51 protein-coding genes and 1 pseudogene (1 of these 52 only partly in view) are annotated in these 56,913 nt (G+C 66.0%); 26 read left to right on the top strand and 26 right to left on the bottom strand.

What is annotated here, in order from left to right:
• Positions 1-286 precede the first annotated feature (286 nt).
• The 8 genes and pseudogenes from arsH to J8I34_RS06455 form a co-directional block, all read right to left on the bottom strand.
• Positions 287-1,046, bottom strand: a pseudogene (gene arsH, locus J8I34_RS06420) (arsenical resistance protein ArsH); the annotation flags it as partial.
• Positions 1,043-1,465, bottom strand: coding sequence for an arsenate reductase (glutaredoxin) (gene arsC, locus J8I34_RS06425; protein WP_209805648.1), 423 nt, complete (start codon positions 1,463-1,465; stop codon positions 1,043-1,045). The pseudogene arsH and the gene arsC, both read right to left, overlap by 4 nt.
• Before the next feature lie 8 nt (positions 1,466-1,473).
• Positions 1,474-2,538, bottom strand: coding sequence for an ACR3 family arsenite efflux transporter (arsB, locus tag J8I34_RS06430; RefSeq protein ID WP_029046797.1), 1,065 nt, complete (start codon positions 2,536-2,538; stop codon positions 1,474-1,476).
• The gene (locus J8I34_RS06435) at positions 2,535-3,047 is read right to left on the bottom strand and encodes an arsenate reductase ArsC (protein ID WP_029046798.1); all 513 of its coding nucleotides are present in this window, start codon (positions 3,045-3,047) and stop codon (positions 2,535-2,537) included. Before J8I34_RS06435 ends, arsB begins: the two co-directional genes overlap by 4 nt.
• A 66-nt stretch (positions 3,048-3,113) precedes the next feature.
• Positions 3,114-3,602 (bottom strand): ArsI/CadI family heavy metal resistance metalloenzyme, encoded by a 489-nt coding sequence (locus J8I34_RS06440; protein ID WP_029046799.1) that lies wholly within the window; start codon positions 3,600-3,602, stop codon positions 3,114-3,116.
• A 2-nt stretch (positions 3,603-3,604) separates the two neighbouring features.
• Positions 3,605-3,934 carry an ArsR/SmtB family transcription factor gene (locus J8I34_RS06445; protein WP_029046800.1) on the bottom strand — a complete coding sequence of 110 codons (330 nt, stop codon included), beginning with the start codon at positions 3,932-3,934 and terminating at the stop codon, positions 3,605-3,607.
• A gap of 320 nt (positions 3,935-4,254) precedes the next feature.
• Positions 4,255-5,793 (bottom strand): 4-hydroxyphenylacetate 3-hydroxylase N-terminal domain-containing protein, encoded by a 1,539-nt coding sequence (locus tag J8I34_RS06450; protein ID WP_209805649.1) that lies wholly within the window; start codon positions 5,791-5,793, stop codon positions 4,255-4,257.
• Between the two features lie 433 nt (positions 5,794-6,226).
• Positions 6,227-7,153, bottom strand: coding sequence for a LysR family transcriptional regulator (locus tag J8I34_RS06455; protein WP_209805650.1), 927 nt, complete (start codon positions 7,151-7,153; stop codon positions 6,227-6,229).
• A 102-nt stretch (positions 7,154-7,255) separates the two neighbouring features.
• Between J8I34_RS06455 and J8I34_RS06460 the strand changes: the two genes are divergently transcribed.
• The 4 genes from J8I34_RS06460 to J8I34_RS06475 all read left to right on the top strand — a co-directional run bounded on the left by J8I34_RS06460 (position 7,256) and on the right by J8I34_RS06475 (position 11,995).
• Positions 7,256-8,230, top strand: a complete 975-nt coding sequence (locus J8I34_RS06460; RefSeq protein ID WP_209767929.1) for a tripartite tricarboxylate transporter substrate binding protein — start codon at positions 7,256-7,258, stop codon at positions 8,228-8,230.
• 29 nt (positions 8,231-8,259) lie between these two features.
• A complete protein-coding gene (gene leuC, locus J8I34_RS06465) occupies positions 8,260-9,684 on the top strand; it encodes a 3-isopropylmalate dehydratase large subunit (protein WP_209805651.1) in 1,425 nt (474 codons plus the stop codon).
• A complete protein-coding gene (gene leuD / locus J8I34_RS06470; protein ID WP_209767939.1) occupies positions 9,677-10,321 on the top strand; it encodes a 3-isopropylmalate dehydratase small subunit in 645 nt (214 codons plus the stop codon). The genes leuC and leuD overlap by 8 nt, the downstream gene beginning before the upstream one ends.
• A 186-nt stretch (positions 10,322-10,507) precedes the next feature.
• On the top strand, positions 10,508-11,995 hold the full coding sequence (locus J8I34_RS06475) for an ATP-binding protein (protein ID WP_209805652.1): 1,488 nt from the start codon (positions 10,508-10,510) through the stop codon (positions 11,993-11,995).
• Between the two features lie 48 nt (positions 11,996-12,043).
• On the opposite strand, the gene J8I34_RS06480 is transcribed toward J8I34_RS06475, so the two are convergent.
• Complete coding sequence (locus J8I34_RS06480) at positions 12,044-13,225, bottom strand: GGDEF domain-containing protein (protein ID WP_209805653.1); 1,182 nt, start codon at positions 13,223-13,225, stop codon at positions 12,044-12,046.
• Positions 13,226-13,583: 358 nt separating this feature from the next.
• Here J8I34_RS06480 and J8I34_RS06485 point away from each other — a divergent pair, with 358 nt between their 5' ends.
• Complete coding sequence (locus J8I34_RS06485; protein ID WP_029046808.1) at positions 13,584-13,928, top strand: RcnB family protein; 345 nt, start codon at positions 13,584-13,586, stop codon at positions 13,926-13,928.
• A gap of 93 nt (positions 13,929-14,021) precedes the next feature.
• Here J8I34_RS06485 and J8I34_RS06490 read toward each other — a convergent pair whose 3' ends face one another.
• Positions 14,022-14,216: a PA2433 domain-containing protein gene (locus tag J8I34_RS06490; protein WP_245175809.1), complete on the bottom strand. Its 195-nt coding sequence runs from the start codon at positions 14,214-14,216 to the stop codon at positions 14,022-14,024.
• Positions 14,217-14,516: 300 nt separating this feature from the next.
• Between J8I34_RS06490 and J8I34_RS06495 the strand changes: the two genes are divergently transcribed.
• From J8I34_RS06495 to J8I34_RS06505, 3 genes are all read left to right on the top strand, one after another.
• The gene (locus tag J8I34_RS06495) at positions 14,517-15,011 is read left to right on the top strand and encodes a hypothetical protein (RefSeq protein ID WP_029049590.1); all 495 of its coding nucleotides are present in this window, start codon (positions 14,517-14,519) and stop codon (positions 15,009-15,011) included.
• A gap of 133 nt (positions 15,012-15,144) precedes the next feature.
• A complete protein-coding gene (locus J8I34_RS06500) occupies positions 15,145-15,498 on the top strand; it encodes a hypothetical protein (RefSeq protein WP_029049589.1) in 354 nt (117 codons plus the stop codon).
• A gap of 315 nt (positions 15,499-15,813) precedes the next feature.
• The gene (locus J8I34_RS06505; protein ID WP_209805654.1) at positions 15,814-16,773 is read left to right on the top strand and encodes a transporter substrate-binding domain-containing protein; all 960 of its coding nucleotides are present in this window, start codon (positions 15,814-15,816) and stop codon (positions 16,771-16,773) included.
• A gap of 4 nt (positions 16,774-16,777) precedes the next feature.
• Here the strand turns inward: J8I34_RS06505 and J8I34_RS06510 are convergent, their stop codons facing one another.
• Positions 16,778-17,710 (bottom strand): MurR/RpiR family transcriptional regulator, encoded by a 933-nt coding sequence (locus tag J8I34_RS06510; RefSeq protein WP_035878546.1) that lies wholly within the window; start codon positions 17,708-17,710, stop codon positions 16,778-16,780.
• Positions 17,711-17,997: 287 nt separating this feature from the next.
• Between J8I34_RS06510 and J8I34_RS06515 the strand changes: the two genes are divergently transcribed.
• The 7 genes from J8I34_RS06515 to J8I34_RS06545 all read left to right on the top strand — a co-directional run bounded on the left by J8I34_RS06515 (position 17,998) and on the right by J8I34_RS06545 (position 26,136).
• Positions 17,998-18,498, top strand: a complete 501-nt coding sequence (locus J8I34_RS06515; RefSeq protein WP_209805655.1) for a type IV pilin protein — start codon at positions 17,998-18,000, stop codon at positions 18,496-18,498.
• Positions 18,499-18,507: 9 nt separating this feature from the next.
• Complete coding sequence (locus J8I34_RS06520; RefSeq protein ID WP_209805656.1) at positions 18,508-19,026, top strand: GspH/FimT family pseudopilin; 519 nt, start codon at positions 18,508-18,510, stop codon at positions 19,024-19,026.
• Positions 19,020-19,607 (top strand): type IV pilus modification protein PilV, encoded by a 588-nt coding sequence (gene pilV / locus J8I34_RS06525; RefSeq protein ID WP_209805657.1) that lies wholly within the window; start codon positions 19,020-19,022, stop codon positions 19,605-19,607. The genes J8I34_RS06520 and pilV overlap by 7 nt, the downstream gene beginning before the upstream one ends.
• A 40-nt stretch (positions 19,608-19,647) precedes the next feature.
• On the top strand, positions 19,648-20,709 hold the full coding sequence (locus J8I34_RS06530; protein ID WP_209805658.1) for a PilW family protein: 1,062 nt from the start codon (positions 19,648-19,650) through the stop codon (positions 20,707-20,709).
• Positions 20,706-21,260: a hypothetical protein gene (locus tag J8I34_RS06535; protein ID WP_209805659.1), complete on the top strand. Its 555-nt coding sequence runs from the start codon at positions 20,706-20,708 to the stop codon at positions 21,258-21,260. The genes J8I34_RS06530 and J8I34_RS06535 overlap by 4 nt, the downstream gene beginning before the upstream one ends.
• A gap of 18 nt (positions 21,261-21,278) precedes the next feature.
• Positions 21,279-24,404, top strand: coding sequence for a pilus assembly protein (locus tag J8I34_RS35470; RefSeq protein ID WP_209805660.1), 3,126 nt, complete (start codon positions 21,279-21,281; stop codon positions 24,402-24,404).
• Between the two features lie 523 nt (positions 24,405-24,927).
• The gene (locus J8I34_RS06545; RefSeq protein WP_209805661.1) at positions 24,928-26,136 is read left to right on the top strand and encodes a pyridoxal phosphate-dependent aminotransferase; all 1,209 of its coding nucleotides are present in this window, start codon (positions 24,928-24,930) and stop codon (positions 26,134-26,136) included.
• 3 nt (positions 26,137-26,139) lie between these two features.
• Here J8I34_RS06545 and J8I34_RS06550 read toward each other — a convergent pair whose 3' ends face one another.
• From J8I34_RS06550 to J8I34_RS06570, 5 genes are read right to left on the bottom strand one after another with little or no spacing between them, the layout of a single operon-like run.
• The gene (locus J8I34_RS06550) at positions 26,140-27,645 is read right to left on the bottom strand and encodes an efflux transporter outer membrane subunit (RefSeq protein ID WP_209805662.1); all 1,506 of its coding nucleotides are present in this window, start codon (positions 27,643-27,645) and stop codon (positions 26,140-26,142) included.
• A gap of 12 nt (positions 27,646-27,657) precedes the next feature.
• A complete protein-coding gene (locus tag J8I34_RS06555) occupies positions 27,658-28,836 on the bottom strand; it encodes an ABC transporter permease (RefSeq protein ID WP_209805663.1) in 1,179 nt (392 codons plus the stop codon).
• Positions 28,833-29,813, bottom strand: a complete 981-nt coding sequence (locus tag J8I34_RS06560) for an ABC transporter ATP-binding protein (protein WP_209805664.1) — start codon at positions 29,811-29,813, stop codon at positions 28,833-28,835. The genes J8I34_RS06555 and J8I34_RS06560 overlap by 4 nt, the downstream gene beginning before the upstream one ends.
• Entirely contained in the window at positions 29,810-30,796 is a 987-nt protein-coding gene (locus J8I34_RS06565; RefSeq protein ID WP_209767970.1) for an HlyD family secretion protein, read from the bottom strand. The genes J8I34_RS06560 and J8I34_RS06565 overlap by 4 nt, the downstream gene beginning before the upstream one ends.
• A complete protein-coding gene (locus tag J8I34_RS06570; RefSeq protein WP_209767972.1) occupies positions 30,793-31,530 on the bottom strand; it encodes a TetR/AcrR family transcriptional regulator in 738 nt (245 codons plus the stop codon). Before J8I34_RS06570 ends, J8I34_RS06565 begins: the two co-directional genes overlap by 4 nt.
• 188 nt (positions 31,531-31,718) lie before the next feature.
• Between J8I34_RS06570 and J8I34_RS06575 the strand changes: the two genes are divergently transcribed.
• Complete coding sequence (locus J8I34_RS06575) at positions 31,719-33,095, top strand: carbohydrate porin (RefSeq protein ID WP_209805665.1); 1,377 nt, start codon at positions 31,719-31,721, stop codon at positions 33,093-33,095.
• 114 nt (positions 33,096-33,209) lie between these two features.
• Here J8I34_RS06575 and queF read toward each other — a convergent pair whose 3' ends face one another.
• Both queF and ilvA read right to left on the bottom strand, forming a co-directional pair.
• Entirely contained in the window at positions 33,210-34,043 is an 834-nt protein-coding gene (gene queF, locus J8I34_RS06580) for an NADPH-dependent 7-cyano-7-deazaguanine reductase QueF (protein ID WP_209805666.1), read from the bottom strand.
• Between the two features lie 54 nt (positions 34,044-34,097).
• On the bottom strand, positions 34,098-35,636 hold the full coding sequence (gene ilvA / locus J8I34_RS06585; RefSeq protein WP_209805667.1) for a threonine ammonia-lyase, biosynthetic: 1,539 nt from the start codon (positions 35,634-35,636) through the stop codon (positions 34,098-34,100).
• A 300-nt stretch (positions 35,637-35,936) separates the two neighbouring features.
• Between ilvA and otsB the strand changes: the two genes are divergently transcribed.
• The 4 genes from otsB to J8I34_RS06605 all read left to right on the top strand — a co-directional run bounded on the left by otsB (position 35,937) and on the right by J8I34_RS06605 (position 40,471).
• Positions 35,937-36,764, top strand: coding sequence for a trehalose-phosphatase (gene otsB, locus J8I34_RS06590; RefSeq protein ID WP_209767989.1), 828 nt, complete (start codon positions 35,937-35,939; stop codon positions 36,762-36,764).
• Positions 36,765-36,777: 13 nt separating this feature from the next.
• Entirely contained in the window at positions 36,778-38,643 is a 1,866-nt protein-coding gene (locus J8I34_RS06595; protein ID WP_029049571.1) for a glycoside hydrolase family 15 protein, read from the top strand.
• Positions 38,644-38,704: 61 nt separating this feature from the next.
• Entirely contained in the window at positions 38,705-40,096 is a 1,392-nt protein-coding gene (gene otsA, locus J8I34_RS06600; RefSeq protein WP_029049570.1) for an alpha,alpha-trehalose-phosphate synthase (UDP-forming), read from the top strand.
• A 39-nt stretch (positions 40,097-40,135) separates the two neighbouring features.
• Entirely contained in the window at positions 40,136-40,471 is a 336-nt protein-coding gene (locus J8I34_RS06605) for a 4a-hydroxytetrahydrobiopterin dehydratase (protein ID WP_209756514.1), read from the top strand.
• Between the two features lie 81 nt (positions 40,472-40,552).
• Here the strand turns inward: J8I34_RS06605 and J8I34_RS06610 are convergent, their stop codons facing one another.
• The 8 genes from J8I34_RS06610 to J8I34_RS06645 form a co-directional block, all read right to left on the bottom strand.
• Entirely contained in the window at positions 40,553-41,158 is a 606-nt protein-coding gene (locus J8I34_RS06610) for a nucleotidyltransferase family protein (RefSeq protein ID WP_209767991.1), read from the bottom strand.
• A gap of 23 nt (positions 41,159-41,181) precedes the next feature.
• Positions 41,182-42,222, bottom strand: coding sequence for an XdhC family protein (locus J8I34_RS06615; RefSeq protein ID WP_209767997.1), 1,041 nt, complete (start codon positions 42,220-42,222; stop codon positions 41,182-41,184).
• Entirely contained in the window at positions 42,195-42,752 is a 558-nt protein-coding gene (locus tag J8I34_RS06620) for an SRPBCC family protein (RefSeq protein WP_209767999.1), read from the bottom strand. Before J8I34_RS06620 ends, J8I34_RS06615 begins: the two co-directional genes overlap by 28 nt.
• A complete protein-coding gene (locus J8I34_RS06625) occupies positions 42,743-43,999 on the bottom strand; it encodes a vWA domain-containing protein (protein WP_371748048.1) in 1,257 nt (418 codons plus the stop codon). The genes J8I34_RS06620 and J8I34_RS06625 overlap by 10 nt, the downstream gene beginning before the upstream one ends.
• Before the next feature lie 3 nt (positions 44,000-44,002).
• On the bottom strand, positions 44,003-44,899 hold the full coding sequence (locus J8I34_RS06630) for an AAA family ATPase (RefSeq protein ID WP_029048509.1): 897 nt from the start codon (positions 44,897-44,899) through the stop codon (positions 44,003-44,005).
• A gap of 100 nt (positions 44,900-44,999) precedes the next feature.
• Positions 45,000-45,800 (bottom strand): FAD binding domain-containing protein, encoded by an 801-nt coding sequence (locus tag J8I34_RS06635; protein ID WP_209805668.1) that lies wholly within the window; start codon positions 45,798-45,800, stop codon positions 45,000-45,002.
• 23 nt (positions 45,801-45,823) lie between these two features.
• Positions 45,824-48,208 carry a xanthine dehydrogenase family protein molybdopterin-binding subunit gene (locus J8I34_RS06640; RefSeq protein WP_209805669.1) on the bottom strand — a complete coding sequence of 795 codons (2,385 nt, stop codon included), beginning with the start codon at positions 48,206-48,208 and terminating at the stop codon, positions 45,824-45,826.
• Between the two features lie 11 nt (positions 48,209-48,219).
• A complete protein-coding gene (locus J8I34_RS06645; protein WP_029048512.1) occupies positions 48,220-48,717 on the bottom strand; it encodes a (2Fe-2S)-binding protein in 498 nt (165 codons plus the stop codon).
• A 355-nt stretch (positions 48,718-49,072) separates the two neighbouring features.
• On the opposite strand from J8I34_RS06645, the gene J8I34_RS06650 reads away from it, so the two are divergent.
• The 6 genes from J8I34_RS06650 to ubiE all read left to right on the top strand — a co-directional run.
• Positions 49,073-49,651: a YqaA family protein gene (locus tag J8I34_RS06650; RefSeq protein ID WP_209805670.1), complete on the top strand. Its 579-nt coding sequence runs from the start codon at positions 49,073-49,075 to the stop codon at positions 49,649-49,651.
• A 180-nt stretch (positions 49,652-49,831) separates the two neighbouring features.
• The gene (locus tag J8I34_RS06655) at positions 49,832-53,806 is read left to right on the top strand and encodes a DUF3683 domain-containing protein (protein WP_209805671.1); all 3,975 of its coding nucleotides are present in this window, start codon (positions 49,832-49,834) and stop codon (positions 53,804-53,806) included.
• 102 nt (positions 53,807-53,908) lie between these two features.
• Positions 53,909-54,346: an HIT family protein gene (locus tag J8I34_RS06660; protein ID WP_209805672.1), complete on the top strand. Its 438-nt coding sequence runs from the start codon at positions 53,909-53,911 to the stop codon at positions 54,344-54,346.
• Between the two features lie 132 nt (positions 54,347-54,478).
• Positions 54,479-56,344, top strand: a complete 1,866-nt coding sequence (locus J8I34_RS06665; RefSeq protein ID WP_029048516.1) for an ABC transporter ATP-binding protein/permease — start codon at positions 54,479-54,481, stop codon at positions 56,342-56,344.
• Between the two features lie 92 nt (positions 56,345-56,436).
• A complete protein-coding gene (locus J8I34_RS06670; RefSeq protein WP_029048517.1) occupies positions 56,437-56,862 on the top strand; it encodes a gamma-butyrobetaine hydroxylase family protein in 426 nt (141 codons plus the stop codon).
• Between the two features lie 30 nt (positions 56,863-56,892).
• A protein-coding gene (gene ubiE / locus J8I34_RS06675; protein ID WP_029048518.1) for a bifunctional demethylmenaquinone methyltransferase/2-methoxy-6-polyprenyl-1,4-benzoquinol methylase UbiE crosses the window boundary here: on the top strand, positions 56,893-56,913 show its 5' portion. It continues 711 nt past the right edge of the window; the window shows 21 of its 732 coding nt (coding positions 1-21); its start codon is at positions 56,893-56,895; its stop codon lies beyond the right edge, outside the window.

Below are 56,913 nucleotides of genomic sequence, written 5' to 3' on the forward strand. Positions count from 1 at the left end.
AGAGGAGTGTAGGTGCTGCTCGGCAAGCATTCATTCACTCGCATCGAACGCTATTTACGTTTTTTAAGTGCTCATAAGCGTATTAATCTTGTGCAAGCAGTAGTTGTAAGGACCAGCCCCGCCTTTGTGCGGGGTTTTTCCTTCTGCTCAGTACCTTATGGACGGTGGTGCATTGGAAAGATTCGAAGACGGATCCCCGGCGAAGTATGAGGTTCCCGTCAGGAAGCGGAGTGTCAATCCGAACAAGGTGCGGTTGAGTCCGCATGAACGTGAATGCGCGCCGGCATTCCGCTTCGCCGCTATCGGTTGCCGGTCTGGGCTTCGTTCTCGTGGTTCATGGCGGCCGCAGCGAGCGCCGTGGCATTGGCCGGCGCGGCTTCCTTGCGTTCGCTGTATCGGTCAGTGAGGTAATCGCTGCGGTCGCGCACCAGGAGGGTGAACTTGTAGAGCTCCTCCATGACGTCAACCACGCGGTCGTAGTAAGACGACGGCTTCATGCGGCCGTTGGCGTCGAACTCCTGGTACGCCTTGGCGACCGACGACTGGTTCGGAATCGTCACCATGCGCATCCAGCGCCCCAGCACGCGTAGCGCGTTGACGGCGTTGAAGGACTGCGAGCCACCGCACACCTGCATCACGGCCAGCGTGCGGCCTTGCGTCGGGCGAATTCCGCCAATCTCCAGCGGCAGCCAGTCGACCTGGTTCTTGAAGACGGCCGTCAGCGTGCCGTGGCGCTCGGGGCTGCACCACACCTGGCCTTCCGACCACTCGGAGAGCTTGCGCAACTCGGCTACCTTCGGGTGATCAGCGGGCACACTGTCCGCCATCGGCAGATCGCGCGGATCGAATACGCGTGTCTCCGCCCCGAAGTGCTGAAGAATCCGTTCGGCCTCCTGGACCAGCAGGCGGCTATAGGACGTCTCGCGCAGCGAGCCGTAGAGGAGCAGGATGCGTGGCGGGTCGGTGCTGACGCGTGCCGGTTCCAGCTTGCGGAGGTCTGGCGTATCGAGCACTGCAGGGACGACGTTGGGCAAATCCGCGGTCATCGGATTCTCCGGCCTTGTGCGTCGATGACGGCCTCGCCGTCCTCCTTGGTGAAGGCCCCCTGCTGCGGCGCCGGCAGGATGTCCAGCACGACTTCCGACGGCCTGCACAACCGTACGCCAGGTTCCGTGACGACAAAGGGCCGGTTGATCAGGATCGGGTGGGCCAGCATCGCATCAAGCAACTGGTCGTCGGTCAACGCGGGATTGCCAAGGCCAAGCTCCGCATAGGGCGTGCCCTTCTCGCGGATTGCCTGGCGCACGGCGAGGCCGGCATCGCGGATCATCGCCTGCAACGTCTGCCGGTCGGGCGGCGTGTTCAGGTACTCGATGACGGTCGGCTCGATGCCCGCATTGCGGATCATGGCCAGCGTATTGCGCGATGTGCCGCAGTCGGGATTGTGATAGATGGTGACGGTCATGGGAAGCTTCAGTGCGATTCGTACCAGCGCTGCGAGCGGTTGACCACGCCCACGACGAACAGCATCACGGGCACTTCGATCAGCACGCCGACAACAGTGGCGAGCGCTGCGCCGGATTGGAAGCCAAACAGGCTGATGGCGGTGGCCACGGCCAGTTCGAAGAAGTTGCTCGCGCCGATCAGTGCCGAAGGGCCGGCCACGCAGTGGGCCACCCCGAGCTTGCGGTTCAGCAGGTAGGCCAGGCCGGAGTTCACCAGAACCTGGATCAGGATCGGCACGGCCAGCAACAGGATGATCAGGGGCTGCTCCACGATGGCATTGCCCTGGAAGCCGAACAGCAGCACGAGCGTCGCAAGCAGTGCGGTGATCGAGTAGGGCCCCAGCGCGCCCACAACGCGCTTGTATGTGGCCTCGCCACGCGCCAGCAATGTCTTGCGGATGACCTGTGCGATCAGAACGGGCACGACAATGTAGAGCGCGACCGAGGTGATGAGCGTGTCCCACGGCACAGTGATCGACGACAGGCCCAGCAGCAGTGCGACGACAGGCGCGAAGGCCACGACCATGATGGCGTCGTTGAGTGCCACCTGCGAGAGCGTGAAATACGGATCGCCCTTGCACAACTGGGACCAGACAAACACCATCGCCGTGCAGGGCGCCGCAGCCAGCAGGATCAGGCCGGCGACGTAGCTGTCGAGCTGGTCCGCCGGCAGCCAGCCGGCAAACAGATGGCGCACGAAGATCCAGCCCAGCAGCGCCATCGAGAACGGCTTGACGAGCCAGTTCACGAAGAGTGTCACGCCGATGCCGCGCCAGTGGCCTGCAACCTGGCCCATCGCGCCGAAGTCGATCTTGATCAGCATCGGGATGATCATGATCCAGATCAGCACGCCGACCGGCAGGTTCACCTGTGCCACTTCCAAAGCGCCGATGGCCTCGAAGACGGCTGGAAGCCATTGGCCGAGGAAGATGCCGGCGATGATGCAGAGGCCCACCCAGACGGTCAGGTAGCGCTCGAAGAAGCCAATGGCGCTGAGTTGCGCCGTCCCGGCAGTCCGTTGCAACGTGCTCATTCCGCCGACTCCACAGGCTGCCCGCCAATCGCGTGCATCTCCTTCTGGATAGCGTTGCGATCCAGTACGTGCAACGGCAGGTTCACGAACTGGCTGACGCGATTCAGGATCTGACGGAAGACCTGGTCGAACACCTTGCGCTTCTCGTCGTCGGACCCCTGAATGGCTGCGGGGTCTATAAAGCCCCAATGTGCCGTGATGGGCGTGCCCGGCCAGATCGGGCACACCTCACCGGCCGCCTGGTCGCAGACGGTAATGACGAAATCCATGCGGGGCGCATCGGGCAGAGCGAACTCGTCCCAGCTCTTGCTGCGCAGGCCCGAGGTGTCGTAGCCGATCGACTGGCAGCGCTCGATGGCGAAGGGATTCACCGTGCCGGACGGATGGCTGCCAGCACTGTAGGCATGAAAGCGTCCCTTGCCGAGCACGTTGAACAGGGCTTCGGCCATGACACTGCGAGCGGAGTTACCAGTGCACAGCACCAGCACGTTAAAAGTCTTGTCGGACATGGTCGTTGGGGCGAACGGCCGCCTCCTCGTCCGAGGAATCGGTAGAGGAGGCGTGTTAGAGAAAACTCAGCAGCAGCCGGATTCCGGCGAGCAGCAGGCGGTCTTGGTGGATTGCTTTGGCGCGGCGTTCAATTGAACTGGTACGCAGCATGCGGAGGCTTCGGCGCTACGATCGCGTGATTCCCCATAGGTCGGCGCATTGCCGAGCGTGTGGAACGATTCCCAGGCGATACCCGTCGGGTCAACCGACCAATGCTTGTTCGAGGTCGCGTAGCAGCAGTTCGTCTCGGACTGAGACTGCATGGGCAGGTTGGCGCTGGCCAGCCGTGTCTGCATCTCGGCAAGTTCTGCATCTGTCTCCACCTGGATCCCCAGATGGTCCACGCCCAGCTTCTCCGTGCGATTGGAAATGGCGAAGTTCACGCGTGGGTCGTCCAGCGCCCACTTCGCATAGTCGTCCCTGACGACGGTCGGCTCCGCGGCGAACAGTGCGGAGTAGTAGCGGATGCTGGCTGGCAGGTCGGCCACGCTGACGTGGACGTGGAAGCGCTTCATGATCAGGACTCCGAGGCAACGGAACAGCGGGATACCGGCGAGCACGGATTGCCACCACAGCAGTTCTCCGTGAGATAGCCAAGCAAGTCATTCATGGTCTCGAAGCGAGCCATGTAGATGATCGACCGGCCCTCCTGGCGGCTTGCCAGCAGTTCCGCGCGGTGCAGTTCCTTGAGGTGGAACGACAGCGAGGAAGCAGGCATCTCCATCAGTTCGGCAATGCGGCCAGCTGGCAGGCCTTCAGGGCCGGCCTGCACGAGCAGGCGAAATACAGCCAGCCGCACCGCGTGGGCAAGCGCGGCAAGTGCTTCAAGGGCGTTATCTGTTTCCATAGTTCCAATATAGTCGAAAAATAGAATGATTGCAATCGCCTGCTTGTGACACGGGAAGGTCGTAAGCATTGCCTGCGGTGTGGAGAGCCTGCGCGCAAAGATCCGCTGGTATGAAAACCACTGAAGCGCAATGGCTCCAGCGCTGGCAGCGCAGACTCAGTATCGAGGATCTGGATCGCCCGCTGCATCCCCGTTCCAGGTCCTACCTTACTTCCTTTTGTAAAGTTTCATCCTGGAGCCAGCTTGATTGCGGGCTTTTTCATTCCGGGCGTGTTGGCTAGCCCTTCATGCCTCGTCAGCGAGTCGGCCGGCCGGGAGACTTATCGACGCGATAGCACGCTCACGTCGTCAGGGTTGATCAAGTCCGGGACAGTCCAGCCGTTCAGGTCATACTCGTCCATCGCCGAGCGCGCAAACGCCTTCATGCGGTCGAGATCACCGCTGCACTGAGCGCCAGACAGATTGGTCAAGCGCGTGGCGTCGTTGCTGCCGATGTAATTGATCTCGTAAAGCTCATGGCGTCCACCGAACTCGGTGCCGATGGCATCCCACAGCATCTTCATCACCTTCACCCGCTCCTCCGCTCCGGCGCCACAAGACCCGCGCAGATACTTGTCCAGGTGAACACGGATTTCCGGCACGTTGAAGTCGCGCGCATGCGAGTTAAGGTAGACCAGCCCACTCGCCACGACCTGTTCGATGATATTCCGCACTCGTGGCAGTGCTTCCTGGTTCAGCACGCGATACGCACCGGCAAAATGCGGATCAGGGCGGACATGGCCATGCCACGACACGTCGCTTTTGGCCATGGCATCCGACAGGGCCCAGAAGGCGTTGCGCCAGGCGATGACCTCGCCGAGTTGGACCTGCACGCCGTGATAGTTACGCGTGCCCGTGATTTCCAGTGCTCGCGCAAGCAGGCCGACGACAAAGTCCAGCTTGACCGAAACACGCGTGCAGCCGTGTAGCGACGCGCGATCGAGGAAGCCGGAGCCGGACTGCAGCGCGGTCTCCGATGCCACTTCACCGTGCATCAAGATGTTTTCCCAAGGCACGAAAACATTGTCCAGCACCAGGATCGCGTCGTTCTCGTCCAGGCGCGACGATAGCGGGTAGTCGAACGGGCTGCCCAGAGCCGCAGCCCGGAATTCGTTCGAGGCGCGACACAGTAACTTCAGCCCCGGAGCGTTGGTGGGCACGATGAACTTGGAACCGCTCGCCGGTGTGGCGTCAACGTTCGCCACATAGGTGTAGTGCGTCAACGCCGAGCCGGTTGCAACGACCTTGGCCCCGCTCACGTATATGCCGGCATCATCTTCGCGGATCACCCGCACGTAGACATCTGAGGTGGCGGTCGGCGGCAGCTCGCGGTCCACCGGAGGATTGACCACGGCATGTCCCAGATACCAGGTTTTCTCCTGAGCCTTGCGGTACCAGCGCCGGGCATTTTCCTCATACCCTCTATAAAACTCGGCATTCGGGCCGAGCGTAGCGAGGAAGGCGCCCTTGTAGTCCGGTGAGCGTCCCATCCAGCCCCAAGCGCATCGCTGCCAGCACGCAATTGCATCGCGCTGTGCTACCTGCTCCGCCACGTCTCGCGGCGCCCGGAAAAAGCGTTGGGTAAAGCCGCCCCACTCAGTCGGTACGCAAAGCAGGGCGTGGCGCGCAGGGTCATGCAGGGCGTCGTACATCCGCGCGATCATCCTTGCTGTATTGCGAAATGCCGGATGGTCGGCGACATTGCGTACCCGCTCGCCGTAAATCCACACCTCGCGCGCATCATCCAGACTATCCAAATACTCTTGGCCTGTGAACGGAATGTAGGCACGGGTATCGGTACTTCGCAGGTCGTCAAACATTTGGTGGTCTTCCGCGACGGAGTTGCCGGCCCGGTCCCAATTGCCGGGGCCTTGGACAAGGAGTAGAAACTCCCCATGCTGTCTGGACGATACATTGCTGCTCGACGAAAGGCGCTGCCCGTTCGTGCGCTGGGTAACGGAAACTATGTCTGTATGCTGCCGCAATTAACCAAGGGCTAATTTTTCTTCGTGCCCCAATCCAGATGGGGGTATGCCGTGGCGACGAGTTGCAGCGTATCGCTGCGCCGGATGGCTTCGCTCAGGTCGACTGACGGCATCGAGCATGCCTTCGCTACGGCAGGCCGGGCCAATCCCGGCACCAATGCCGAAAAGGCCGTGTACGCCAATGCCAGAGGGCGCTGCATGGGCCACGGGCATCGCTGACGAAGACCTTCTGAGCGGGGGCGCAGCAGTGCGTTCAGGCGTTATCCCGCTACCACGCACTGTCCGTGCCGCCCGGCCCGCGCGAGCGGTGGCCGGCAAACCGCTCCAGCATGAAATCCACCAGTGCCCGCACCTTGTCCGGCCGGTGGTTGCGCGCGGGGAACACCAGGTAGATGTCCGCCGGCGCCAGCTGCCACTGCGGCAGCACGCGGCGCAGCGCGCCGCTGCGCAGGTGCTCGGCCACGTCCCATTCGGAGCGCACCAGCAGCCCTTGCCCGTCGAGCGCCCACGCCAGCGCCGATTCGCCGTCGTTGGTGCTCATGGTGCCGCGTACCTTGACCGTTTCCTGCTGCGCGCCGCTGCGCAGGTGCCAGGTGCCGAAGGTCTCGTCGGCCTCGCGGATAAAGATGCAGTTGTGCCGTGCCAGCTCGCGCGGATTTGCCGGCTCGCCGGCGGCCTGCAGGTAGGAAGGCGCGGCGCACAGCAGGCGGCGATTGTTGGCGAGCAGCCGCGCAGTGAGCCGTACATCGGGCAGCTCGCCGAAATGGATCAGCGCATCCAGCCCTTGTTCGACCAGGTTGAGCGGCCGGTCGCTCAGGTGCAGTTGCACCTCGATCCTGGGGAACGCGCGCGCGAACGCGGACAGCGCCGGCGCGATATGACGGCGGCCGAAGCCGAGTGTCGCGCCGATCTTCAGCAGGCCGTGCGGCGTGCTGCTGCTGCCGGCGATAGCGCGTTCCAGCGCTTCCATCTCCGCCAGGATGCGCGCGCCTTCGACCAGGTAGCTTTCGCCCTCCGGCGTCAGGCTGATGCGGCGCGTGGTCCGGTGCAGCAGCCGCACACCCAGCCGCGCCTCCAGCGCGGCCAGGCGCTTGCTGACTGCGGGCGGCGTCACGCCCAGTTCCTGCGCGGCCGCGGCCAGGCTGCCGTGCTTGTTGATGCACTGGAAGAAGGCGAGGTCGGAGAAGTGGTCCATTGATGAAATGCAGGAACTAAAGAAGTAACGGTGTTTGAATTATGTTTCTGATGGGCAATGATACGATCGTTTCCACAACAATTCATCCCACAGGAGACGCCCGTGAAGCTTGTCCGCCTGACTGCCTTGCTGGCCTGTGCCGCGGCTTTCGCCGCCACCGCCGGCACCGCCGCCGCCCAGTCCTATCCCCAGCGCCCGGTCCGCCTGATCGTGCCGTATGCCCCCGGCGGCAGCGCCGACATCGCCGCGCGCCTGGTCGCGGACGCCTGGGCCAAGAGCATGGGCGGCACCATCGTGGTGGAGAACCGCGCCGGCGCCGGTGGCAACATCGGCGTCGACGCGGTCGCCAAGTCGCCCGCCGATGGCTACACCGTCGGCCTGCAGACGGTGTCGCTGGCCATCAATCCCGGCCTGTTCCCGCGCATGCCGTATGACACGCTGAAGGACCTCGCGCCGATCGGCATGGTCGCCAGCTCGCAGCACGTGCTGGTGGTCAACAACAATATCCCGGCCAGGACGCTGCCGGAACTGATCGCCGCGGCGAAGGCACAGCCGGGCAAGCTGACCTACGGCTCGGCCGGCAATGGCAGCACCTTCCATATGTCGGCGGAGCTGTTCAAGTCGGTGGCCAACGTGTCGATCGTCCACGTGCCGTATCGCGGCGGCGGCCCGGCGCTGGTCGATACCATTGCCGGCCAGGTCGACATGAGCTTCCCGGTGGTGTCCGCGGCCCAGCAGCATGTGCAGGGTGGCAAGCTCAAGGCGCTGGCCGTGACCGGTTCGAAGCGCTCCGCCCAGCTGCCGAACGTGCCGACGGCGGCGGAGGCCGGCCTGCCCGGCTATAACTTCGAAACTTGGTTCATGGTGTTCGCGCCCACCGGCACGCCCAAGCCGGTCATCGACAAGCTGAACACCTCGCTGAACGCCGCGCTCGCTACGCCTGCCACGCGGGACCGGATGCTCAAGGAAGGCTTCGAGCCGACGCCTACCACGCCCGCGGCCGCACGCCAGCGGCTCGAGAAAGAAATGCCCGTGTGGGCCAACCTGATCAAGCAGCGCGGCATCACCGCGGAATGACCGTCATACCGTTATCAAGGCTTTAGCCAATGACACCCCGCACCCTGTACCAGAAGCTGGTTGACTCCCATACCGTCGCCAGCATCGACGACGACAACGTCTTGTTGTATTGCGACCTGCACCTGATGAACGAGTACACCAGCCCGCAGGCCTTCGCCGGCCTGCACGAGCAGGCGCGCGGCGTGCTGGTGCCGGGGCAGAACGTGGCCGTGGTCAGCCATATCATTCCCACGCACCCCGGCGCCATCCGCGTGATCGCCGATCCGGCGTCGGCGCTGCAGGCCACCAACCTGCACGCCAACTGCGAGCGGCACGCGATCCCGCTGTTCGACACCAACGACACGCTGCAGGGCATCGAGCACGTGGTGGCACCGGAGCACGGCATGATCCGGCCCGGCATGGTGGTGATCTGCGGCGACAGCCACACCACTACCTACGGTGCGCTCGGCGCGCTGGGTTTCGGCATCGGCACCTCGGAAGTCGAGCACGTGCTGGCCACGCAGACGCTGGTGTACCGGATGGCAAAGACCATGCGCATCCGCGTGGACGGCAGGCTGCCGCTCGGTACTACCGCCAAGGACCTGATCCTGCGCATCATCGGGGCGATCGGTGCACAGGGTGCGCGCGGCTACGTGGTCGAGTACTGCGGTTCAGCGATCCGTGACCTGAGCATCGAAGCCCGCTTCACCCTGTGCAACATGACGGTCGAGGCCGCCGCGCGCGGAGCGCTGATCGCGCCGGACGAGGCTGCCATCGACTACGTGCTGCGCCGCGCGCCGGATATCGGTGGCGACGGCGCCCAGCGCGACGCCGCGCTGCAATACTGGCAGACGCTGCACAGCGATGCCGGTGCGCCGTTCGACATGGAATACGTGTTCGACGCCAGCCAGGTCGAGCCGCACGTGACCTGGGGCACCAGCCCAGACCAGGTGCTGCCGGTGTCGGCCCAGGTTCCTTTCCCGGAAGACCAGATCGACGAGGCGCAGCAGCGCTCGGTCGAGCGCGCGCTGGCCTACACGCAACTGCAGCCGGGCGCGGCGCTGGCCGGCACGCCGATCCAGCACGTCTTCATCGGCTCATGCACCAACGGCCGCATCGAAGACCTGCGCGCGGTCGCGAGCGTGGTGCGCGGCAAGACTGTCGCCACGGGCGTGCGCGCCATGGTGGTGCCGGGATCGGGCGCCGTGAAGGCACAGGCCGAGCGCGAAGGTCTCGCCGACATCCTCACCGCGGCGGGCTTCGAATGGCGCCAGCCCGGCTGCTCGATGTGCCTGGCCATGAACGACGATGTGCTCGCCGACGGCGTGCGCTGCGCCTCCACCACCAACCGCAATTTCGAAGGCCGGCAGGGGCGGGGTGCCATCACCCACCTGATGAGCCCGGCCATGGCGGCCGCGGCGGCCATTACCGGGGCGATCACCGACGTCCGCAAGCTGGAGCTGTCCCATGCCTGAACTTTCCTGCCTCACCGGCAAAGCCGCAGCGATCCGTTTCGAGAACCTCGACACCGACCAGATCATTCCCAAGCAGTTCCTGCGCGGCATCGACAAGTCGGGCCTGGCCGAAGGCATTCTCTATGACCACCGCTTCGACGCCACCGGCGCGCAACGCCCGGAGTTCGTGCTGAACCGGCCGGAATACGCCGATGCAAGCCTCCTTGTCGGAGGCGCCAACTTCGGCTGCGGCTCCAGCCGCGAGCATGCCGTATGGGGCCTGCAGCAGTTCGGCATCCGCGCCGTGATCGCGCCCAGTTTCGGCGAGATCTTCTACTCGAATGCGATGAACAACCGGCTGCTGCTGGTGATGCTGCCGCGCGGGGTGATCGAGCGGCTGATGGACGCGGTCGATGCCGACAGCGCCAACGTGATCCGCATCGATGTCGAAGCCATGCAGGTGCGCACGCCGGTAGGCGACTTCCCGTTCGAGCTGTCGGCGCGGCATCGCCGCATGTTCCTCGAGGGACTCGACATGATCGGCCTGTCGCTGACGCAGCGCGACGAGATCGAGCAATTTGCGCGCCGCTACTGGGACGCGTTCCCGTGGGCGAAGGATGTGGCCCGGCGCACGCGCGACCGGCTGGGCTCGACCTGAGCCTTCAGGTGCCACGCCGACCTGCTGGCGGGCAGTTTCCCTTCGCTGTCGATGCCCTGCCGCAAAGCCCGGAGGAGTCCGACATCGACAGCGCGCGATGCGAATTCCATGCGTGCGCGGCCGCGCGTGACTATGCTTGGCATATCTCCGCTCGCCTCAGGCGGGCATGCAGCCCCGGACAATGCCATGACGACGAACGACGACAGCGCGGGCTCCGCGCCGGCCGACGCGCCGCGCCCCGCCAACCCGCGCCTGCTGGCCGCGATGAGCCACGAGATCCGCACGCCGCTGTACGGCATGCTCGGCACGCTGGAACTGCTGTCGATGACCGGGCTGGACGCGGCGCAGCGCCAGCAGGTGGCGACCATCACCGCCTCGTCGCGCGTGCTGCTGCAGCTGCTCGACGACCTGCTCGACTTCTCGCGCATCGAAGCCGGCGAGCTGCGGCTGGACGCGGTGCCGTTCGATCCGGTGGCGCTCGCCGAAACCGTGGCGCGCGCGCAGGAGCCGCTGGCCATGCGCAAGGGCGTGGCCCTGGACTGCGACCTGCAGCCGGGCGTGCCGTGGCTGCTGGGCGATCCGCTGCGCGTGCGGCAAGTGCTGGCCAACCTGTTGCGCAATGCGATCAAGTTCACCGCGCAAGGGCGCGTCACGCTGCGCATGTGGCGGGAACCGCTGCCCTCGGCTGATCAGGTCAGGCTGATGCTGGAAGTGGCCGACACCGGCGTCGGCATCGATCGCGCGATGCTTCCACACCTGTTCGAGCCGTTCACGCGAGGCAATGCTTCGGGCACGGACCGCCACGGCGGCGCCGGGCTCGGCCTGGCGATCTGCAGGCATCTGGCCAGGCTGATGGGCGGCGATATCACCGCTGACAGCACGCCGGGCCAGGGCAGCCGCTTTACCGTTGCGCTGCAGTTGCCGGCCACTTCCTCACGGCCGTCGCGCGGCGTTGCCGGCGCCGATACGCCGTCCGCGATGCCAACGCTGCCCCACCTGGGACTGCGCGTGCTGGTCGTGGAGGACCATCCGCACAACCGGCAACTGCTGCGTGGCCAGCTGGAGCGGCTTGGCTGCGCGGTGCAACTGGCGAGCGACGGCGCTCAGGGGCTGGCGGCCTGCGCGGCAGGGGCCTTTGACGTCGTGCTGACCGATGTGCAGATGCCGGTCATGGATGGCCACGCGCTCAGCCGCCGGCTGCGCGCGGCAGGCAACCCCGTGCGCATCGTCGCGCTGACTGCCAACGCCGGCGCAGGCGAAGCGGGTCGCTGCCATGCCGCGGGCATGGACCGCTGCCTCGTCAAGCCGGTACTGCTGCAAGCGCTGGCGGCGTGCCTGCAAGAGCTGGTGCCTGCGTGCGCGCAGGCGTCGCCGCTTGCCAGCGATAACGCCGAAGCCAGCGCCGCGCTGCTGGCGCAAAGCGCGTATGCCGACCTCGATGCCTTGCTTGCGGCGGCCACCAGCGGCGACCTGGGCGCGGTGCAGACGCACGCGCAGCGCATGCGCGGCGTGCTGGCGCACTTCGATGCCGCGCGCGACGCGGCGGAGCTGTGCCGCGAACTGGAGGCCGGCGCCGCGTGGGCCGTGCAGGCGACGCAGGACCGCATCGGCGACCTCGGCCTGGTGCTGGATGCCTGCTTTCCAGGCCACCGCGATTCACGCTTGTCGCCATGATCCGGACGACCGGCTTCGAAGCGCTACGCTGCGGCCTGTAGCGCCGCCTCAGGCGAGGGCGCCGGACGCCTGCGGGGCTTCGTCCCGCTCCCAGGCGACGCAGTTGCGGCCGCGGTTCTTGGCAGCGTAGAGCACGTGGTCGGCGCGCATCAGCAGCGTATCCAGGTCTTCGCCGGGCCGCAGCGTCGCCACGCCGAAGCTGGCGGTCACGCGGTGCACGCCGGGCAGTACCGTCATCGGCGTGTGTTCGAGCGTATGGCGCAGGCGCTCGGCCAGTTGCAGTGCGGCGTCCGGCGCGGTATCGGGCAGCAGCACGACAAACTCTTCGCCGCCCAGCCGCGCCGCGATATCGCGCCGGCGAATGCCGCCGGCGATGATCTGGCCGAACTGCGCCAGCACCGCGTCGCCGGCGCTGTGGCCGTAGTTGTCGTTGATGAACTTGAAGTAGTCGAGGTCGCACACCAGCAGGCTGAGCGGCTGCCCGGGCGGCGGCGGGATCTGCTGCACGGCGAGCGCGGCCAGGCCGCGGCGGGTATGCAGCAGCGTCAGCGGGTCAGTGTCGCGCTCGTGCCGCAGGCCGACGATGATGTCCTGCACCGCCGCGGCCAGCAACGACAGGGCCAGCGCCATCAACAGCAGCCCCAGCGTGGCCTGCAGCCACAGCCAGTAGGCCGATTGGATAAAGCTGGCAGCATCGTGCGATGCGGCCGGCACCACGGTCAGCACGGTGCGCGGCAGGAAATGCAGCGCGAACACCAGGTAGACCCAGAACAGCACGCGGTCCGCCAGGCGCCCGGCGCGCAGCCGGGCCAGCGCCGGCATGCCCAGCAGCAGGATCATGGCGATGCCGGCGTTCAGGATGTAGATGCGCGCCACCAGCCGCGGCTGCACCAGGTCGAACCACGCAATCGCGCCGAGCAGCGCGAGCGGCAACGCCACCTGCGCGCAGGTATCGACCCGCGCACCGATGCGCGCCAGCATGCCGCGCAGCAACAGCACCCCGCTGCCCAGGTAGAGCAGGCTGGTCACCGTGGCCTGTCCGCCGCCGGGCCGCGGGGACCAGACGATCTGCAGGGTGATGGCGATCGCGTACATGCCGTACGCGGCAGCCGGCAGCAACAGGTAATGCCGGGTGCGCTCATAGCGCCATGCCAGCACGAAGCACAGCGAGAATGCGATGGCGATGGCGGGATTGACCAGTGCCAGGAATCGACCAGCGTCTTGCAACACGAGAGTCCCCTGTTCTTGTCGTTCCCTGGCAGGGGTGGTTGGAAGCCCCGGCGAGGGCGCGCATGCGTCAAAACATCGCGCGGCCGGAGGGCGGGCCAGGGAACTTTATAGGGCGCATGCGCGCCCGGGCAGGCGCGGCGCCTGGCCGCCGCCTGCTGAGTGTTTCCGTCGGGTCTCATTCTAGCCACCACCGCGACACGCGGCGCATGGCGCCTGCCGCCGCCGGGCAAACAATTGTGAACGCCGGGGACGTGGCTGCCGGGCCACGGATGCCACGGTTTCCCGCTTTTGTGACTAATCTGGTAGATGCTGTCCGGGTCTTCCGGCAGTTCGGTTTTCCGTACGCAAGGAGATCACGATGAATACCAAGAAAGCGATGCCGGTCCTGCTGCTGGCGGCAAGCGTGCTGGCGGCGCCGTTTGCCATGGCGCAAGGCACTGGCCGGACCACCCGGCCGATGACGGAACCCGCGGCGTCAGCGCCGCCGCCGGCCCCGCAAAGCTCGCCGTATATGCAGGTGCAGCAATGGAAGAAAGGCGACCGCCTGCCGGCCGAGTTCAGGGACCGCCAGTATGTGATCGACGATTACAAGCAATACAATTTGCCGGCGCCGCGCAAGGGCACGCGCTGGGTAGGAGTCGGCGCCGAGTATTACCTGGTGGCGCCCAATGGCGTCATCCAGCAGGTCGGGTCGGGTTCCTGATCCACACGTCCGGGGCGCCTCGCCCCGGGGCCATGCAGCAAAGCAAAGCCGCCGGGCGGGCTGCGCGGCGGCTCTTTTTTGTGCAGCGCCGCTTCAGATGCCAAGTATCTTCTTGGCTTCGAGCAGCGACTTCATCGATTCGTCATGCTTGCCGGCCTTGTGGTAGGCCTCGCCGTCTGCGCGCAGCTTGGCCACCTTGGCGGCATCTTCGGGCGACAGCGCCGGCTTGGTCGATAGCCTGGCGTCGATCGCTTTCATCTCATTGGGGCAGTTGTGGGCGAGCGCCATGCCGCTGGCGCCGCACAACACCAGCGCCGCGAGGATCGGGATGGATTTGCGCACGTCGGCCTCCGTTCGGGAATGGTGAGATTTCCAGCATAGTGCATGGCCCGCATGGTCACCGGCAATCACACCTTCAACCGGGACGACGGCCTGTCCGTCAACCTGTCCTGCAAGACCCGGCAAGCCACAAGCGAATCTCCCGGCGTGCCCGTGCTGGTTTTCCCGCGCGCCTTGCGATGTTATGTTGGAGGGCGTCTTTTTTTGCCCCCCCGGAGCCGTACGCCTGAGCCCCTCGACCGGTTGCGCATGGAAAACTCTGCCGAGAATTTTTTGCTGGCCCTGCTGTGCGCCTCGGTGCTGACCGTGACGGTGGTGGGCATTCACTACGAAGCGCTGCGCCTGCTGTCGTCACTGCATCCGCGGCGCTGGAGCGGGCGCGTCAATATCGGTGTGCTGATCGTCTGCATCATCCTTGTCCACTGCCTGGAAGCGATGGTGTTCGCGTTCGGCTTCTGGTTTGCCGACAACGTGCTCGGCCTCGGCTGGCTGGCGGGATCGACCGCGCCCGGCATGCCGACCCGCCACGGCCAGCCGTCGCTGCTGGTCTATGCCTACTTTGCGCTGGAGACTTTCACCACGCAGAGCCTGGGCGACCTCTACCCGGTCGGCGCGACCCGGCTGATCGCGACCATCGAGCCGCTGGTGGGCCTGATCCTGATCGGCTGGTCCGCGTCCTTTACCTATGTGGTGATGCGGCGCGACTGGCAGCTCGAAGAAGAAGGCGAGCACCGCGGGCGCTAGCGCAGCGCATGCCGCGTCCGGCACCGGCAACAGTTGCCGGAAGTGCCGCAGATGCCGCTAGTGCCAGACGAGCCGCGAACGTTTAAGCTGGCACCTTCTGCAAATCAACGAGCCAGCCTGCCGAGGAGCCACCATGCCGAGCCGCCAGCGCACCTTGATCCGCCTAGCCGCAGTTGCCGCCCTTGCCGTGGCCTGCAGCGCCCAGGCGCAGAAGCAGGACGGCCAGGGCGCCGCCGCGGCCGCCATCAACGAGGCAGTCCAGCAGGGCACCACGCCCTACCGCCCGGATCCGGACGCGACGCCGGCCAGCATCGAGTCGGCGGAATGCCGCGAACTCGCAGCCCAGATCGCCGTCGCGCCCAAGCGCGAGTACCGCGCCACCGACTCGACCATCGAGACCGCGCAAGGGCGGCGGGTGCCCGAGCTGGAGCGCGAGCGGCCGCGCAAATCGCTGCAGCAGGCGTACCAGGAGAAGTGCATCCGGTAAGCCGGTGCGCCAGGCGCGCCATCCGCGACGCCTCTTCGTCACGCACCTTCCGGCACGGTCCCGCGCCGGATTTCTCGCCTTCTTGTCCGTTCCCGTGCTGCGCCGCGCACAGGCCTGGCGCGCCGATGCCCTGCGTTTGCGCACATTCGCCCGCTGTGCCAACGGCTGTTTCACTACGCCCATGAAAAATACATATGTTTCATGGTTATCCATGATGGAACAATTGTTGCTGACTGCCTAGCATTGGCGATGCGATGGCGCATCGCTGACCGCTACCCCGAAACCAAGCTACCCAAGCATCCAAGGAGAGCCTGTATGAAAGCAGCAGAAGTCACGCGTCCGTGCGGCGGTTCGCCGACCCCGCGCCGGTCTGCGGCCGCCGCGGCCACCGCCGCGGCGCTGGTGCTCTGCAGCGGCATCGCCGGCACGGCGCATGCCGTCGACGTCGCCGCGAGCCCGACCCTCGGCAAGATCAAGTCGTCAGGGACGATTTCCATCGGCCATCGCACCTCGTCGATCCCCTTCTCGTACTACGACGCCAACCAGAAGGTGATCGGCTTCTCGCAGGACATTTGCGACCGGGTGATCGACGCGGTGAAGCGCGAGACCGGCGTGCAGGCGCTGCAGGTACGCATGGTGCCGGTGACTTCGCAGAACCGGATCTCGCTGGTGCAGAACGGCACCGTCGACCTGGAGTGCGGCGTCACCACCAACCTGAAGTCGCGCCAGCAGCAGGTCGCGTTCTCGACCACGTTCTTCGTCGCCGGCACGCGGCTGCTGGTGAAGAAAGGCAGCCCGGTGCGCGACTTCGGCGACCTCTCGGGCAAGGCGGTGGTGACCAATGCCGGCACGACGTCGGAGCGCATCCTGCGCCGGCTCAACGACGAGAAGCGGGCCAACATCGCCATCCAGAGCGCCAAGGACTATGGCGAGTCGTTCCTGATCCTGCAGTCAGGGCGCGTGGCCGCGTTCATGATGGACGACGTGCTGCTGTCGGGCGCGCGCACGCTGGCGCCCAACCCCGCGGAGTGGATCGTGGTGGGCACGCCGCAGTCGTTCGAGGCCTATGCGTTCATGCTGCGCAAGGACGATCCCGGCTTCAAGCAGGTGGTCGACGGCGCCATTACCGGGCTGATCCGCAGCGGCGAGATCAACAAGCTCTACAGCAAGTGGTTTGCCGCGCCGGTGCCGCCCAAGCAAGTCAATTTCGAACTGACGATGAGCGAGCCGCTGAAGAAGGCCTACGCCAGCCCCAACGACGAGGCCTTCGAATAACCCTTCAGCCGCGGCCGGCGGGCACGTAGGCGCCGGTGCGGTGCAGCTCGCCTTCGGCCTGCTCAAGCGCGCGGATCGCGCCCTTGCCCTTGCGCGCCAGCAGCTGTTCGACCAGTGCCTCGACCATGGCCACGCCGGCCGTGATCGACGGGAAGAACGACGGGCTCTCGACCGAGAACAGCAGCGTGCAGTCCGCCGCCAGCGCGATCGGCGACACAGTGCTGTCGGTCAGCGCGACCACCTTGCAACCGCACTCGCGCGCGGCCGCCGCCACGCGGATGCTTTCCTGCGAATACGGGGCGAAGCTGGCCACCACCACGGCGTCCCTGGGCGCCAGCCCGCGCAGCTCCATTTCCAGCGTGCCGGCATCGGCGCGGATTAGCTGGACGGAACTGCGGAACAGCCGGTAGACATAGTGGAAGGTGAACGCGATCGGGAAGCACGAGCGGAACCCCGCCACATGCACGTTCTGCGCGTGCGACAGCAGCTCCGCCGCCTGCTGCAGCGTCTTGTCGTTGTTGGCGGCGATCAGGTCGAGGTTATGGTGCTGCGCATCGAGCATCTCGCCCAGCATGTGGCTGGCGCTGCTTTCGCGCACCACCTTGCGCGCGCGGCGCGCATACGGCTGGCTGCCGCCGCGCAGCGCATCGACAAAGAGCTCGCGCAGGCCCTGCCAGCCCTCGAAGCCAAGGTGCTGCGACAGCCGGACCAGCGTGGCGGGCTGCACGCCGGCGCTGGCTGCGATCTTGCGCATCGACAGCACGGGCACGTCCTGCGGGTGGTCGAGCAGATAGCGCGCGCCGCTCTGGAACTGCGTGCTCAGGGTCGGGAAGCTGGCACGCAGCAAGGCCAGCAGCGCGTCGAGGTCCTGGGGCGGCGCCGGCGTTGGACCGGCATCGGGAGGTTGCGGCGGATGGGTGGGGCTGTCGGACGGCATGGACACTCCGGATTCGTGGTTGTAACGATTGTTGCACAGCCGCGCCTGGACGGGGCCGGCTCCAGCCTCCATGGCGCGGTGCCAAAGTCGTCACATCAGCCGGTTAACGTCCGCATGCTGCCAAAGCTGTACCCGGCGCTTCGGACAAGCTGCCGATTGTCGGATTGCCGCAACGCCAGCGCACTGTCATCAGAATTTCCTTACCTACTTAAAGGGCGGTGACTTACACTCCGCGCCATAACCTCCGGAATTGGTCATCCGGAACATAATTGGTACGGAGCGCGAGCATGGGACATAGAAGCCCTGCAGTGCGACACGGCGGGAGGGTCAACCCGTCGTTTCGGGTCGTTGGGGAAGTTGGGTCAACCGGCATTGCACGCCGGCGGTGGCGCCTGCTCGGCGCCAGGGCAGCGCATGGCTTCACGCTGATCGAGCTGATGATCACCGTGGCGATCATTGCCATCCTTGCTGCGACTGCCTATCCCTCGTACATCAGTCACGTCATCAAGGGCAGGCGCGCTGCGGCGCAAGCCAGCCTCATGGACATCGCGCAGCGCCAGCAGCAGTACCTGCTCGATTCCCGAAGCTATGCCGGTAGCCTGGCGACGCTTAACGTGACACCGCCAACCGATGTTACGGCTTACTACACCATCAGCATTGCAGCGGTGGCCGGCTCTCCGCCCACGTTTACCGTTACGGCAACGCCCATAACGGGTACTTCTCAGGCAAACGACGTCACCCTGAGCATCAACAACGCGGGCGTCAAAACGCCTGCGAACACCTGGTAGGTGCCCGCCATGTCCAATGGTCATGTCCGGAATCGATTGGCGGCATCCCCGGCTGGCGGGCGGCCATGGGGCAGTCGAGCGGGATTCACGCTGCCGGAGTTGCTGGTCGCCATCACTATCACCGGCATCCTGGCTGCGATGGCCGCTCCATCGTTTTCCAGTTTGATAGCGTCACAGCGCGCAAAGGCTGTTGCATCGGAACTCTTTGCAACGTTGTCAAGGGCGCGCAGCGAGGCTATCGCGCGCAACGCGGTAGTGACCTTGTCGCCGAAGGCCGGGGATTGGAAAAACGGCTGGCAGATCCTCGATCCGGCCAACGTGGCCAATGTCCTGGATGATCGAGGCAGCGCCACCGGTGCATCCATTACCGGTCCCGCCAATGTTATCTACCGCGCGTCGGGACGGCTCCAGGCAGGAGCCGCGCCGTCGTTTCTCATTACTGCGACGTCCGGTTCGACCACGACATACCAGTGCGTGTCGGTCGATCTGAGCGGACGTCCCTATATGCTGGCAGCCTCATCATGCTGATCCCGGCGCGGCGCACACATCGGCACCAGCACGGATTCTCCTTGCTGGAAGTACTGGTAGCCATCGTGATCCTGAGCTTCGGCTTGCTGGGTACCGCCGGCCTGCTGGCCAAGGTCTATCTCGCTGAGATTGAATCCTATCAGCGTACGCAGGCGACCTTGCTACTGCAGGATATGGCCGAGCGCATCGGCGCCAATCGCGCACTGGCTCCGAATTACGTTACTGCGAACGCGATTGGTACGGGTGACACCCAGGCGGCTTCCTGTGCCGGCGTTGCCGCGGGAGCTGCTCGCGACATTTGCGAATGGAGCAATGCCTTGAAGGGCGCGGCCGAGCAAAAATCCGCAGTGAATGTCGGGGCCATGCTGGGTGCGCGCGGCTGCATCACGCAACTGCAGGCGCCCGATCCCACACCCGGAACCTGCACGCCGGGGATTTATCAAGTCGCGGTTGCCTGGCAGGGAGTCCACCATACCGCCGCATCTGCCATCGGTTGTGCGCAGGGTCAGTACGGCAACGATGACGCCTATCGACGCGTCATTGCTACCCAGGTCTCCATCGGGCTGCCTGCCTGCTTCTGAGCTCCTGGCGCTTTCCTCATGATTCCGGATTGAAGTCAACATGACAGTCAACCGCAGAACCGCGCACGGTGGCTACACCATTATCGAACTGATGGTGGCGATCATCCTTGGCCTGCTGATCATCGCCGCACTGACCACGCTTTTTGTCAACAATAGCCAGACACGCGACGAAATCGAGCGCGCCAACGAGCAGACCGAGAATGGCCGCTACGCTGTGCAATTGCTCACTGACGACCTGCGCAATGCCGGCTACCTTGCGGAGTTCAATGGGGCCCTGTTATCGCTGCCCGCCACGACCCCGGATCCCTGCGCCACAGCGCTGGCCGACCTGAAAGTGGCTTTGCCGATTGCCGTCCAGGGCAATGACAATGCCGCAAGCATCCCGACTTGTCTGAGCGATGTGAAGGCGGGGAGCGATATCGTTGTGATCCGCCGCGCCAGTGGCTGCGCAATCGGTACCCCCGACTGCGATGCGCTGATCGCCGGGGCCCCGTACTTCCAGGCATCTGGCTGCACCAGCGCGGCGGAACTGTCCTCTCCCACCGTTGCCAACTACTACGGGCTCGATGTCGATACGACAAAGCTGACGCTGCATCAGAAGGACTGCAATCCGCCGACAACGCCTGGAACTCTGGCTGCCTTGCATCAGTACCGCACGCATATCTATTTCATCGCAAACAATGACAAGAATGGCGATGGCATTCCCACGCTGAAGCGCGCAGAACTCGGGGCCACTGGCTTTACTATTGTCCCGCTGGTCGAAGGCATCGAGAACATGCAGATCGAGTACGGCATCGAGACCGCGGTGCCAACCACGGGCGCGGCCAGCGTTTTCACTGCTGACCCGGCCAGCTACGCCGGTTGCGTGGAGCCGGCCTGCGTCGGTTACTGGCGCAACGTCGTCTCGGTGAAGCTCTACCTGCTGGCACGTAACAAGAAGCAGAGCATGGGCTACACCGACGGCAAGCTCAAGACCTTTGCCATGGGCATGAACGCCGATGGTACCGCCAACAGCGTCGGTCCATTCAACGATGCCTACAGGCGTCATGCCTACACATCTCTGATCAGGGTGAACAACACCGCTGGCAGGAATGCGCCATGAGAACAATGACAATCCGCCAGCGCGGCGCCACCTTGCTGATGGGCATGATCATGCTGCTACTGATCACGCTGCTGGCCATCACCGCGTTCAAGCTGACCAAGGGCAATCTGCAGGCTGCCGGCAATGCCCAGCAGAGGGACCAGGCGATTTCGGCTGCCCAGGGAGCCATTGAGCAGGTTATCAGCAGTCCTCAGTTCACCAGTACTCCCGCGAATGCCATACCCAATCCGTGCGGCAACGTGCCGAACACAAGTTGTGTTGATGTGAACAGCGATGGTGTTACGGATGTGACGGTCGCCGTCACGGCGAAATGTGTTTCAGCGCAAGTCATACCGGCTGCGGCGCTTGACTTCACCAAAGCCGACGATGCGGGTTGTCTCCTGGGCGCGGGCCAGGAATTTGGCGTGGAAGGGGGCGCTTCCAACAATTCACTTTGTGCAAACACGTTGTGGGATGTCCAGGCCGTCGCCACAGATACCTTGGGCAATGCCCAGGCAACAGTCAACCAGGGTGCGGCCGTCCGGGTTTCGGCGACCACTGTCTGTCCATAATTCGTGAGGCATATGGCCGTGAACTATCCAACTACCTCGATCAGGAAATGCATCGCGCTGGTTGTCTCCTGCGCCCTTGTCGCGATGCCGCTGCGTGGGATGGCCGAGGATATTGATGTCTTCATCGGAGTCGGCGGCAGGGCGGAGGCGCCCAATATCATGGTCCTGATTGACAACAGCCCGAACTGGAGCCGCAACTCTCAGGGCTGGGATGGTGGGCAGACTCAGGGTAAGGCCGAGGTCATGGCCCTGAGCAATGTATTGAACACGATCAATACCACGAATCCCGCGAATATCGGGTTGGCGTTGCTCACAGACTACGCGGGTACGAACGCTAATGGCGCCACGCCGGGTACTGGTGGCGGCTATGTGCGATTCGGTGCGCGTGATATGAGCGATGCGACGAATCGAACTGCCTTCCAGAGTATCTTGGCGTACATCGGAAATAACATAACCGCATCCACCGAGAAGGTGGGTGGGATGAAAAATAAGGATGAGGCGGCCGGGTTGTATGAGCTTTATAAATATTTTTCCGGTCTCACTCCGTTCAGTGGTCCATATTTCCCAACCAATCAATACCCTAATGACAATGCTGATACGGGCACAAACGCGGCTGCATATTCCGCGTCCGGCAGGGGGCTGACATCCGGGTTTGCGATTGGTGGTGGTAAGTATCAGAGTCCGATCAAATCTGATAATCCGTGCGCGAAGAACTTTATTATTTATATTGCAAACAACGCGAATAATACCGGGTCGGCGGGTAATCAATCCTACGAGCCAGGTATTGCCAGTGCCGGATCGAGGCTGCCAACAAAATTCCCCCCCAGCCTGAATACCTGGACCGATGAATGGACCCTGTTTCTAGCAAATAGTGGCGCGGTCGTGCCGGATGGAAACAATAACGGTTCGATCGTCACCTATGTAATAGACGTATTTCACGATCAATCGAATCTGGAATACTCAAATTCCTTGCGGGATGCCGCTTACCGTGGTAACGGCGGGTATATGCATGCGGATGGTCAGGCAGATATCGAAAACAAGATAAAACTCATTCTCGCTCAGATCCAGGGGGTCAATTCGACGTTCGCTTCAGCCAGCCTTCCGGTCAATACTACCAATCGTGCACAGGACAAGAATCAGGTTTTTATCCCCATGTTTCGCCCGGATGCCGGTACCAGACCTCGCTGGATGGGTAATCTGAAGCAGTATCAGCTGATTAATAATGGCAGTTCCGTCGTGCTCGGCGATAGTTCGAGCCCACCGCAGCTGGCAGTAAACCCGCTAACTGGTTATCCAACTGACTGTGCCGTCAGCTATTGGACGACTGATTCGGGGAGGTATTGGGAAACGGTGAACGAGGATGGCTCGCCAAAAGGGAATTGCAGTACTGAAACCGCATTTTCAGATGCGCCCGACGGCCCGTTGGTGGAGAAAGGCGGCGTGGCCGAAGTGATTCGCAAGGGCAATAACCCGGGTACGACCAATGCGAGCCCGACCTGGAAGGTCAATCGGAACATCTATACGCAATCTGGCAGCGCGTTGGTTCCATTCAACGCCAGTTCGTCAGGGCTTCAGCAGTCGCTGGCGGATTTCATCCTTGGCCACGATGTCAACGACGAGAATAACAATGCCGATATGACGGAAACCCGGCCATCCCTGCACGGAGATGCCATTCATTCGCGACCGCTGCCTGTCGATTATGGTGGCACGGTCGGCGTCACCGCCTACTATGGGGCCAATGATGGCATGATGCGCGCGGTGGATTCGACCACTGGGGCGGAACGCTGGGCCTTCATCGCGCCTGAATTCTTCAGCAAGTTCCAACGCCTGAAAGACAACAGTCCGCTGATCGACTACCCCACCACGCCCGCTGGCGTTACGCCGACACCCATCCCGAAGGACTATTTCTTTGACGGTTCGATCGGTGTCTATCAGTCGGCCAACAATTCCAGTGTCTGGATCTATCCGACCATGCGTCGTGGCGGGCGCATGCTGTACGCGCTCGATGTCACCGATCCCGCTGCGCCTGCGTTCAAGTGGAAAGCGGGCTGCCCGAACCTGACTAACGACCTGGGGTGCGTGGCTCCGATCGCGGGCGATGACTTCAGCGGGATCGGCCAGACGTGGTCGACGCCCAAGGTGGTACCAACGGTGCTTGGCCATACGGGCCCTGTCATAATTGTCGGCGGCGGCTACGATAGCTGCGAGGACGCAAATCAGGTAGCGCCGAACTGCACCAGTCCAAAGGGCGCGCGCGTCTACGTCCTGAAGGCTGACACCGGCGCCATCATCAAGTCGTTCAGCACGCAGCGCAGTGTTGCCGCGGACATCGCGCTGGCCGCAGTCACAACCGCTGGCGTGGTCGACCATGCCTACGCGGTTGACACCGGCGGGAACATCTACCGTATCGATTTCGCGGCGGATCCCAACGACTGGGTCATGAACCGGGTTGCTTATACCAACGGCTCGGGCCGCAAATTCCTGTTCGCGCCTGCCGTGCTGCCGGCACCCGGCGGGAAGGTGTACCTCGCCCTTGGTTCCGGTGACCGCGAGCACCCGTTGCAGGCCCAATACGCCTTTGGCAGTGTGACAAATCGCTTCTACGTATATCTCGACGATCTTGCCAGCACCACTGCACGCAATCTCGACGATACCAGCCTCATGAACAACTTCACGAACACTACCAACTGCAGCGTCACCGGAGTCTTGCCCGGCTCCGGTAGTAAAGGGTGGTTCATGGATCTGAGCCAGTACGGACAGGGGGAACAGACCGTGACCTCCGCGCTCATTGCGGCAGGCATGGTCACGTTCAGCACGAACCGCCCGGTACCAGCCAAGCAAGGTAGCTGCTCGACCATGCTCGGCGAGGCGCGGGGCTACTGGGTCAACCTGTTCAATGCGTCCGGTGCTGTAGGCGTAACGGGCTCCTGCGGTGGCGACAGGTCTTCGAAATTTGTTGGAGGTGGGCTGCCGCCTTCGCCGATGTTCGGCACTGTTCCGATCGACGGCCAGGCGACCACGGTGGTCATCGGGGCGGTCCAGCGCGATGGTGGCGCGAGTTCGCCCATTTCACCGCAACGGGTTACGCCTACCATTGTCCCGAAGCGCAAGGCCGTGTACTGGAAATCCAGTGGTACTAACTAGTGGCTTGCGCGGTCGCAAAAGGAACCAGTGCAGGCAGACTGACAGGTAGTAGCGCGCACAAACGGCGGGCGGCTGGCGGTGCGTCGCCGCCGCTGCCACAATGAAGGCGCTGCAGCGCTGCCGTTCTTATCACCATGACGTGCAACCCGACGAGGCGACGGCATCCTCTGGTAATCCTTCGCACTCTTATCTCGCTCATGCTGTTGTGGCAGGCCGCCACGGCAATCGCAGGGAGCCTCCAACGTCCCGCAGGAACAGCCTCGGGCACGGCCCCGGCTCCGGCCTCGGCTGCACAGGCCGCACGGCCGGATCACGGGGAGCAGTACGCATTACGTCCTGGCGACCAAGGACTGGCGGCAAGCAGTTTCGGTCTGAAGCTCAGGCCGGGCGGCGCCGGACGCGACAGCCGTGCTCTGGACCGCTCCGAACTGTACTCACCCGGTCGGTAAGCGCGTGGCGGTGCGCGCCCGCCGCCACTTTCCGCTACCCTTGGCATTCTTTCCCCCGCTCACGAGGAGCGCCGATGTCTGCAAGCCCCCGCAGTTCGACCGACCAGAACCTCCCGCAAGCACGAGACACCGTCCGCCACCTGCGCGCCTCGCGTATCCGCGAAGTCGCTAACGCAGGCATTGGCCTGCCCAACGTCCTGCCGTTCTGGTTTGGCGAGTCAGACCAGGCCACGCCTGACTTCATCCGCGACGCGGCGGCGCGTGCACTGTCGAACGGCGCCACCTTCTATACGCACAACCTCGGCATCGCGCCCTTGCGCAGTGCGCTGGCGGATTATGCGAGCGCACTGCACGGCGCGACCTCCATGGACAACGTCGCAGTCACCAGTGCCGGCGTCAATGGCCTGATGCTCGCTGCGCAGCTGGTCACCGGACCGGGTGACCGCGTGGTGGCGGTCACGCCGCTGTGGCCGAACCTGGTAGAGATTCCCAAGATCCTCGGCGCCAACGTGGACACTGTGTCGCTCGACTATGGCGCGAACGGGTGGACGCTTGATGTCGACAAGCTGCTGGCGGCGCTCACCCCGGGCACGCGTGCGCTGATGGTCAATTCGCCCAACAATCCGACCGGCTGGGTGATGCCGCGCGCCGCGCAGCAGGCCGTGCTGGACCATTGCCGCCGCCATGGCATCTGGATCATTGCCGACGAAGTCTACGAACGCCTCTATTACGGCGACCAAGCGGGCGGCGGCGAGAGCCACACGGCACCGTCCTTCCTCGATATCGCCTCACGCGAAGAGCGCGTGATCCACGTCAACTCTTTCTCCAAGGCATGGCTGATGACGGGCTGGCGGCTCGGCTGGATGGTGTTGCCGTCCTCGATGACCAACGACCTGGGCAAGCTGATCGAATACAACACCTCGTGCGCGCCGTCGTTCGTGCAGGAGGCCGGCGTGGTGGCGGTACGCGAGGGTGAGCCCTTCACGCGTGACCTGGTGCAGCGCCTGCACGCCGCACGCGATCACCTGGTCGGCGCGTTATCGGGGTTGCCGGGTGTGGATGCGCATACCCCGGACGGCGCAATGTATGTCTTCTTCCGCCTGCCGGGCGCGGCCGACAGCCTGGGGCTGTGCAAGCAGCTGGTGCGCGACGCACGCCTCGGACTGGCCCCCGGCAGCGCATTCGGCGACGAGGGAGAAGGCTTTGTGCGCTGGTGCTATGCCTGCGATCCGGCGCGGCTGGATGACGGGGTGCGCCGCTTGCGCGCGTTTATCGGCCGCTGACGATCAGCGCTCCGGCCAGGGGGGTGACCCGGCCGCACTGGCCTGCTGGTCTTCCTGCCACCACCCCCCCCCCAGCGCCTGCATCAATGCCGCCGAGTCCGCCAGTCGGTCCGCCCGCGCCTGCGCCAGCTCCAGCGAAGCCTGCCGCGCCTGCCGCTCGGCATCCAGCACCGTCAGCTGGCTGACCCCGCCCAGCCGGTACTGCTCCGACACCACCGCCAGCGTATCTCGCGCCTGGCGCGCATTGTCGGCGCGCTCGCGCAGCGTGGCGGCGTCGGCTTCCAGCGCGCGCAATGTGTCGGCCACATTCTGCAGCCCCTGCAGCACGGCCTGGCGGTAGGCTGCCAGCGATTGTTCATAGGCCGCTTCGGCTGCGCGCTTGTGGGCCTGCAGCTCGCCGCCGCGGAACACCGGCTGCACAAGCCCGGCTGCCAGGCTCCAGACGTTGAGACTGCTGAACAGGTCGCGCGCCGCAAGGGCTTGGCTGCCTCCGCTGGCGCTGAGTGTCACCTGCGGGTAGAGGTTGGCGGTGGCCACGCCGATATTGGCCGATGCTTGGTGCAGCAGCGCTTCTGCGGCGCGGATATCGGGCCGGCGACGTGCGAGCGTGGCGGGCAGGCTGACTGGGAGCGTGTCGGGCAGGTACAGGTCGTCCAGACGGAACTCATGCAACGTGGCTGCCGCCGGCGACTGGCCGGTATAGACTGCCAGCTGGTGCTGCGTGGTCTCCAACTGGCGCTGCAGCCCCGGTACCAGCGCCTGGGTCTGCGCCAAAAGTGAGCGTTGGCGCTGCACGTCCACGCGCGCGACGCCGCCGGTGCGCAGCCGTTCCTCGGTGATGCGCAGCTGGCGCTGCTGCGCTTCGGCCACGGCGACGGTGTCGGCCAGCTGTGCGCGCAGTCCGGCCTCGCGGATCGCCGCGGTGGCGACGTTCGCGGCCAGCGCCAGCCGCGCCGCTTCCAGCTCGTAGCGCTGGTAGTCGACCGCTGCCTGCAGCCCTTCCAGCTCGCGCCGCTGGCCGCCGAACAGGTCGAGTACGTAGGACACCTGCACCGTGGCGCCGTACAGCGTGAACGGTCCCGGGCTGGGGATCGCCGAAATGCCCATCGACTGGAAATTGACCTGCTGGCGCGTGGTATTGAGCTGGGCGTCGACCGCCGGCCAGCGCGTGGCGCCGGTGCGCGCGGCGAGGTTTTCCTGCGCCTCGCGCAGCCGTGCGCGCGCCTGCGCCAGCGTGGGGCTGGCGTCGAGCGCCATGCGGATGGTGGCGTCAAGCTCCGCGCTGCGGAACAGCGTCCACCATTGCGCCGGCACGTCGGCGCCGGCGGCCAGTGTCTGCGCGTGCGATTGCGCGTGGCGATCGCCGCTGTCGGCCGCCACGGTGGCAACCGGTTGCGGGCCTGGCACGTAGCCGGCATCGCTGGGCGGCGCGGGGCTGCGGAAGTCGGGGCCGACGGCACAGCCGGCCAGCAGCGCGGCCGCGGCCATCAAGGGAAAAAATCGGGTCATGGCAGCAATCCTTCAGTCCAGCGTGCGGCGGTAGAAGCGCACTGCGATCGTCATCACCACCACGATGAACAGCGCCATCGGCCAGACCTGCGGCCATAGCTCAGCCCAGCCGCTGCCCTTGAGCAGGATGCCGCGCACCATGCGGTTGAAATACGTCATCGGCAGGATGTTGCCGATCACCTGCGCCCAGCCGGGCATGCCGGCGAACGGGAACATGAACCCCGACAGCAGGATGTTGGGCAGGAAATAGAAGAAGGTCAGTTGCATCGCCTGCAGCTGGTTCTGCGCCAGCGACGACAACGTGATGCCCACCGTCAGGTTGGCCGCGATGAACAGCAGTGCCGCCAGGTATACCGCCGTCACCGAGCCGACGAACGGCACGTTAAAGACCCAGCGCGCGGCCAGCAGCACGATGGTCACCTGGATCAGCCCGATGAAAATGTACGGCACGATCTTGCCGGTCATCACCTCCAGCGGCCGTACCGGCGTGGCCAGCAGGTTTTCCATGGTGCCGCGCTCGCGTTCGCGCGTCATTGCCAGCCCGGTCATCATCACCATGGTCATCGACAGGATCACGCCCATCAGGCCGGGGATGATGTTGTACTGGGTCAGGCCCTCGGGGTTGTACAGGCGCTGCACCTGCACGTCGAACGGGGCCTTGCCGCCCGCCAGCGGCGCCAGCGAGCCTTTCAGGTCATGCTTGCCGACGCTGAACGGCAGTTGTGGCAGCGCCGCGATCGCCTGGCCCGTCGCCGAGGGATCGGTGGCATCGGCCTCCACCAGCAGCGCGGGGCGTTCGCCGCGCAGCAGCTTGCGCGTGAAGTCGGGCGGAATGCTGAGCACGAACTGCACGTCGCCCTTCATCAGCGCCTGTCTGCCGGCGGCTTCGTCGGGCAGGGTCGCGACCACCTTGAAGTAGGTGGAGTTCTGCATGCTGGCGATAAAGGTGCGGGTGAATTCGCTCTGGTCGGCGGCGATCACCGCGGTCGGCAGGTGGCGCGGGTCGGTGTTGATGGCAAAGCCGAACAGCAGCAGCTGCATGATCGGCAGGCCGACGATCATGCCGAAGGTGACGCGGTCGCGGCGCAGCTGCAGGAATTCCTTCAGAACGATGCTCCACCAGCGCTGGAGAGAGAAGCGGGTGCCGTTGGCGCGTGGCTTGCGCGGGTTCGGGATTGCGGCGGCGTTCATGTCGGCTCCTTCGCCTTGCGCGTGCCCATGTTGTCCTCGGCCCGGCTCATCATGTGGATGAACACGTCTTCCAGGCTGGTCTGGGCCTGTGCCACTCGCCGTCCCGGTCCGGCCAGTCGTTCAAGCGTGGCGGCCAGCGCCTGCGCATCGCGGCCGGTGACATGCAGCGCGGTGCCGAATGCCACGGTCTGTTCCACGCCCGGCGCGCCCTGCAGTTGCTCCGACAGCATGGCGAGGTCGTCGCCTTCCACGCTCCACGTCGACAGCTGCTGGCTGGCCACGACTTCGTCGGCGGTGCCCTGCGCCAGCAGCTTGCCGTAGGCGATATAGGCGAGCTTGTGGCAGCGCTCGGCCTCGTCCATGTAGTGCGTACTGACCAGCACCGAGATGCCGCGCGCGGCAAGCCGGTGCAGTTGCTCCCAGAAGTCGCGGCGCGCCTTGGGGTCGACACCAGCGGTAGGTTCGTCGAGCAGCAGCAGCTTCGGTTCGTGCAGCAGGCAGGCCGCCAGCGCCAGGCGCTGCTTCCAGCCGCCCGACAAGGACCCCGCCAGTTGTGCCGAGCGCGTCGCCAGGCCCAGGTCTTCGAGCGCGCGGTCGACGGCATTGCGCCGGTCCTGCATGCCATACACGCGCGCGACGAAGTCCAGGTTCTCGCGGATCGACAGGTCGTCCCAATACGAGAACTTCTGCGTCATGTAGCCGACGCGGCGCTTGATTTCGTCGGACTCGGTCAGGATGTCGAAACCCAGGCAGGTGCCTTTGCCCGAATCCGGGGTCAACAGACCGCACATCATGCGGATCGAGGTGGTCTTGCCGCTGCCGTTGGGGCCAAGGAAGCCGAAGATCTCGCCGCGGGCGACCTGCATGCTGAGATCGTTGACCACGTGCTTGTCGCCGAAATGCTTGTTCAGCCCGCGCACGTCGATGGCGAGTTCCTGCGCGCGGCCATTGGCGGTGTGGTTGGTTTCCGTGTTCATTGCCGCACCACCTCGACGGGCTGGCCGGGCCGCAGCTTGATGGCATCGGCGGCCGACGGGCGCGCCTCCACCAGGAACACCAGCTTGTTGCGGGTCTCGTTGCTGTAGATCACCGGCGGCGTGTATTCGGCCTCGTTGGCGACATAGGTGATGCTGGCCGCCACCGGCGCGGCGCAGCCATCGCAGCGCACCTGCACCGCCTGTCCGTTGCGCAGCGCGCCGACGACGGCCTCGGGCACGTAGAAGCGCACCTTGACGTTGCCGGGCGGCAGCATGCGCACCACCGGGCTGCCGGCGGGCACCCATTCGCCGAGGCGGTAGGGCGTGTCGTAGACCAGGCCGGCCTGCGTGGCGGCCACGGTCTTGCGCGACAGCTTCCAGTCCGCCTGCGCCAGCGCGGCGCGCGCTGCAGCCACTTGCGCGGCCTGTGCGGCCTGTTGCGCATCGCGGCCCGGCAGCCGTGCCACGTCGATATCGCGCTGCAGCTCGCGCACGCGCGCCGCGTCGCTGCGGGCCTGGGCGCGCGATTCGTCGAGCTGCGCCTGCGCAATGCCGCCGATCTCGAACTGGCGCTCGTCGCGCCGCAGCGCGGCGGCGCTGCGTTGCGCCTGGGCCTGTGCCTGCGCCAGCTGGGCGCGGTTCACGTCGACTTCGACCGGGCGCTTGCCGGTCTTCATGTCCTGCAACTGCGCTTCGGCGGCGCGCAACTGGTCCTCGGCCTGCTGGCGCGCGGCGCGTTCGTCATCGGATTCGAGGGCGAACAGCGCGGCGCCCTGCGCGACCTGCTGGCCGCGCTGCACGGAGAGCGTGTCGAGGCGGCCGGCGAAGGGCGAGGCGACGCTGACGAACTCGCCTTCGATATAGCCTTGCCAGGTGTCGTTGCCGGGCTTGCCGCAGCCGGCGGCCAGCAGCGCGGCGCCGAGCAGCGCTGCGATGGGGAGCGCGCGCGGCAGCGCGGGAAGGGCGGAAACAGCGGCGTTCATGAAGCGGACTCCGGGGATTGCCTGGGCGTGCGGCCCTTCTTTTTCGATGCGGGCGAGGCTTCGGCGCCGGCAGCCGGCGCGGGGGCGAGCCCGTGCGTGAGCAGCGCCGAGACATGGCGTACCAGCGCGTCGGTATCGACCGCTTCGGCACCCGGCAGTCGGCGCCAGATATGCGTGGTGGCCAGCGGCAGCAGCGTCAGGCCCACCAGCGACGGCATCACCAGCGCCGGCTCCAGCCCTCGGTTGAGTTGCCCGTTGGCGATCGCCGCCGCCAGCGGCGCCATCATGGCGCCGGCGCGCTGCAGCGCGAACCGCTTCAGCACGCGCTCGCGCAGCGCGCCGTCGTCGCTGGCAACCTCGCGAATCCACAGGCCGGGGAACCAGGGCGTATCGGCCGCGGCACGGACCAGGCGGGTGGCGAGGCCGACCAGCATCGCCAATGGCTCCGTGTCCTGCGGGCCGGTGGTGAAGAACTGTGCCACCAGCGGCTGCACCTTTTCCTCGATCACGGCATCGAGCAGCAGCTCGCGGTCGCTGAAGTAGTAGTGGACCAGCGCGGGGGTGACGCCTGCCTGCACGGCGATGGCCTTGACTGGCGTGCCGGCGACGCCTTGCCGCGAGAACAGGTCGGTGGCGGCATCGAGAATGCGTTCGCGCTGGCCGGGCTGGCCGGCGGCGGGGCGGCCGGGTGTGCGGCGTTCCGGCGGCTTCGGGGTAGCGGGTTTGCGTGGCATGGGTATGCAGGGAACCGTGTCGAACTAATATTAATTTTTGAGTTAATTAATTCAAGCTCGGTTACAACGTCGGCATTCCCGCACCTGGCCTGGGGTGGGCATGTCGGTGGACATGTCATGTGCGCTTGGCTATGCTGCGTGCGCCGGGCGCGCCGCTCCCGGCACATCGCCCGCCAGTCCCTTTCCTCATGCTGTTTTCGCCACTTGCCGCCGCGTACCCGCGCGCCCGACGCCGTTTCCGCCGCGCGCTGGCTGCGCTGGCTTGTTGCGCCTGCTTGCCCGCCACCGCGCAGCAGGCAACTGCTGCGGACGACGCCCCCGAAAGGGAAAGCCCTTTCGCCTTCCATGGCCAGAGCACCTATATCTGGCAGCGCAAGCCGGCCTTCGGCGCCGCCTACTCGGGCCCGAACAGCCTCGGCACCGAGCGCGCGAAAAGCTACTCGTTCACCGCCACGCTCGACCTCGGCCTGCGGTTGTGGCAGGGCGCCGAGTTCCATTTCAACCCGGAGGTGGCGCAAGGCGTGCCGTTCTCGGGGCTGCATGGCGTGGGTGGCCTGTCGAACGGCGAACTGGCGAAGGGCGCGAGCACCAGCCCGGTGTTCTACCGCGCGCGCGCGTTTATCCGGCAGAACTGGGGGCTGGGCGGCCCCACCGAGACGCTGGAGGCCGACTTCAACCAGTTCGCCCGCACGGTGGACCAGCGCCGCGTGGTGCTGACCGCGGGCAATTTCGGCGTGCTCGACGTCTTCGACCAGAACGAATTCGGCTCTGACCCGCGCACGCAATTCATGAACTGGTCGTTCCTGACGCACGGCGCCTTCGACTATGCGGCGGATTCGCGCGGCTATACCTGGGGCTTGTCGCTGGAGTACATCGGCGATGGCTGGTCGGCGCGCATCGGACGCTTCCTGCAGCCGCTGGAATCGAACGGGCTGGAGCTCGATATGCGCATGTTCGAGCACTACGGCGACATCATCGAGCTGGAGAAGCGCTACCAGCTTGCGGGCCGGCCCGGCACCGCGCGGTTGCTGCTGTTCCGCAACAAGGCGCGCATGGGCGCGTTCAGCGATGCGATCCAGTTCGGCATCGCCAACAACACCACGCCGGACCTGGCCGACGTAAGGCGCGAGCATGCCAAGACGGGCGTCGGCGTGACGCTGCTGCAGCAGGTGACGGATTCGCTGGGCGTGTTTGCGCGTGCAAGCCTGTCGGACGACAAGACCGAGACTTATGCCTTTACCGAGATCGGCAGGCAGGTGTCAGCGGGCGGCGTGCTGAAGGGGGATGCGTGGGGACGTTCCCGCGATGCGCTGGGCGTGGCCGTGGCGATCAATATGCTGGGCAGCCGGCATCACAACTACCTTGCTGCAGGCGGGCAGGGCGCGTTTCTTGGCGACGGCGCGCTGCGCTATGGGCCCGAGCAGATCCTGGAGATCTACTACAGCTTCCAGCCGGTGAAGTACCTGAGCATCAGCCCGGACTTTCAGTTTGTGCGCAATCCCGGGTACAACCGGGATCGCGGGCCGGTGAAGTTTTATGGGGTGAGGTTTCACGGGGAGTTTTGACGCGCGTCGGCATTCGACGATGCCGCTTCCCATAGCGCCGGCCGGTCCCCTCTCCCGCGAGCGGGAGAGGGGAGCGAACAAGCGATAGCTTCGACGTTATCGCCAGTTCAAGCGCTACTGTCGCGCATTCCTCTTGTTATCCGGCCAGGCCGTATTGAAGTTGGTCCGGAACGGATTGATATCCAGCCCCCCACGCCGCGTATAGCGCGCATACACCGCCAGCTTCACCGGCTTGCATTGCCGCAGCACGTCCATGAAGATCCGCTCGACGCATTGTTCATGGAACTCGTTGTGGTTACGGAACGAGATCAGGTACCTGAGCAGCGCTTCCTGGTTGATCGGCGCGCCAACATAGCGGATCTGCACGCTGCCCCAGTCGGGCTGCCCCGTGACCAGGCAGTTGGACTTGAGCAGGTGCGACACCAGCGTTTCCTCCACCGGCGATTCGCCCTGGTCGGCGAACAGCAGTTCGGGCGCGGGCTCGTAGCGGTCGACCTCGATGTCGAGCCGGTCCAGCAGCAGGCCGTCGAGTTCGCCCATCTGCTGCTTGCCGAGATCCGCCTCGGTGACCAGCCGCACCTGCACCGTGCCGCCGGTGGCTTCGGACAGGTCGTGGTGCAGCAGCTGCTGCAGCGCCTCCGGCGAAGCGATTCTGGTCTGGTTGAACGAGTTCAGGTACAGCTTGAACGACTTGGACTCGACGATGTTGGGCGTGTCCGACGGGATGATGAAGGTGGCAAGCGCCACCTGCGGCTTGCCCTTCAGGTTCAGCCACGACAGCTCGTAGGCGTTCCAGATGTCGACGCCGAAGAACGGCACCGGCTTGCCCTGGGCCAGGCCGATCTCGGTGCGCTTGGGCTGGCGCGGGATCGGGAACAGCAGCGAGGCGTCGTATTCGGTCTTGTAGGCCGAGGGCTTGCCCAGCGGCGAGTGTTCGGGGAGGCTCATGGGGCGCTCGGCAGGAATCGGGACAGCAATTGGGCCAGCAATCAGGGCCAGCAATCAGTACAGGAACAGCTTGTACACCGGGTTGTCGGTTTCGTCCCAGTGTACGTAGCCCAGCGTCGAAAGGAAGGCGCGGAAGGCGCGCTTTTCGTTCTTCGGCACCTGGATGCCGACCAGGATATTGGAGGTGTCCGCGCCCTGGTTGCGGTAGTGGAACAGGCTGATGTTCCAGTTCGGGCTCATGCTCGACAGGAACTTCATCAGCGCGCCCGGGCGCTCCGGGAACTCGAAGCGGTACAGCAGCTCGTCATGCGCCAGCGCCGAGCGGCCGCCCACCATGTAGCGGATGTGCTGCTTGGCCAGTTCGTCGTTGGACAGGTCGAGCGTGTCGAAGCCGTGCTTGCGGAAGCTGGCGGCGATCTTGTCATTCTCGGCGCGGCTGGCGATCTGCACGCCGACGAAAATATGCGCCACGCTGGTGTCGGCGATGCGGTAGTTGAACTCGGTCACGCTGCGCGTGCCGACCAGCTCGCAGAAGCGCTTGAAGCTGCCGCGCTCCTCGGGGATGGTCACGGCGAACACGCCTTCGCGCGCCTCGCCCACCTCGGCGCGCTCGGCGACGAAGCGCAGGCGGTCGAAGTTCATGTTGGCGCCGCACGCGATCGCGACCAGGTGCTGGCCCTTGAGCTTCTCGCGCTCGGCATACGCCTTCAGGCCCGCCACCGCCAGCGCGCCGGCCGGCTCCAGGATGCTGCGCGTGTCCTGGAACACGTCCTTCACGCCGGCGCAGATGGCATCGGTGTCGACCAGGATGATGTCGTCGACCAGCTCGCGCGTGATGCGGAAGGTTTCCTTGCCAACCAGCTTGACCGCGGTGCCGTCCGAGAACAGGCCCACTTCCTTCAGCTCGATGCGCTTGCCGGCATCGACCGAGCGCTTCATCGCATCCGAGTCGAAGGTCTGCACGCCGATCACCTTGATCTCCGGACGCACCGCCTTGATGTAGGCGGCGACGCCCGAGATCAGCCCGCCACCGCCGATGGCGACGAACACGGCATGGATCGGGCCCGGGTGCTGGCGCAGGATTTCCATGGCGATGGTGCCCTGGCCCGCGATCACCTCGGGATCGTCGAACGGGTGGATGAAGGTCAGCTTGTGCTTCTTCTCCAGCTCGGCGGCATGGTGGTAGGCATCGCTGTACGACTCGCCGTGCAGTTCCACCTGGACCCACTGGCCGCCGCGCTCGCGCACCGCGTCGATCTTTACCCGCGGCGTGGTCACCGGCATGGCGATGATGGCCTTGCACTGCAGCCGGGCCGCGGACAGCGCCACGCCCTGGGCATGGTTGCCGGCCGAAGCCGCGACCACGCCGCGCTTGAGTTCCTCCGCCGACAGCGACGCCATCTTGTTGTACGCGCCGCGCAGCTTGAACGAGAACACCGGCTGGGTGTCTTCTCGCTTGAACCAGACCGAGTTGCCTGTGCGCGCCGACAGCTGGTGCGCGTAGGTCAGTTCGGTTTCCTGCGCCACGTCGTAGACCTTGGCGGTCAGGATCTTCTTCAAATAGTCGGGGCGGGCGGCGGACGAGCGGGTCATGGTGTCAGGGCAGGGCCGCGGGGGCGGCACAAAAAAAGCCGGAAATTCTGGTGGAAACCGCCAATGATAAAGGATGGCGGCGCCGCGCACCCCACCGGGGCGGCCCACCCGTCGCCCGGCGCAGCGTGTACGGGACGGCGGTGGGCGTTGTCTGAAGTGGCTGGGAATGCACTGGCGGCAGGGCTTGGCACAATGCCCCGGGGCTGGCCCCGGACTTGCATCGGCTGACGCTTGCGCTGCCGCCATGTAGGACGGCGCCCGGTGGACGCCGGTCAAAACAACGTGTTACGGTGTAGCGCGATGCCTCAGCTACCGCTTATCGAACCCAATACCGCCCTGTTTCTCGACTTCGACGGCACGCTGGCCGACCTCGCGCCGCGGCCCGAACTGGTGCAGGTAGAACCTGAACTGGTCGGCACGCTGCGCACGTTGTACCAGCGGCTGGACGGCGCGCTCGCCGTCATCTCCGGCAGGCCGATCGTCGAGCTGGATCATTTCCTGCAGCCCTTGCAGTTGCCGGCTGCCGGCATCCACGGGGCCGAATTCCGCACCGACGGCGGCATGGTGTCCCAGACACCCGCGCCCGCCCTCGAGCCCCTGATCCCACACCTGGAAGCGCTGGTGCACGCCTATCCCGCGTTGCGGCTGGAGCGCAAGTCCGTTGCCGTTGCCATCCACTACCGCCAGGCGCCCGAGCTAGCCGGCCTGGTCGATGCCGCCGTCACTGACATATTGCGCCACGCGGTCGGGCTGGAGGCCTTGCCCGGCAAGATGGTGGTCGAGATCAAGCCCGCCGGCGTCGACAAGGGCGACGCCATTGCCGCCTTCATGAAATCGGCGCCGTTTTTCGACCGCACGCCGCTGTTTGCCGGCGACGACATGACCGACGAGCCCGGCTTTGCCGCCGTGCGCAAGCTCGGCGGGCTGGGCGTGCTGGTAGGCCGGCGCGAGACCGTGGCCGGCGTATGCGTGGAGGGACCCGCTGCGCTGCGCAGCTGGCTGCACCGCTCGGCGCGGGCGCTGGATCAATCCGCGCGCGCCGCCGGCCAGCCCGGCGCCGTGCCGCACGAGGCCGAGCCAGGCCGCGAAGGCGCACCGCGCCACAATCCCCATCCGACAGCATCCTGAGGGAGATACTGCTGTGACCAATACGAGCAGCCCCGGCGAGCTGGGCAAGCCGCCGAGCGAAGGCGTGAACAAGTCCGTGGACGGCAGCAGCCGGTATGCCGAGCCGTCGCTGTCGCTGGGCATGATCGGCAACTGCGCGATCTCCGCGCTGGTGGATGGCCGCGGGCGCATCGTCTGGTCGTGCCTGCCGCGCTTTGACGGCGATCCGGTCTTCAACGCGCTGCTGGACCCCAGCGAGAACGCGGGCCAGTTCTCGATCGAGCTCGAGGACTTCCACAGTGCCAGGCAGTGGTACGAACCCAATACCGCGGTGCTGCGCACGCGGCTGACCGACACCCATGGCAACTGCCTGGAAATCACCGACTTCGCGCCGCGCTTCTTCCGGCTGGGCCGATATTTCCGCCCGACCACGCTGATCCGACGCATCCGTCCCGTGCGCGGCGCGCCGCGCGTGCGGGTGGTGGTGGCACCGCGCTTCGAATGGGGTCGCAAGGCGCCGGAGATCACGCGCGGCAGCAGCCATGTGCGCTATACCGGGGAATCGATGACGCTGCGCATGACCACCGATGCGCCGCTGGCGTACGTGCTGTCGCACACGCCGTTCCTGGTCACGCGCGGGCACAACTTCATTTTGGGCCCCGATGAGACCCTGGCGCATGGCGTGGAAGAGATCGCGCGCGATTTCGAGCAGGAAACCACCGCCTACTGGCGCCTGTGGAGCCGCCGGCTGGCGGTGCCGCGCGAATGGCAGGACGCGGTGATCCGCGCCGCCATCACGCTGAAGATGTCGCTGTACGAAGAGACTGGCGCCATCGTCGCGGCGATGACCACCAGTATCCCCGAGGCGCCTGGCAGCGGCCGCAACTGGGACTACCGCTTCTGCTGGCTGCGCGACGCGTTTTTCGTGGTGCGCGCGCTCAACAGCCTGTCCGAGGTCGGCACCATGGAGGACTACCTGCGCTGGCTCTCCAACGTGGTGATGCAGTCGCAGGACGGGCATATCCAGCCGCTGTACGGCATCGGCCTGGAACGCGAGCTGCCCGAGAGCATGCTCGACCATCTGTCCGGCTACCGGGGCATGGGGCCGGTGCGCGTGGGTAACCAGGCGCAGGAACACTTCCAGCATGACGTCTACGGCAACGTGGTGCTGGGCGCGGCGCAGGCCTTCCATGATCACCGGCTGCTGCACCGCGGCGGGCCGGCCGAGTTCGGCCGGCTGGAGGAGGTGGGCGAACAGGCGGTGAAAGTCTTTGGCACGCCCGACGCCGGCATGTGGGAGTTGCGCACGCGCGCCCGCGTGCATACCTCGTCGGCGCTGATGAGCTGGGCCGCGTGCGACCGGCTGGCCAAGGTCGCCGAGAAGCTGCAGATCCCGGAGCGCGCGGCCTACTGGCACGACCATGCCAGGCGCATGAAGGAACAGATCCTGGCCGAGTCGTGGAGCGAATCGCGGCAGGCCTTTGCCGAAAGCTTCGGCGGGCGCGAGCTCGACGCCAGCGTGCTGCTGATGGCCGAGGTCAACTTCATCGATCCGCGCGACCCGCGCTTTATCGCCACGGTGAAAGCGCTGGAGACTTCGCTGTGCGACGGGCCGTATATGCGCCGCTACGAGGCGCCCGACGATTTCGGCAAGCCCGAGACCGCGTTCAATATCTGCACCTTCTGGCGCATCGACGCGCTGGCGCGCATCGGCCGGCGCGAAGAGGCGCGCGAGATTTTCGAAGCGATGCTCGCGGCGCGCAACCCGCTCGGCTTGCTGTCCGAGGACACCCATCCCGTGACCGGCGAGATGTGGGGCAATTTCCCGCAGACCTACTCGATGGTCGGGCTGATCAATGGCGCGATGCGGCTGTCGGCGCCGTGGGACACGGTGATCTGATCCCGCACCGGCGCTCCGGGCATCCCGCACGACAAGAACAAAGGAATCCAGAAACCAACATATGCCAAGACTTGTAGCGGTATCCAACCGTGTCGCAGATCCGCGCAACGTGGCCGCCGGCGGCCTTGCCGTGGCGCTTTCCGAAGCCTTGCGCCAGACCGGCGGGATGTGGTTTGGCTGGAGCGGCAAGGCGCTGGACTCTGCCCAGGGCGGCACCCCCGGCGAAGGCGAGCTGCACCTGCAGCAGGCCGGCAACGTGACGCTGGCCACGGTGGACCTGAGCCGCGAAGACCACGACGCGTATTACCTTGGCTACAGCAACGGCGTGCTGTGGCCGGTGTTCCATTACCGGCTCGACCTCGCCGACTTCGATTCCAACTTCCTCAACGGCTACCGCCGGGTGAACCAGCTGTTCGCGCGCAAGCTGGCGCCGCTGCTCAAGCCCGACGACGTCATCTGGATCCACGACTACCACCTGATCCCGCTGGCCTCCGAGTTGCGCGCGATCGGCTGCGGCCAGAAGATCGGCTTCTTCCTGCACGTGCCGCTGCCGCCGCCGCTGATCCTGGCGGCCATCCCGCAGCATGAGTGGTTGATGCGCGCGCTCTTTGCGTACGACCTGCTCGGCTTCCAGAGCCACGCTGACGTGGAGCATTTTTCGCGCTACGTACAGGCCGAGGCCCAGGCCGAGCCGATGGGCGAGCACCGCTACCGCGCTTTCCATCGCACGGTGCGGGCGCAGGCCTTCCCGATCGGGATCGACGTGGATGAGTTCATCGAACTCGGCCGCGGCGAGGAGGCGCAGGAAACCTACGACATGATGTGCGCCCAGTACGCGCGCCGGCGGCTGCTGCTTGGCATCGACCGGCTCGATTACTCCAAGGGCTTGCCGCAGCGGCTGAAAGCGTTCTACCGGCTGCTGGCGGAATATCCGGAAAACCGGATGAGCGCCACGCTGGTGCAGATCGCCGCGCCTTCGCGCGAGTCGGTCGATGCGTATGTGGACCTGCGCAGCGCGATGGAGCAGCTGACTGGCGCGATCAATGGCGAGTTCGGCGAGCTGGACTGGATGCCGGTGCGGTATATCCATCGCACCACCGCGCGCAAGCGGCTGCCCGGGCTGTGCCGCGCGAGCCGCGTGGCGTTGGTGACGCCGCTGCGCGACGGGATGAACCTGGTGGCCAAGGAGTTTATTGCCGCGCAGGATCCGGAGGATCCGGGCGTGCTGGTGTTGTCGCGTTTTGCCGGCGCGGCGGAACAGTTGAAGGAAGCGCTGCTGGTGAATCCCTACGATACCCATGCGACTGCGCAGGCGATCCAGCAGGCGTTGCATATGCCACTGGCCGAGCGCCAGTCACGGCACCAGAAGCTGCTGGAGCGTATTCGGGTGCAGGATGTGCACTGGTGGAGTGGTGAATTCTTGCGTGCGTTGGCTGAGACTGAGGGCGGTTGAGGTTTTCTTCTGCTTGCCCGCCAGTCGGGGAGTAGGACTATGAGTGAAGATCTGGCATCGCAAACTTGCACGCCGTGCCGCGGCGGGGTTCCGCCGTTGACGCCTGACGAGGCTGAGGCGTTATTGCCGCAGGCACCGGGATGGGATTTGGTGGATGGGGCTACGCGGCTGGAGAGGCGGTTTGCTTTTCCCAATTTCGCCGAGGCGCTGGCGTTTGTTGCCCGCGTTGGTCAGCTGGCGGAAGAGCAGGGGCATCATCCGGAGATCAGCTTTGGGTGGGGGCATGCCACGGTTTCCTGGCGGACCAAGAAGATCAAGGGGCTGCATCGGAATGATTTTATTATGGCGGTGAAGACGGGGGAGTTGGTGGGGTAGGGTGTTTATTCTGATAGTGCCTTGCGGCTGGCATCAGGTGGATATCAAATATCCACCTGATGCCGGCCCGCAGGGAAAAAATCACCCCAAATCCCCCGGCGTATCAATATCCCGAAACGCCCCCTCATCCTCAGTCAATATCCGCGTCACCGGCTTCCCCTGAAGAAATCCCCGCGCCCCTTCATCCCCATCGAGCTTCAGCAGGTCGTCCCGCCAGGCAGCACCGAAGCCCACGGGATGCCCGCGCTGGCCATTGCGCCATGGCGCGGCAATCGTTTCAGGGGTGGTGATCGTCAGCGCCACCGCCCGTACCAGTTCCATCGGCAGCCAGGGCATGTCAGCAAGCGCAACCACCCATCCCCGCGCATCAGGCGTCGCCGCCACCGCCGCGCGCAGCGCGGCACCCATGCCCTGCTCGGCGTCGGCCGATTCGAGCACACGGCACCCCCCGCGCCTGAGCTCTTCCGCCAGCGCGGGATTTCCCGGCCGGATCACCGCAATCGAATCCGGCAACGCCGCCGCCAACGTACGCGCACTGCGCCAGGCAACCGTGCGCCCACCGGGCAACACTTCAAGCAGCTTGTTCCGCGTGCCGGCAGCATCGAACCGTCGGCCAAAACCCGCCGCCAGCAAAATCCCGGTAGGCAGGTCGGTGCGAAGCAAGGGAGCATTGGGAGCGGCAGTCATGGCGGGCACTCGGCTATCACGCGTCAGGTCGACGGACCAGGGGAAACATCGCAGCTGCTGCCGGTGCTGGCAGCCATCTCGCGCGCGGCCTTGGCGCCTTCCACCTGCAGGATGTCCGGCAGCGACACATGGTTCTTGGCCGCAACCACTTCGGCCAGAATCGAGATGGCGATTTCCGGCGGCGTACGGCTGCCAATATAGATGCCAACCGGCCCATGCAGCCGCGCCAGCTGCAACTCGGTCAGATCGAATTCCTTCAGCCGCTCGCGCCGCGCCTGGTTGTTGCGGCGCGAACCCAGGGCTCCCACATAGAAAGCCCTGGTGCGCAGCGCTTCCATCAGCGCCAGGTCATCCAGCTTGGGATCGTGCGTCAGCGCAATCACCGCGCAGCGCTCGTCCAGCTTCATGTCCATCACGGTGTCGTCCGGCATGGTGCGCACCATGGTCACGCCGGGGATGTCCCAGGTTTCCGTGTATTCCTCGCGCGGATCGCACACGGTGACCTGGAAGCCCAGCCCGACGGCGATCTGGCACAGGTACTTGGACAACTGCCCCGCGCCGATCACCAGCATGCGGTAGCGCGGACCGTGGATGGTCAGCAGCGTCTTGCCGTCGAAGACCAGCCCGTCGGTGGCACTGGCCGGCCCCAGCGTGGCGACGCCCGTAGCCATGTCGAGCGTGCGCGCGACCAGCCGGCCGTTTTCCATGGCATCGAGCAATTCGGCGATGCCGCTGGCCGGCTTGAGCGGCTCGGCGACCAGTTCGATGGTGCCGCCGCAGGGCAGCCCGAACCGGTGGGCTTCCTCGGCGCTGATGCCGTACTTGATGGCCTCGGGCTGGTCCGACGTGATGCCTTGCCGGCGCACGCGGTCGATGATGTCGTCTTCGATGCAGCCGCCCGAGACCGAGCCGACCACCAGGCCATCATCACGCACCGCCAGCATCGCGCCCTCGGGGCGGGGCGACGAGCCCCAGGTGCGCACTACCGTGACCAGCAGCACGCGATGGCCCTGTTGCTGCCAGTGCACGCTGTTCTTCAGGACTTCGAGATCCACGCTGTCCATGATCGTTTCCGCTTCGGTTCCTCTGTCTGTTCATTCTCGCCGGCGGCTGCGGCGGGGGCGCCCTCGGCCGCTGGCGTTTCTTGTGTGGTGTCCGGTGTGACCGCCTCGGTGAAGCGCGCAAAGAAGGTATCCGCCAGCTTGCGCGCTGCGGCGTCCACCAGCCGCGAGCCGATCTGTGCGATCTTGCCTCCCACATGGGCGTCGACGGTGTACGTCAGCACGGTCTCGTCGCCGTCAGGCTCCAGCTTCACGCGGGCAGTACCCTTGCCGAATCCGGCCGCGCCACCCTGGCCGTCGAAGCGGATGGTGTAGCTGTCCGGAGCCTGGATGTCTTCCAGCGCCATGCGGCCCTTGAAGCGCGCCTTGACCGGGCCTACCGCGGCCGTCATGGCCACCTGGTAGGCATTGTCGCCGTCGGGCTCGATACTCTCACATCCGGGGATGCATTGCTTGAGCAGCGCGGTGTCGTTGAGCGCTTCCCATGCCACCTGCTGGGGAATCGGCAGGCGCTGGCTCTGGTTCATTTCCATGGCGGGGCTTCCTTTCTTGGTGGGTTGGTGGCGCCGGCCCGCGCGGGGCCGCCCTGGTCGGACAGCAGGGATTCGAGCGCCAGCAGGCTATCCAGGTTGTGCGCCGGACGCAGCGCGTCGACATGCGGCAGGATCGCCTGCACGCCGCGCGCCTGCGGCGTGAATCCAGGGTAGCGCAGCAGCGGGTTGAGCCAGACGATGCGGTGCGCAAAGCGGCGCAAGCGAGCCATTTCGTCGCCGAGCAGGTCGATATGCTCGTGGTCGAGCCCGTCGGTAACCAGCAGCACGGTGGCGCGCCCGGACAGCGTGCGGCGCGCCCAGTGGCGGTTGAAGCTCGCCAGCGCGGCGCCGATGCGGGTGCCGCCGGCCCAGTCGCGCACCTGGCCTGTGATCACGGCGACGGCTTCGTCGGGGTCGCGTTCGCGCAGCGAGCGGGTGATGTTGGTCAGCCGGGTGCCGAACAGGAACACCGACAGCCGCTCGCGCGACTGCATCAGCGCATGGCAGAAGTACAGCACCGCGCGCGAGTACTGGCTCATCGAGCCGGATATGTCGAGCAGCAGCACCAACGGCGGCTTGCGCTCGGCGTGCTTGCGGAATTTCCAGCGCAGCCATTCTCCGTGCTGGCGCACCGCCAGCCGCGCGCTGGCGCGCAGGTCGGCGTGCGTGCCGCAGGTGGCGGCGCGCAGCCGGCGCGTGCGCTGCAGTGCAAGGTGCGTGCGCCGGGTGCGTACCAGGTGCTGCAGCGCACGCCATTCCTGCGCGGTCAGGGTTTCGAAGTCGCGCTGCGCCAGGCGTTCCTGGTCGGAGAAGGTCAGCGGCACGTGGATGCGTTCCGCCTCGGTCTGCGCCGGGCGTGATGGCATTTCCGGCCGGCGCGCGGCCAGCGCATCGGCAAGGCGGTTGCTGCGCCTGGGCGGCGGCGCCCCCGCGTCGACGCGCGGCAGCAGCAGCGCGCGCAGCTTGCCTTCCCAGTCGGGGTCGCGCCAGAACAGGTCGAAGGCGGCGTCGAACAGCGGCCGCTGGTCGGGGCCGGACAGCACCAGTGCCGCCAGCGCGGCGCGCACGTCGTCGCGCCGGCCGATGTCGACCAGGCGCAGCGCGGTCAGTGCATCGACAGCGTGTGCCGGCGACAGGGCGAAGCCGCCGTCGCGCAGCAGCCGCATGAAGTGGGTGACGTTGCGCGCCAGCACCGGCAGTCCTGCTTGCGGACCGCCGCTGCGCGCCGCGGGGTGCAGCACGGGCACGGTTCAGCCTCCCGGCGCGGCGCCCGCCAGCAGTTCCGCCACGGTGGGGCCGTCGACGCGCGCCAGGTCGTCCTGGTACTTGAGCAGCACGCCCAGCGTGTCGCGCACCGATTGCGGGTCGAGCTCGGTCACGCCCAGCGCCGCCAGCGCGCGGCACCAGTCGATGGCTTCGGCGATGCCGGGCGCCTTGAACAGGTCGATGCCGCGCAGCCGGTGCACGAAGTCGATCGCCTGCGCCTGCAGCGCCGCGGCGGCCTCGGGTGCGCGCGCCGCGACGATCTGCAGTTCGCGGTCGCGCTCCGGATAGCCCACCCACTGGTACAGGCAACGGCGCTTGAGCGCGTCATGGACCTCGCGCGTGCGGTTGGAGGTGATCACGATCAGCGGCGGCCGCTCGGCGCGGATCACGCCGATTTCGGGAATCGAAACCTGGAATTCGGACAGCACCTCAAGCAGGAAGGCCTCGAACGGTTCGTCGGCGCGGTCGATCTCGTCGATCAGCAGCACGCGCGGCACGCCAGGTGCGGCGGGATCGGGCAGCAGCGACTCCAGCAGCGGGCGCTTGAGCAGGTAGTCGTCGTGGTACAGCGATTGTGCCTCGGGCCGCTCGCCGCGGGCTTCGGCCAGGCGCAGCGCCATGATCTGGCGGGGGTAGTCCCATTCGTACAGCGCGCTGGCGGCATCGAGTCCTTCATAGCACTGCAGCCGCAGCAGCCGCGTGCCGAGCACGCCTGCCATCGCCTGCGCCAGCGCGGTCTTGCCGACGCCGGGCTCGCCTTCGAGGAACAGCGGGCGCTGCATGCGCAGGGCAAGGTAGAGCACCGTGGCGGTTTCGCGGTCGGCGAAGTATTGCTGGCGTTCGAGTAGGGCGAGGGTGTCGTCGATGGAGGTGGGGAGCATGGGGCGATCTATATTGCCGACGCGTCTCGCACGCCAGCGGTTTGCTCCCCTCTCCCGCCTGCGGGAGAGGGGAGACCACAACGGGAGCGGCGAAGCGCCACTAGCCTTTCCCGGCCGCCTCCACCGCCCTTGCCGCCAGCACCGGAATCAGATGCGCCCGGTACTCCGCCGACGCATGCAGGTCGGTATTCAGCTGCCCCGCATCGACCTTCACGCCGCGCGCCGCCTGCGCGCTGAAGTTGGCGGAAAGCGCCTGCTCCAGCGGCTGGCACCGGAACACGCTGTCGGCAGCCCCGGTGACCGCCACGCGCACCGTATTCCCGAAGCGCGCCACCATCACCCCCACCAGCGCAAAGCGCGATGCCGGATTGTGGAATTTCACATACGCCGCCTGGTCGGGAATCGGAAAGCGCACCGCGGTAATCAGCTCATCCGGCTCCAGCGCGGTCTCATACAGCCCCTTGAAAAAGTCATCCGCCGCGATGCTGCGCCGGTCCGTGACCACGGTGGCGCCCAGCCCCAGCACCGCCGCCGGATAGCAGGCCGCCGGATCATCATTCGCCAGCGCGCCGCCGATGGTTCCCATCGCGCGCACCTGCCTGTCGCCGATGCCGCCGGCCAGCGCCGCCAGCGCCGGGATGCGCTGGCGCACCTCGGCGTTCTCGGCCACGTCGGCATGGCGCGCGGCGGCGCCGATGACGATCTCTTTGCCATCGACGCGAATCTCGGCCATGCCGGGGATGCGCGCCACGTCGACCAGCGTCGAAGGCGATGCCAGCCGCAGCTTCATCGCCGCCAGCAGGCTCTGGCCGCCGGCAAGGAACTTGGCATCGGGATCGGCCTTGAGCCTGGCCACCGCCGCCTTGGCATCCGCGGCGCGTTCAAAGTTGAATGCGTACATGTCGGTTTCCTTTGCGGTGCGGGTCAGGGGCGCGCGGCCTGGATCGCCTGCCATACGCGATGCGGCGTGGCGGGCATCTGCACATCCTTCACGCCCAGCGGCGACAGCGCATCGACCAGCGCGTTGATGAACGCCGGCGGCGAGCCGATCGCGCCGGCCTCGCCGCAGCCCTTCACGCCCAGCGGGTTGTGCGTGCACGGTGTGCCGCTGGCGGTCTCGACGGTGAAATCGGGCAGGTCGGCGGCGCGCGGCATGGCGTAATCCATGTAGGAGCCAGTCAGCAACTGGCCGCTGTCGTCGTACACACACTGCTCCAGCATGGCCTGTCCCAGCCCCTGGCCGATGCCGCCATGCACCTGGCCTTCGACGATCATCGGGTTGATGATGTTGCCGAAGTCGTCGACAGCGGTGAACTTGACCACCTGCGACTCGCCGGTGTCGGGATCGACCTCCACCTCGCAGACATAGGCGCCCGATGGATAGGTGAAGTTGGTCGGGTCGTAGAACGCGTTTTCGTTGAGGCCCGGTTCCAGCTTGTCGAGCGGGTAGTTGTGCGGCACGTAGGCGCTCAGCGCGACCTCGCCGAAGGTCTTGGTCCGGTCCGTGCCCGCCACGCGGAACACGCCGTTGCTGAACTCGATGTCGTTGTCCGACGCCTCCAGCAGGTGCGCGGCGATCTTCTTGGCCTTGGCCTCGATCTTGTCGAGCGCCTTGACGATGGCCGAGCCGCCCACCGCCAGCGAGCGCGAGCCGTAGGTGCCCATGCCGAACGGCACGCGCCCGGTGTCGCCGTGCACGATCTCGACCTGGTCGAGCTGCAGCCCCAGGCGGTCGGCCACCACTTGCGCGAAGGTGGTCTCGTGCCCCTGGCCGTGGCTGTGCGAGCCGGTGAAGACCGTCACCGTGCCGGTCGGATGCACGCGGATCTCGCCGACTTCGAACAGCCCCGCGCGTGCGCCGAGTGCTCCGGCGATGTTGGAAGGTGCGAGACCGCACGCTTCGATGTAGCAGGAATAGCCGAGGCCACGCAGCTTGCCGCGCTGCTTCGCTTCATCGCGCCGTGCCGGGAATCCCTTGACGTCGGCCAGTTCCTGCGCGCGCGCCAGGCAGGGCTCGTAGTCGCCGGTATCGTAGGTCAGCCCCACCGGGGTGGCATACGGGAACTGCCGGATGAAGTTCTTGCGGCGCAGTTCGGCCGGATCCGTCTTCAGCTCGTGCGCGGCGGTTTCGACCAGCCTTTCGACCACGAAGGTCGCTTCGGGCCGTCCCGCGCCGCGGTAGGCATCGACCGGCGCGGTGTTGGTGAACACCGCCTTGACCTCCGCATAGATCGCCGGCGTGGAGTACTGGCCGGCCAGCAGCGTCGCGTACAGGATGGTCGGCACGCTGCTGGCGAAGGTCGACAGGTACGCGCCCATGTTGGCGACCGTATGCACGCGCATCGCCAGGAACTTGCCGTCGGCATCGAGCGCCAGCTCGGCCTTGGTCACGTGGTCGCGGCCGTGCGCGTCGGTCAGGAAGGACTCGCTACGGTCGGCGGTCCACTTGACCGGGCGGCCGACCTTCTTCGATGCCCACGTCAGCGCCACGTCTTCCGGATACAGGAAGATCTTGGAACCGAAGCCGCCGCCCACGTCGGGCGCGATGATGCGCAGCCGCGATTCCGGCAGCCCCAGCACGAACGCGCCCATCAGCAGGCGTTCGACGTGCGGGTTCTGGTTGGCAACGTAGACGGTGTAGCTGTCGTCCTGGCGCGTATAGCTGGCGTTGACCGCGCGCGGCTCGATCGCGTTGGGGATGAGCCGGTTGTTGACGATCTCCAGCGTGGTCACGTGCGCGGCCTTGGCAAAGGCGGCGTCGGTGGCGGCCTTGTCGCCGTGGCCCCAGGTGTAGCACGTGTTGGCCGGCACGTCGTCGTGCACCAGCGTCGAAGCCGACGCCGCATCCGCGGCGCGGACCACGGCGGGCAGCTCTTCGTAGTCGACGTCGATCTTCTCGGCTGCGTCGCGTGCCTGCAGCAGCGTCTCGGCGATCACCAGCGCCACCTGGTCGCCCACGTGGCGCACCTTGCCCTGTGCGATCACCGGGTGCGGAGGCTCTTTCATCGGCGAGCCGTCGATGCTGTGGATCAGCCAGCCGCAGGGCAGGCCGCCCACCTTGTCGGCGGCGAGGTCGTCGCCGGTCAGCACGGCGATCACGCCGGGCGCGGCCAGCGCCTCGGTCTTGTCGATCGAGCGGATGCGCGCATGCGCATACGGCGAGCGCAGGAAATACGCGTAGCTCTGCTGCGGCAGCACGATGTCGTCGGTGTACTGGCCGTTGCCCGTCAGGTAGCGGTAGTCTTCCTTGCGCTTGACCGGTGCGCCCACCAGGCGCCCGGGGGTGTCGTGTGTGTCGGGTGCGTTCATGGCGTCTCCCCTTATTCCGCGCTGGCGGCCGTGCCCTGCATGGCCGCCTGGCCCTGCTGCACCGCACGCACGATGTTGTGGTAGCCGGTGCAGCGGCACAGGTTGCCTTCCAGGTGCGCGCGGATGGTCGCGGCGTCGGCGCCGGGATGTTCCCGGACCAGCGCGGTCGCGCTCATCACCATGCCCGGCGTGCAGAAGCCGCATTGCAGCCCGTGGCATTCGCGGAAGGCTTCCTGCATCGGGTGCAGGCCATTGCCAGGCTTGTCGCCTGCCAGCCCTTCGATGGTGGTCACGGTGGCGCCGTCCGCCTGCAGCGCCAGGATGTTGCACGACTTGACCGCCCTGCCATCCATATGGACCGTGCAGGCGCCGCACTGCGCGGTGTCGCAGCCGACGTGCGTGCCGGTCAGGCGCAGCTGTTCGCGCAGGAACTGGACCAGAAGGGTGTTGGGTTCTACCTGCGCGTCAACGGGCTTGCCGTTGACCGTCAGGCGGATCGGAATCGCCATGCTTGTCTCCATGTGGGGTGGACGCGCATGACCAATTCCCAGATCCCGAAAGCAACTGCGCGGGACTGGCCACGACGCGGTACTGCCGCTTGGTATTGCCGCTCAGGACGGCTATAGGACGGCTAATTCGTGATATTGGTGCTGCTGCTGCAACTGCTCCAGGTGCGCCAGCGAACGCTGGGGCCGGCGCATTGGCACGGCCGGCGAACGTTTGGCCGCGACAGGCTCTAACAGTTAATCACAAATCCCTGACAGGTGCCATGAGGTTTGCCCGCGCCCCAACCGGGGTAGGGCGCCTCGCTTCGGACTGACCGGGCCGCTGCTAGAATGGCCCGGCCCTCCTGCCTGCCCCGACATGGAAGCCTTCTTCGACTGGCTGTTTCAAACCGTCGCCTTGCCCAAGGTGGGCCTGCCCGCGATCTTCGTGGTCAGCCTGGTGTCGGCCACGCTGCTGCCGCTGGGCTCGGAGCCGGCCGTGTTCGGCTACGTCAAGCTCAATCCCGAGATGTTCTGGCCGGCGATCCTGGTGGCCACCGCCGGCAATACCGTGGGCGGCGCGATCGACTGGTGGCTGGGCTATGCGGCCAAGCTGGCGCTGGTGCGCTACCACCTGCGGCGCCGGGCGCGCGAGCACGAGCTGGAGCACGAACAGCACCGCGAGCACGCGCGCAAGCCGCCCAAGCCCAAGCTCGACGCCAGGTATTTCCGGTGGATGCGCCGGCTGGGTCCGCCCACGCTGCTGCTCTCGTGGCTGCCGGGAATCGGTGATCCTTTGTGCACGCTGGCCGGCTGGCTGCGGCTGTCGTTCTGGCCCAGCCTGGCCTGGATGGCCGTCGGCAAGTTCCTGCGCTACCTGGCAATGACTGCCAGCCTGCTATGGATTCCGGACAGTTTCTGGCAGAACATTGCGCAAACTTTCAAGTCTTTCTTCTGAAGAAAGTGCCTCAAGGGTCATATGTCGGGTGACGTCATCAGCCCCGGGCCACGCCTAATCCCTTGTTCCGACAAGGATTCCGCTTTGTTGCAGTGCGGCGAAACCGGGCCTTGCAGTACAATCGCCCTTTAATGAACGATTCGCGCACTGTCCCCGTGCGCAGCAGGAAGCGGTCCCCCCATGAACGCCCCACTCGTGCTCGACGCCAAGCTCGCCGCGCAGGACGCCCCGCCGCGCCTGCGTGAAATTCCTTATAACTACACGTCCTTCTCGGACCGCGAGATTGTCATCCGGCTGCTGGGCGAGGAAGCCTGGCGCATCCTGGACGAGCTGCGCAGCGAGCGCCGCACCGGCCGCTCCGCCCGCATGCTGTACGAGGTGCTGGGCGATATCTGGGTGGTTCGCCGCAATCCCTACCTGCAGGACGACCTGCTGGAAAATCCCAAGCGCCGCCAGATGCTGGTCAGCGCGCTGCACCACCGCCTGAACGAGATCGAGAAGCGCCGCGCCGCCGACCGTGCCGAGCACGCCGAGCCCGCCGCCGAGGACCGCTCGCACCGCGTGGAGCAGCTGGTCGCCTTCGCCAAGCAGGCGATCGAAGACTTCAAGAACGAATTCGCCGCCGCCTACGACCTGCGCAAGCGCGCGCAGCGCGTGCTGGGCCGCGTCACGCAGAAGGACAACATCAAGTTCGATGGCCTGTCGCGCGTGTCGCACGTGACCGACGCCACCGACTGGCGCGTGGAATACCCGTTCGTGGTGCTGACGCCGGATACCGAGGAAGAGATCGCCGGCCTGGTCAAGGGCTGCTTCGAGCTTGGCCTGACCATCATCCCGCGCGGGGGCGGCACCGGCTACACCGGCGGCGCCGTGCCCCTGACGCCGATGAGCGCGGTGATCAATACCGAGAAGCTGGAACAGCTGGGGCCGGTCGAGCAGACCGACCTGCCGGGCGTGTCGCACAAGGTGGCAACCATCTTCTCCGGCGCCGGCGTGGTGACGCGCCGCGTCGCCGATGCCGCCGACCGTGCCGGCCTGGTGTTTGCGGTCGACCCGACTTCGATCGACGCTTCGTGCATCGGCGGCAACGTGGCCATGAACGCCGGCGGCAAGAAGGCCGTGCTGTGGGGCACCGCGCTGGACAACCTGGCCTGGTGGCGCATGGTGGACCCGGAGGGCAACTGGCTGGAAATCACCCGGCTGGACCACAACCTGGGCAAGATCCACGACGTGCCGGTGGCCACCTTCGAGCTGAAGTGGTCGGACGGCAACCGCGCCCCGGGCGAGAAGGTGCTGCGCACCGAGACGCTCGCCATCGAAGGCCGCAAGTTCCGCAAGGAAGGCCTGGGCAAGGACGTTACCGACAAGTTCCTGGCCGGCCTGCCCGGCGTGCAGAAGGAAGGCTGCGACGGCATCATCACCAGCGCGCGCTGGATCCTGCACCGCATGCCGAAGTTCATCCGTACCGTGTGCCTGGAGTTCTTCGGCCAGGCGCGCGACGCCATCCCCAGCATCGTCGAGATCAAGGACTTCCTCGATGCGGAGACCAAGAAGCCCGGCGGCGCCATCCTGGCCGGCCTGGAGCACCTGGACGAGCGCTATCTGCGCGCGGTCGGCTACGCCACCAAGAGCAAGCGCAACGCCTTCCCGAAGATGGTGCTGATCGGCGATATCGTCGGCGACGATGAAGACGCCGTGGCGCGCGCCACCTCGGAAGTGATCCGCATGGCCAACGGCAAGAGCGGCGAAGGCTTTATCGCCGTCAGCCCCGAGGCCCGCAAGAAGTTCTGGCTCGACCGCTCGCGCACCGCCGCGATCGCGAAGCACACCAACGCCTTCAAGATCAACGAAGACGTGGTGATCCCGCTCAACCGCATGGGCGAGTACACCGACGGCATCGAGCGCATCAATATCGAGCTGTCGATCAAGAGCAAGCTGCAGCTGGTCGATGCGCTGGAAGCGTTCTTCGCGCGCGGCAACCTGCCGCTGGGCCGCAGCGACGACGCCAACGAAATCCCCAGCGCCGAGCTGCTGGAAGACCGCGTGCAGCACGCGCTGACGCTGCTGCGCGAGATCCGCGCGCGCTGGCGCTATCTGCAAGACCACCTCGACACGCCGCTGGCGCAGGCCAAGGCCTCGCTGATCGGGCACGGGCTGGGCCTGCTGGGCCAGGAATTCGAAGCGCGGCTGCACCTGCAGCCGGACGCCAGCGTGTTCCACCTGCTGCAGGACCGCACCATCCGCGTGTCGTGGAAGAACGAGATCCGCGCCGAGCTGCGCAAGATCTTCAACGGCGGCGAATTCAAGCCGATCCTGGACGAGGCCCAGAAGATCCACAAGCAGGTGCTGCGCGGCCGCGTCTTCGTGGCGCTGCACATGCACGCCGGCGACGGCAACGTGCACACCAACATCCCGGTCAACTCCGACGACTACGACATGCTGCAGGACGCGCACCGCGCGGTGGCCCGCATCATGGACCTGGCGCGTTCGCTGGACGGCGTGATCTCGGGCGAGCACGGCATCGGCATCACCAAGCTTGAGTTCCTGACCGAGGAAGAGATCGGCGACTTCCGCGCCTACAAGCAGAAGGTCGACCCGCAGGGCCGCTTCAACAAGGGCAAGCTGCTGCCGGGCGCCGACCTGCGCAATGCCTACACGCCGTCGTTCGGCCTGATGGGGCATGAGTCGCTGATCATGCAGCAGAGCGACATCGGCGCCATTGCCGAAAGCGTCAAGGATTGCCTGCGCTGCGGCAAGTGCAAGCCGGTGTGCGCCACGCACGTGCCGCGCGCCAACCTGCTGTACAGCCCGCGCAACAAGATCCTGGCGACCTCGCTGCTGGTCGAGGCCTTCCTGTACGAAGAGCAGACCCGCCGCGGCATCTCGGTCAAGCACTGGGACGAGTTCTCCGACGTGGCCGACCACTGCACGGTGTGCCACAAGTGCGTGACGCCGTGCCCGGTCAAGATCGACTTCGGCGACGTGTCGATGAACATGCGCAACCTGCTGCGCAAGATGGGGCAGAAGAAGTTCAACCCCGGCACCGCGGCGTCGATGTTCTTCCTCAATGCGACCAACCCCGAGACCATCAACCTGACCCGCAAGGTCATGATCGACTGGGGCTACAAGGCGCAGCGCCTGGGCAACGAGGTGCTGAAGAAGCTGGCGAAGAAGCAGACCGCGCACCCGCCCGCGACCGTGGGCAAGCCGCCGGTGCGCGAGCAGGTGATCCACTTCATCAACAAGAAGATGCCGGGCAACCTGCCCAAGAAGACCGCGCGCGCGCTGCTCGACATCGAAGACAACGAGATCGTGCCGATCATCCGCGACCCGAAGGCGACCACGCCGGAATCGGAAGCGGTGTTCTACTTCCCGGGCTGCGGCTCGGAGCGGCTGTTCTCGCAAGTGGGGCTGGCCACGCAGGCGATGCTGTGGCACGTCGGCGTGCAGACCGTGCTGCCGCCGGGCTACCTGTGCTGCGGCTATCCCCAGCGCGGCAGCGGCCAGTACGACAAGGCCGAGAAGATCGTCACCGACAACCGCGTGCTGTTCCACCGCGTGGCCAACACGCTGAACTACCTCGACATCAAGACCGTGGTGGTCAGCTGCGGCACCTGCTACGACCAGCTCGCCGGCTATGAATTCGAGAAGATCTTCCCCGGCTGCCGCATCATCGACATCCACGAGTACCTGCTCGAGAAGGGCGTCAAGCTGGAGGGCGTGACCGGTACGCGCTACATGTACCACGACCCCTGCCACACGCCGATCAAGACCATGGATCCGACCAGGCTGGTCAACGACCTGATGGGCGGCAACCCCGGGCTGGGCAAGATCGAGAAGAACGAGCGCTGCTGCGGCGAGTCGGGCACGCTGGCGGTGACGCGTCCTGACATTTCGACGCAGGTCCGCTTCCGCAAGGAAGAGGAAATGACCAGGGGCGCCGACAAGCTGCGTGCCGACGGCTTCACCGGTGACGTCAAGATCCTGACCAGCTGCCCGTCGTGCCTGCAGGGCCTGTCGCGCTACAAGGAAGATGCGTCGGTGCAGGCGGATTACATCGTGATCGAGATGGCGAAGCACCTGCTGGGCGAGAACTGGATGCCTGAGTACGTGGCGAAGGCCAACGCGGGTGGCATCGAGCGGGTGCTGGTGTAAGACCCGCTGACTCTTCCCGCTGGTTTGCTCCCCTCTCCCCCAACCCCTCTCCCGCAGGCGAGAGAGGGGAGACAACACTCAGCGTGAAAGGTAGCGCGCCGCATGATCAAGAGTCCCAACTGTCCCCTTTGCGAAACCGACGGCGGCGAACTCATCTGGATGGGCGACCGCGCCCGCCTGATCCTGGTCGAGCATGACCGCTTTCCCGGTTTCTGCCGCATCGTCTGGAACGACCACGTGGCCGAGCTGACCGACCTGGACGAGGCCGACCAGGCCTGGCTGATGCGGCTGGTGGCGCGCGTGGAGCGCGTGGTGCGCGAGGTGATGGCGCCCGACAAGGTCAACCTGGCGGCGTTCGGCAACATGGTGCCGCACCTGCACTGGCACATCATCCCGCGCTACCGCTGGGACACGCATTTCCCCGAGGCAATCTGGGCGGCGCCGCAGCGCGCGGCGGACAGCGTGCGTATGCAGGAGCTGGCCGGCCGGCTGCCGGCGCTGCGCACGGCACTTTCGCTGACCGAAGCTGACGACGCCTGAAGGGGGGCGCGGAACCCGCGCCGGCCCGTAACCGTCTGAATGCTGTTGCCGCCGCGGTCGCGCCCGCGCGCCGCGGCACGAGAACAACAAGCCCGGCCACGCATCCCGCTGGCGGGCCAGAAAGCTGCCGCTATGTCCTCGACCCCCACTTCCGTCACCGTACCGGGCCCGGCCGTTCCCGCCAAGGCCCTCAAGATCCAGAGCCGGCTGCGCATGGCCGCGACCTGGGCGCTGATCAAGCCCTACTGGAAATCCGACGACCGCATCGCCGGCCTCGGCCTGCTCGCGCTGGTGGTCGTGCTCAACCTGGGCATCGTCTATATCAACGTGCTGCTCAACGAGTGGAACCGCGTGTTCTACAACGCGCTGGAGCAGCGCGACTACGCCTCGTTCAAGGTGCTGCTGCTGCGCTTCTCGTGGATAGCGGCATTCTTCATCGTGGCGGCGATCTCGCGCCAGTACTACACCATGATGCTGCAGATGCGCTGGCGTACCTGGATGACGGGCCGCTTCATGGGCCACTGGCTTGGGCACCAGGCCTACTACCGCATCGAACAGACCCGCGCCACCGACAACCCCGACCAGCGGATTGCCGACGACCTGCGCCTGTTCACCGACGGCGCGCTGTCGCTGTCGCTGGGGCTGCTCAACTCGGTGGTGACGCTGCTGTCCTTCGTCGGCATCCTGTGGGCGGTGTCGGGGCCGATCAGCTTTGCGCTGGGCGGCAGGGAATGGACCATCCCCGGCTACATGGTCTGGTTCGCGGCCGGCTATGCGGTGATCGGCTCGCTGGTGGCGCATCTGGTAGGGCGCCCGCTGATCGGGCTGAACTTCCAGCAGGAACAGTACGAAGCGGATTTCCGTTTCACGCTGGTGCGCCTGCGCGAGAACAGCGAGCCGGTGGCGCTGTACCGCGGCGAGCCGACCGAGCAGGCCGGCCTGCGCGCGCGCTTCGACCGCATCCGCGCCAACTGGAACCAGCTGATGCGCTATACGCGGCGGCTGACCTTCGTCAGTTCCGGCTATGCGCAGTTCGCCATCATCTTCCCGATCCTGGTGGCGGCGCCGCGTTACTTCGCCGGCAAGATGACGCTGGGCGGGCTGATGCAGACCAGCTCCGCGTTCGGGCAGGTGCAGGGGGCGCTGTCGTGGTTCGTCGACAGCTATGCCACGCTGGTGGGCTGGAAGGCCGCGGCCAACCGACTGATCGATTTCCAGGAGGCCATCCGCGTGGCCGAACGCCAGGACCTGGCCCCCGGCGGCACGCGCGACGTCGAGGTCGAGCATACCGGCAAGGCGGAGCAAGGCATCGTGATCGACGGCCTCGCGCTGGCGCTGCCGGTACGCGCCGCGCGCGGCAGCGCCGTCGGCCAGCGCCCGCTGGTGGCGCCGTTTTCGCTGTCGGTCGCGCCGGGAGAGCGCTGGCTCGTCAGCGGCCCGTCCGGCTGTGGCAAGAGCGTGCTGTTCCGCGCGCTCGCCGGGATCTGGCCGTATGGCAGCGGCACCGTGACCATGCCCGCGGGCAAGCGCATGCTGTTCCTGCCGCAGCGCAGCTACCTGCCGATCGGCACCCTTGCCGACGCGCTGGCTTACCCAGATGCCGGCACCGAGCACAGCTCGGAATCCCTGCAGGCGGCGCTGCGCCAGGCGCGGCTGGCCGCGTTGACGGACCAGCTCGACGTGTTCGACAACTGGTCGCTGCGGCTGTCTCCGGGCGAGCAGCAGCGGCTGGCGTTCGCGCGCGCGCTGCTGCAGAAGCCCGACTATCTGTTCCTGGACGAGGCCACCAGCGCGCTCGACGAGGACACCGAAGGCGCGATGTACCGATTGATCGTCGAGTCGCTGCCGGACGCAGCCATCGTCAGTATTGCGCACCGCAGCACGGTGGCGGCCTTCCATGGCCGGCGCCTGCGCTATGTGCCGCAGGATGGGGAGGCCGCGCGGGCTGCGCAAGCCGGCGAGCCTGGGGTAAGCTATCGGGTCGTAAGCGAAGCGTGATGCGGCGCGAGGCGGCGCCTGGGGCGCCGCTCGCTCATGCCGCCGCGCCGGATTTCCCCCTACAGAGCGCCCGTGACGGGGCCGCGATCATCATGGCTGGCCTGGAAAAAGACACTCCCCATCCCACCGCACTGACCGTCCATACGCAATCACGCGTGCTGGAGGTCGGCTTCGACAATGGCCGCAGCTTCCGCCTGCCGTTCGAGCTGCTGCGCGTGTATTCGCCATCGGCGGAAGTGCAGGGCCATGGCCCCGGGCAGGAAATCCTGCAGACCGGCAAGCGCGACGTCGGCATCGGTGCCGTCGAGCCGGTGGGCAACTACGCCATCCAGATCCGCTTCACCGACGGCCACGACACCGGCATCTATTCGTGGGAATTGCTGTACCGGCTGGGCGACCAGCAGGACGCGCTGTGGCAGGACTACCTGAAGCGGCTGGAAGCAGCCGGCGTCGATCGCGATACCCCCATGCCTGGCGCCGGCGCGGCCGGCGGCCACGGTTGCGGCCACCACCATTGAGCCGCCCCCGACCACCCTGGAGTCTGAGAAATGAGTGAAACCCACTTCGGG

Source organism: Cupriavidus phytohabitans, assembly GCF_017815025.1.
Taxonomy (GTDB): Bacteria; Pseudomonadota; Gammaproteobacteria; order Burkholderiales; family Burkholderiaceae; genus Cupriavidus.

Bases quoted from the DNA above. Each gene is read 5' to 3' on its own strand.
- ilvA (WP_209805667.1), bottom strand. From the start codon at position 35,636: ATGACCCGCTCGTCCGCCGCCCGCCCCGACTATTTGAAGAAGATCCTG.
- J8I34_RS06645 (WP_029048512.1), bottom strand. From the start codon at position 48,717: ATGGCGATTCCGATCCGCCTGACGGTCAACGGCAAGCCCGTTGACGCG.
- J8I34_RS06485 (WP_029046808.1), top strand. From the start codon at position 13,584: ATGAATACCAAGAAAGCGATGCCGGTCCTGCTGCTGGCGGCAAGCGTG.
- J8I34_RS06440 (WP_029046799.1), bottom strand. From the start codon at position 3,602: ATGAAGCGCTTCCACGTCCACGTCAGCGTGGCCGACCTGCCAGCCAGC.
- J8I34_RS06670 (WP_029048517.1), top strand. From the start codon at position 56,437: ATGGCTGGCCTGGAAAAAGACACTCCCCATCCCACCGCACTGACCGTC.
- arsB (WP_029046797.1), bottom strand. From the start codon at position 2,538: ATGAGCACGTTGCAACGGACTGCCGGGACGGCGCAACTCAGCGCCATT.
- J8I34_RS06660 (WP_209805672.1), top strand. From the start codon at position 53,909: ATGATCAAGAGTCCCAACTGTCCCCTTTGCGAAACCGACGGCGGCGAA.
- arsC (WP_209805648.1), bottom strand. From the start codon at position 1,465: ATGACCGTCACCATCTATCACAATCCCGACTGCGGCACATCGCGCAAT.
- J8I34_RS06545 (WP_209805661.1), top strand. From the start codon at position 24,928: ATGTCTGCAAGCCCCCGCAGTTCGACCGACCAGAACCTCCCGCAAGCA.
- J8I34_RS06610 (WP_209767991.1), bottom strand. From the start codon at position 41,158: ATGACTGCCGCTCCCAATGCTCCCTTGCTTCGCACCGACCTGCCTACC.
- pilV (WP_209805657.1), top strand. From the start codon at position 19,020: ATGCTGATCCCGGCGCGGCGCACACATCGGCACCAGCACGGATTCTCC.
- otsA (WP_029049570.1), top strand. From the start codon at position 38,705: ATGCCAAGACTTGTAGCGGTATCCAACCGTGTCGCAGATCCGCGCAAC.
- J8I34_RS06620 (WP_209767999.1), bottom strand. From the start codon at position 42,752: ATGGAAATGAACCAGAGCCAGCGCCTGCCGATTCCCCAGCAGGTGGCA.
- J8I34_RS06445 (WP_029046800.1), bottom strand. From the start codon at position 3,934: ATGGAAACAGATAACGCCCTTGAAGCACTTGCCGCGCTTGCCCACGCG.
- J8I34_RS06605 (WP_209756514.1), top strand. From the start codon at position 40,136: ATGAGTGAAGATCTGGCATCGCAAACTTGCACGCCGTGCCGCGGCGGG.
- J8I34_RS06665 (WP_029048516.1), top strand. From the start codon at position 54,479: ATGTCCTCGACCCCCACTTCCGTCACCGTACCGGGCCCGGCCGTTCCC.
- J8I34_RS06575 (WP_209805665.1), top strand. From the start codon at position 31,719: ATGCTGTTTTCGCCACTTGCCGCCGCGTACCCGCGCGCCCGACGCCGT.
- J8I34_RS06555 (WP_209805663.1), bottom strand. From the start codon at position 28,836: ATGAACGCCGCCGCAATCCCGAACCCGCGCAAGCCACGCGCCAACGGC.
- J8I34_RS06455 (WP_209805650.1), bottom strand. From the start codon at position 7,153: ATGGACCACTTCTCCGACCTCGCCTTCTTCCAGTGCATCAACAAGCAC.
- J8I34_RS06530 (WP_209805658.1), top strand. From the start codon at position 19,648: ATGACAGTCAACCGCAGAACCGCGCACGGTGGCTACACCATTATCGAA.
- J8I34_RS06520 (WP_209805656.1), top strand. From the start codon at position 18,508: ATGTCCAATGGTCATGTCCGGAATCGATTGGCGGCATCCCCGGCTGGC.
- J8I34_RS06635 (WP_209805668.1), bottom strand. From the start codon at position 45,800: ATGTACGCATTCAACTTTGAACGCGCCGCGGATGCCAAGGCGGCGGTG.
- J8I34_RS06510 (WP_035878546.1), bottom strand. From the start codon at position 17,710: ATGCCGTCCGACAGCCCCACCCATCCGCCGCAACCTCCCGATGCCGGT.
- J8I34_RS06650 (WP_209805670.1), top strand. From the start codon at position 49,073: ATGGAAGCCTTCTTCGACTGGCTGTTTCAAACCGTCGCCTTGCCCAAG.
- otsB (WP_209767989.1), top strand. From the start codon at position 35,937: ATGCCTCAGCTACCGCTTATCGAACCCAATACCGCCCTGTTTCTCGAC.
- J8I34_RS06640 (WP_209805669.1), bottom strand. From the start codon at position 48,208: ATGAACGCACCCGACACACACGACACCCCCGGGCGCCTGGTGGGCGCA.
- J8I34_RS06655 (WP_209805671.1), top strand. From the start codon at position 49,832: ATGAACGCCCCACTCGTGCTCGACGCCAAGCTCGCCGCGCAGGACGCC.
- J8I34_RS06500 (WP_029049589.1), top strand. From the start codon at position 15,145: ATGCCGAGCCGCCAGCGCACCTTGATCCGCCTAGCCGCAGTTGCCGCC.
- J8I34_RS06450 (WP_209805649.1), bottom strand. From the start codon at position 5,793: ATGTTTGACGACCTGCGAAGTACCGATACCCGTGCCTACATTCCGTTC.
- queF (WP_209805666.1), bottom strand. From the start codon at position 34,043: ATGAGCCTCCCCGAACACTCGCCGCTGGGCAAGCCCTCGGCCTACAAG.
- J8I34_RS06475 (WP_209805652.1), top strand. From the start codon at position 10,508: ATGACGACGAACGACGACAGCGCGGGCTCCGCGCCGGCCGACGCGCCG.
- leuD (WP_209767939.1), top strand. From the start codon at position 9,677: ATGCCTGAACTTTCCTGCCTCACCGGCAAAGCCGCAGCGATCCGTTTC.
- J8I34_RS06565 (WP_209767970.1), bottom strand. From the start codon at position 30,796: ATGAACGCCGCTGTTTCCGCCCTTCCCGCGCTGCCGCGCGCGCTCCCC.
- J8I34_RS06515 (WP_209805655.1), top strand. From the start codon at position 17,998: ATGGGACATAGAAGCCCTGCAGTGCGACACGGCGGGAGGGTCAACCCG.
- J8I34_RS06535 (WP_209805659.1), top strand. From the start codon at position 20,706: ATGAGAACAATGACAATCCGCCAGCGCGGCGCCACCTTGCTGATGGGC.
- J8I34_RS06495 (WP_029049590.1), top strand. From the start codon at position 14,517: ATGGAAAACTCTGCCGAGAATTTTTTGCTGGCCCTGCTGTGCGCCTCG.
- J8I34_RS06505 (WP_209805654.1), top strand. From the start codon at position 15,814: ATGAAAGCAGCAGAAGTCACGCGTCCGTGCGGCGGTTCGCCGACCCCG.
- J8I34_RS06630 (WP_029048509.1), bottom strand. From the start codon at position 44,899: ATGCTCCCCACCTCCATCGACGACACCCTCGCCCTACTCGAACGCCAG.
- J8I34_RS06560 (WP_209805664.1), bottom strand. From the start codon at position 29,813: ATGAACACGGAAACCAACCACACCGCCAATGGCCGCGCGCAGGAACTC.
- J8I34_RS06615 (WP_209767997.1), bottom strand. From the start codon at position 42,222: ATGGACAGCGTGGATCTCGAAGTCCTGAAGAACAGCGTGCACTGGCAG.
- J8I34_RS06570 (WP_209767972.1), bottom strand. From the start codon at position 31,530: ATGCCACGCAAACCCGCTACCCCGAAGCCGCCGGAACGCCGCACACCC.
- J8I34_RS06435 (WP_029046798.1), bottom strand. From the start codon at position 3,047: ATGTCCGACAAGACTTTTAACGTGCTGGTGCTGTGCACTGGTAACTCC.
- J8I34_RS06490 (WP_245175809.1), bottom strand. From the start codon at position 14,216: ATGGCGCTCGCCCACAACTGCCCCAATGAGATGAAAGCGATCGACGCC.
- leuC (WP_209805651.1), top strand. From the start codon at position 8,260: ATGACACCCCGCACCCTGTACCAGAAGCTGGTTGACTCCCATACCGTC.
- J8I34_RS06550 (WP_209805662.1), bottom strand. From the start codon at position 27,645: ATGACCCGATTTTTTCCCTTGATGGCCGCGGCCGCGCTGCTGGCCGGC.